Source organism: Mycobacterium sp. NGS49 (genome assembly GCF_059812565.1).
In genome coordinates this window covers 56,150-110,366 of the sequence record NZ_JCALCX010000006.1, presented here as the reverse complement: position 1 = coordinate 110,366, position 54,217 = coordinate 56,150, and the positions used below count along the sequence as shown (strand labels likewise).

Genomic DNA, 54,217 nt, shown 5'->3' with positions numbered 1-54,217 from the left:
GCCGCCCGGGAAAGCGGCCTGACCCGCATGGTGCCGCAAAGTTGAGGCCCGCACGGTCAGCAGCAGATCGGCGTCATCGGGGACGCCGCCGTCGGCCCCGCCGGACTCCGGCCCCGAGAACAGCACCAGCACCGCGGCATCCCGTCCACCCCGGCCGAGCCGCTTCGCCGCCGTCACCATCGCCAGCACGTCGGCCGGCAGGCGGCGACGGTACGCATCGGGTATCCGGTCGACGTTGTCGATCAACGGCCGTAGCCAGGCCGGGCCGGCATCAGGAGTCAGGGCGACCGTCCCCGGCTCGCGCGCGGTACCCGCACCAGTCACCGGCACCTCATCTGATTCGCTCACCCCGCCTCACTCCCCGACCGCGGCCGCAATCTCGTCGGCGCTGTCGAAGGCCCGCGGCAGGGTCTGCGCAACGCTACCGTCCGGCCGCAGCACCACCGTCGCGGGCATCACGTTAGCCACCCGCAGCGCCGCCGCCACCTTCCGGCGACCATCCTGCAGCGTGGGTAGCCGGACGCCCAGCTGCGCCAACCGCAGCAGGGCGGCTGCCTCGTTCTCGTCCTGATGCACCGTCAGCACCATCACGTCGGAGCCCACCCGTCGTTGATACTCGGCCATCGCCGGCAGTTCGGCAGCGCAAGGCGCGCACCAGTACGCCCACAGGTTGATCACCACCCGCCGGCCGGCCAGCGCCTTCGCCACGTCGACGGGCGCGCCGTCGCCCGCGCACTCCACCACGACCCCGCGCAGGGCCGGGGCGCCCTCCCCGGTCCCGGCGGGCGGACATGTCGCCAGGTCGGCCTGCCGGCGCGGCCCGGCCAGCGCCTGGGGGGTGTCGGCATCCCGATGCTCGCGCCCGATCGGCGTCCGGGTGGCCGCCGGCGACGCCGCGTCGTCGCGCAGCTGCGCCACCAGCGCCACCACCAGGGCGGCTACCACCGCCAGGACCGCGATGGTCCAGCGTGCGGCACCGGAGAGCCCCTTCATGCCGGGCGCGACTACAACCCGGCCAGGGCCAACAGATGGTCGGTCTCCGGGCCCTGGACCAGCGGGGCGGCCAGCAGCGGTTCGGTGGGCCCCAGACCGTAGGACGGACAGTCCTTGGCCAGGACGCACACCCCGCACGCCGGCTTCCGCGAATGACACACCCGGCGGCCGTGGAAGATCACCCGGTGGCTGAGCAGCGTCCACTCCTTGCGCTCGATCAACTCCCCGACGGCGTGCTCGACTTTGACCGGGTCTTTCTCGTCGGTCCACCGCCATCGGCGCACCAGCCGGCCGAAGTGGGTATCTACGGTGATGCCCGGAATGTCGAACGCGTTGCCGAGGATGACGTTGGCGGTCTTGCGGCCGACGCCGGGCAGCGTCACCAACTCGTCCATGGTGTGGGGCACCTCGCCGTCGAACCGCTCGACAAGAGCCTGTCCCAGCCCGATCAGTGAAGTGGCCTTGTTGCGGAAGAACCCGGTGGGGCGGATCAACGTCTCCAGCTCGTCGCGATCGGCCTGCGCGTAATCCAGGGCGTTCCGATACTTCGCGAACAACGCCGGCGTCGTCAGATTCACCCGTTTGTCTGTGCTCTGGGCCGACAATATGGTCGCGACCGCCAGTTCGAGCGGCGAGGTGAAGTCCAGCTCGCAGTACACATGCGGAAAGGCCTGGGCGAGAGCCCGATTCATCCTGCGTGCCCGTCGTACCAACCCGGTTCGGGTCTCGCTGGCGAAGCGCTTGGCGACCGCACTGGCGGGGACGGGGGTGGGCGTGGCCGGCGTTGCCGTGGTGCGCCCGGACGACTTAGCCGCTGACACCTACGACAGAGTACTGATTTCGTGATCTGGCTGAGATCTTGGCCATGTTTACTCTTTGTGTGCTGTGGTTGCTGGTGGCCTGCATTCCCGCGTTGCTGATGCTGGCGACGCTCGGGCTCGGGCGGCTGGAAAAGACGCTGACCCATGACACCGTGTCGGCCACCGACGTCGCCGATTTCCTGGACCATGCCGAGGCCGTCGACGTCCGCACGCTGGCCCGCGACGGAATGCCGGAGGCGTTGGAGCTGCTGCACCGCCGCCAGGCCCTCGGACTGCAGACCGCTGCGTCACCGCGAGCGCTGACCGGACGCCATCACGCCGAGACGTTTTTTGCTGCTGATGTCGCGGGCCGTATCGAATCGGGGCTGCCCACCCGCATCACGATCAGCAGGGAAGGCCGGTACCGCACCGACACGCAGGTCACGCTGTCTCGACACGTTAATCGTGTGTAGCGTTGGCAGGCCGCACCGTTTGGCCTACCTTTAGACTCGTGTCGGCCGTCACAATTTGGCCAGCCCGTATCGAGTTCGTCAGACACTGAACAGGCAGAAGAGGCAACGTGGACGAGATCCTGGCAAGGGCCGGAATCTTCCAAGGGGTTGAGCCCAGCGCAGTCGCCGCGCTGACCAAGCAGTTGCAGCCCGTCGACTTCCCCCGTGGACACACCGTTTTCGCTGAGGGTGAGCCGGGTGACCGGCTGTACATCATCGTCGCGGGCAAGGTGAAGATCGGTCGTCGCTCACCCGATGGGCGGGAGAATCTGCTCACCATCATGGGCCCGTCGGACATGTTCGGCGAGCTGTCGATCTTCGACCCGGGACCGCGGACGTCCAGTGCGACGACGATCACCGAGGTGCGTGCCGTCTCGATGGACCGCGACGCGTTGCGGGCGTGGATCGCCGACCGCCCGGAAATCGCCGAGCAGCTGCTGCGCGTGCTGGCCCGCCGGTTGCGGCGCACCAACAACAACCTGGCGGACCTGATTTTCACCGATGTGCCCGGGCGGGTGGCCAAGCAGCTGCTGCAGCTGGCGCAGCGGTTCGGCACCCAGGAGGGTGGCGCCATGCGGGTCACCCACGACCTGACTCAGGAGGAGATCGCCCAGCTGGTGGGCGCTTCCCGGGAGACGGTCAACAAAGCGCTGGCCGACTTCGCCCACCGCGGCTGGATCCGCCTGGAGGGCAAGAGCGTGCTGATCTCGGACTCCGAACGGCTCGCGCGCCGGGCGCGCTAGCCGCTCCCTCCGCGACACTTACGCCACGCACACGACGCGCCGGCTGAGGTGTGCGTGCTTTACGGGTCGGTGCGAGAGCTATTCCGCAGGTGGTTCAGCTGGACTTGCACCGACCACTCGGCCGCGTCCCACAGTTTCTCGTCGACGTCGGTATAGACGTGTTCGACGACCTGACGGGCACCGGCATCGTCGCCGAGCTGCTGCAGCGCCGCGCGCACCTGTTCCAGCCGCTCGTGGCGGTGCTCCAGATAGTCCTGCGCTGTTTTGCTCAGGTCCGGCAGCTCCGGTCCGTGCCCGGGCAGCACCGCCCGTCGCCCCAGCCCACGCAGCCGCTGCAGTGACTCCAGGTACGCGGTCAGGTTGCCGTCTTCGGAATCCATCACGGTGGTGCCGCGGCCCAGCATCGTGTCGGCGGTCAGCACCGCGTCGTCGAGCACGAACGACAGCGAATCAGCCGTGTGCCCCGGTGTGGACATCACCTTGATCCGCAGGCCGGCGGCGTCGATCACTTCGCCGTCGATCAATTCGCCGCCGAACCCACGCAAGAATCCGCTGCCCGCCGACCGCACCGTCGCCCCGGTCCGCTCAACCAGCTTGTCGATGCCGTCGGTGTGGTCCCCGTGCCGGTGACTGATCAGCACCAGCGTGATGCGGCCCAGGCCGGCGAGCCGCGCGAGGTGCGAGTCGTCGTCGGGACCGGGATCCACGACCACCAGCTCGTCGCTGCGCGGGCCGCGCAATACCCAGGTGTTGGTGCCCTCCAGCGTCATCAGGCCGGGGTTGTCGCACAGCAGCACCGAGGCCGTGTCGGTGACCGGCCGTAGCTGCGCGTAAGCGGGATGAGTCAGCACTTCACCCGCGGCCTCGGGCATCGTCGGCTACCCGACTTCGACGATCACTTCGACTTCCACCGGCGCGTCCAAAGGCAACTCGGCCACCCCGACCGCCGACCGGGCGTGCACACCGCTCTCGCCGAATACCTCGGCGAACAGTTCCGAGGCTCCGTTGACGACACCCGGCTGGCCGTGAAAGCCCGGGGCGGAAGCGACGAACCCGACCACCTTGACCACCCGGGTCACCGAGTCCAGACCCACCAGGGCATCCACGGCAGCCAGGGCGTTGAGCGCGCAGATCCGCGCGAGCGACTTACCGAGGTCGGGGGCGACATCGGCGCCGACCTTTCCGGTGTCAGGCAACTTGCCGTCGACGAACGGCAGCTGGCCGGCCGTGTAGACCAGGTTGCCGGTGCGGACCGCGGGGACGTAGGCCGCCAGCGGAGCCGCCAGCTGCGGAAGCGTGAGGCCGAGTTCCTCGAGACGGGCTTTTGCGCTCATCGATCCGGGCCTCTACTTGGGGCGCTTCAGGTAGGCGACATGCTGCTCACCGGTGGGGCCGGGCAGCACCGACACCAGTTCCCAGCCGTCGGCGCCCCACTGGTCGAGGATCTGCTTGGTGGCGTGGGTGAGCAGCGGAACCGTCGCGTACTCCCATGTGGTGGGTTGGGTCATGGTCGCGAGCTTATCCGGCGAAACCGCAACGGCTAGCATGCGATGGTGGCAAACACATCGAGCGGCGGCAGTTCCGTCGGGTGGCCCTCGCGGTTGTCGAAGGCCCGCCTCCATTTCGTGACCGGCAAGGGCGGTACCGGCAAGTCGACGATCGCGGCGGCGCTGGCGCTCACCCTGGCCGCCGGCGGTCGCAAAGTCCTGCTGGTGGAAGTCGAAGGGCGCCAAGGGATTGCGCAACTCTTTGACGTCCCGCCGTTGCCCTACCAGGAACTCAAGATCGCGACCGCCGAACGCGGCGGCCAGGTCAATGCGCTGGCCATCGACATCGAGGCCGCATTCCTGGAATACCTCGACATGTTCTACAACCTGGGCATCGCGGGCCGGGCAATGCGCCGCATCGGTGCCATCGAGTTCGCCACGACCATTGCACCCGGCCTGCGCGACGTGCTGCTCACCGGCAAGATCAAGGAGACGGTGATCCGCATGAACAAGGGAGCCAAGACTCCGGTCTATGACGCGATCGTGGTCGACGCGCCGCCGACCGGCCGCATCGCCCGGTTCCTCGACGTCACCAAGGCCGTGTCCGATCTGGCCAAGGGCGGGCCGGTGCACTCGCAGGCCGAAGGGGTAGTGCGGTTGCTGCACTCCGACCAGACCGCCATCCACCTGGTGACGCTGCTGGAAGCGCTGCCGGTACAGGAAACCTTGGAGGCAATCGAGGAGCTCGCCGAGCTACAGCTGCCGATCGGCAGTGTGATCGTGAACCGCAACATCCCGGCCTACCTCGATAACGACGACCTGTCGAAGGCCGCCGAGGGGGTGGTGGACGCGGACGCGGTGCGCTCCGGATTGGCGATGGCCGGAATCGAGCTCGAGGACACCGATTTCGCGGGCCTGCTCACCGAGACCATCGAGCACGCCACCCGAATCGGCGCGCGCTCCGAGAATGCGCAGCAACTCGACTCGCTGCACGTGCCGCGGCTGGAATTGCCGACGATCTCCGACGGCGTCGATCTGGGCAGCCTGTACGAGCTGTCGGAAGTACTTGCGCAGCAGGGGGTTCGGTAGACATGACGCAGATACACAAGCCGACAATGCTTGACATGGCCGCGATCCTGGCCGACACCGCCAACCGCGTCGTCGTGTGCTGCGGCGCGGGTGGTGTGGGCAAGACCACCACCGCAGCAGCTATCGCACTGCGTGCGGCCGAATACGGGCGCACCGTGGTCGTTTTGACGATCGACCCGGCCAAACGACTCGCACAAGCGTTGGGAGTCAACGATCTTGGCAACACACCTCAGCGCGTCCCGTTGGCGCCGGAGGTACCCGGCGAACTTCACGCAATGATGCTGGACATGCGCCGCACGTTCGACGAGATGGTGGTCCAATATTCGGGATCCGAACGGGCCCAGTCGATTTTGGACAACCAGTTCTATCAGACGGTCGCCACCTCGCTGGCCGGCACGCAGGAATACATGGCCATGGAGAAGCTTGGGCAGCTCCTGGCGCAGGATCGCTGGGACCTGGTGGTGGTCGACACTCCGCCGTCCCGCAACGCACTGGACTTCCTGGATGCCCCGAAACGTCTGGGCAGCTTCATGGACAGCCGCCTGTGGCGGCTGCTGCTCGCGCCCGGTCGCGGCATCGGTCGCCTGGTCACCGGCGTGATGGGTTTGGCCATGAAGGCGATGTCAACGATCCTCGGCTCTCAAATGCTGGGGGACGCGGCGGCTTTCGTGCAATCGCTGGATGCGACGTTCGGCGGCTTCCGGGAGAAGGCCGATCGCACCTACGCATTGCTGAAGCGGCGCGGCACCCAGTTCGTGGTCGTTTCTGCCGCCGAACCCGACGCCCTTCGCGAGGCGTCCTTCTTTGTTGACCGGTTGTCCCAGGAAGGGATGCCGCTGGCGGGGCTGGTCTTGAACCGCACCCACCCGATGTTGTGCCCATTGCCCGTCGAGCGAGCAATCGATGCCATAGAGAAGCTGGAGGCCGAAGCAGACGGTTCGCAGGCTGCGTCGCTGGCGTCAGCCGTGCTGCACATCCATGCCGACCGGGGCCAGATGGCGAAGAGAGAGATCCGGCTGCTGTCCCGGTTCACCGGCGCCAATCCGCACGTGCCGGTGATCGGGGTGCCGTCGCTGCCCTTCGACGTCTCCGATCTCGAAGCGCTGCGTGCCCTGGCCGACCAGATCACGTGCGCCTGATCGGTCCGTGACCTGCGGCGATACGCTGCTGTCGAGCATTATTTGACGCTCATGCAACGGCGATCGCAAACCACATCTGTATCTATTGCCCCAAAAACATCGCTGACCTGCGCGGATACCAGGTCACCGATGCTGAGCCCAGCTAATTTGTAATGAAACAGTAATGACGGGAACGCCTCTAGGCGCGTGGGCAAAGCATGCACCCGCGCCCCGCGGCGACTCCCCGGGCAGCCCCGGAGCGTGCGGCCACTCGCCAGATCAGCGAGTGCGCCGGATCCTCCGGCGACCTGCGACGATACCGCCCGTTCGCGCGGTTATTTGACGCAGCGTCAGCGGCGGCCGCCCGCGGACGGCCGTTCGGCCACCTCAAAACAGCTGTTGACCAGCAGAAATGATCAGAAACGAAAGCAACGGCCAGCTAAGCTGTAACGAAAAAGTAATGGGGAACGAGCCCCGAGCGGGGCGATGCCGGCGGGTCAGACGTCAGACGATGTTGCGGCGCTTGCGCTTGTCCAGGTAGTCCGACCAGGAGACCACCTCGGGGTGCTGCTTGAGCAGGGCGCGGCGCTGACGCTCGGTCATGCCGCCCCACACGCCGAATTCGACCTTGTTATCCAGCGCGTCTGCGGCGCATTCCTGCATAACCGGGCAGTGCCGGCAGATGACGGCGGCCTTGCGCTGAGCGGCGCCGCGTACGAACAGCTCGTCGGGGTCCGTGGCACGGCACAACGCCTGCGACACCCAGGTGATCCGCTCCTCGGCTTCGACGCTGCGGAGCAGGTTACCTGTGGACGTGAGGTTGGTCCTTCGTGCGCCCGGGCGTGATCCTGACACGAGCTGATCCCTTCCTTCCGGCCGCCGCTGAGCGGCCGCCCTCCTCGGGTACCAGCCGATGATTGCGATTGGGGCCACAATGTGCGCATCGGTGTTACCTGAATCTCACTGCGCTTATAAGTTAGGCGTTCGCATGCCAATTGCGCAACAGTCCGATAACGCTTTTTCTGGGACGTCCGTGCCGTCTTGTCCCGGCCGGCCGGGGAAAACAGCCTCGGCCTGTCCCCCTTTGAGGCTCTGACCAGTAATGTCGCAGCAATCGCACAGCTCACAGGGGTGGCGAAGCTGTTCAACAGTTGCTAAAGAAATTTTTTCCAGCGCACGGCGTGGGGGGGTGACGAGGGGTGGCTACTGTAGTACGCATGTCCGAGCGTCCCCCGGTAGCACTCACGCTGCTCAAGCTTGCCGGCTTCTGCCTGCTCGCCGGCGTGGTCGCCACCGCGCTGATGTTCCCCCTCGCCGGCGGCGTCGGCTTGATGTCCAACCGTGCTTCCGAGGTCGTCGCCAACGGTTCGGCTCAGCTCCTCGAGGGACAGGTGCCCGCGGTGTCGACGATGGTCGACGCGAAGGGCAACACCATCGCGTGGCTGTACTCCCAGCGCCGCTTCGAGGTGCCGACCGACAAGATCGCCAACACCATGAAGCTGGCGATCGTCTCGATCGAGGACAAGCGGTTCGCCGATCACAACGGCGTCGACTGGAAAGGCACGTTGACCGGGCTGGCCGGCTACGCATCCGGCGATGTCGAGACCCGCGGCGGTTCGACCATCGAGCAGCAGTACATCAAGAACTACCAACTGCTGGTCACGGCCCAGACCGATGCGGAGAAGCGCGCAGCCGTGGAGACGACCCCGGCACGCAAGCTGCGCGAGATCCGCATGGCGCTCACGCTGGACAAGACCTTCACCAAGCCGGAGATCCTCACCCGCTACCTGAACCTGGTGTCGTTCGGGAACAACTCGTTCGGCATCCAGGACGCCGCGCAGACCTACTTCGGCGTGAATGCCAGCGACCTGAACTGGCAGCAGGCGGCGCTGCTGGCGGGCATGGTGCAGTCGACCAGCGCGCTGAACCCCTACACCAACCCCGAGGGAGCGCTGGCCCGGCGGAACCTGGTGCTCGACACCATGATCGAGAACATCCCCAACGAGGCCGACGCCCTGCGGGCCGCCAAGGCCCAGCCGCTGGGGATCCTGCCGCAGCCCAACGAGCTGCCGCGAGGCTGCATCGCGGCCGGGGATCGCGCCTTCTTCTGCGACTACGTCCAGGAGTATCTGTCGCGCGCGGGGATCAGCAAGGAACAGGTAGCCCGCGGCGGCTACCTGATCCGCACCACGCTGGATCCCGACGTGCAGATTCCAGTCAAGTCGGCCATCGACAAGTTCGCTCCCCCGACGCTGAGCGGCATCTCGAGCGTGATGAGCGTGATCCTGCCCGGCAAGACGTCGCACAAAGTGGTCGCGATGGCCAGCAACCGCAAGTACGGCCTGGACACCGAGGCCGGCGAGACCATGCGACCACAGCCGTTCTCCCTGGTCGGTGACGGTGCCGGCTCGATCTTCAAGATCTTCACGACGGCGGCCGCCCTCGACATGGGGATGGGCATCAACGCCCAGCTGGACGTCCCGCCGCGGTTCCAGGGCAAAGGTCTGGGCAGCGGCGGCGCCAAGGGCTGCCCCAAGGACACCTGGTGCGTGGTCAACGCGGGTAACTACCGCGGCAGCATGAGCGTGACGGACGCGCTGGCCACCTCGCCCAACACCGCGTTCGCCAAGCTGATCTCGCAGGTCGGGGTGACGCGTGCGGTGGACATGGCCATCAAGCTCGGCCTGCGGTCCTACGCCAACCCCGGCACCGCACGCGATTACAACCCCGACAGCAACGAGAGCCTGGCCGACTTCGTCAAACGGCAGAACATCGGCTCGTTCACCCTCGGGCCCATCGAGGTCAATGCGCTGGAGTTGTCCAACGTGGCGGCCACCTTGGCGTCGGGTGGCATGTGGTGCCCGCCGAACCCGATCGACAAGCTTATCGACCGCAACGGCAACGAGGTGTCCGTCACCACCGAGACCTGTGAGCAGGTCGTCCCCGAGGGTCTGGCCAACACCCTCGCCAATGCGATGAGCAAGGACTCGGTGGGGAGCGGCACGGCCGCCGGATCCGCCGGTGCGGCCGGCTGGACCCTGCCGATGTCCGGCAAGACCGGTACCACCGAAGCACACCGCTCCTCCGGTTTCGTCGGCTTCACCAACCGCTACGCGGCCGCCAACTACATCTACGACGACTCCCCGTCCCCGACCGACCTGTGCTCCGGCCCGCTGCGCCACTGCGGCAGCGGCGACCTGTACGGCGGTAACGAGCCCGCACGCACCTGGTTCACCGCGCTGCAGCCGATCGCCAACAACTTCGGCGAGGTGCACCTGCCCCCCACCGATCCGCGTTACATGGACGGTTCACCCGCCGGGCGGGTGCCCAGCGTGGCCGGTCTGGACATCGACCAGGCGCGCCAGCGCCTGCGTGATGCGGGTTTCCAGGTCGCCGACCAGCCCAACTCGGTCAACAGCAGCGCCAAGTACGGCGAGGTGGTGGGCACCTCGCCCACCGGCCAGACGATTCCGGGCTCGATCGTGACGATCCAGATCAGCAATGGGATCCCGCCACCACCGCCACCACCGCCCGATGGTGGTCTGCCGCCGGAGGTCGTCGGATCGCAGGTCGTCGAGATTCCCGGCCTGCCCCCGATCACCATTCCGCTGCTGGCACCTCCGCCGCCGGCGCCGCCCCCATAGGCCCTGATCACGCGAGAGGCGCGCGTCGAGTCGGTTCCCGGCAGTATTCTGCGTGCATGGCTGACTTGCGTCCAACTGCCTCGCTCCTCGCCGGTCCGCTGCGCGGATCGGATCGTCGCGGGGTGCTTCCTGTCTTGGCGCGTACCGGTGCCGCGGCGCTGGGCTCCGCGGTCGCCGGGATCGGCTACGCCGCATTCGTCGAACGCAACGCGTTCGTGCTGCGCGAGGTCACCATGCCCGTCCTGAGCCCGGGCTCCACGCCGTTGCGGGTGCTGCATATCAGCGACCTGCACATGACACCGAACCAGCGGCGTAAACAGGCCTGGCTGCGCGAACTGGCCGGCTGGGAGCCTGACCTGGTGGTCAACACCGGCGACAACCTCGCACATCCCAAAGCGGTGCCCGCCGTGGTGCAGGCGCTGGGCGATCTGCTGGCCCGGCCGGGCGTCTTCGTCTTCGGCAGCAACGACTACTTCGGGCCACGTCTGAAGAACCCGATGAACTACCTGACCAACCCGGATCACCGAATCAAGGGCGAGCCATTGCCCTGGCAGGATCTGCGGGCGGCATTCACCGAGCGAGGCTGGCTGGACCTCACGCACACCCGGCGCGAATTCGAGGTGGCGGGTCTGCATGTCGCCGCCGCCGGCGTGGACGACCCGCACATCGACCGCGACCGCTACGACACGATCGCGGGACCGGCCAGCCCGGCCGCCAACCTGCGACTGGGGCTCGTGCACTCGCCGGAGCCGCGGGTGCTGGACCGCTTCGCCGCCGACGGCTACCAGCTGATCATGGCCGGCCACACCCACGGCGGACAGCTGTGCCTGCCGTTCTACGGCGCGCTGGTCACCAACTGCGGCCTGGACCGCTCGCGGGCCAAGGGTGTCTCCCAGTGGGGCTCGAACACTCGGCTGCACGTCTCGGCGGGGATCGGCACCTCACCGTTCGCGCCGGTGCGGTTCTGCTGCCGGCCTGAGGCGACCCTGCTGACGTTGATCGCGACCCCGATGGGTGGCCGCGATTCGACGAGCAACCTGGGGCGTTCACAGCCAACCATGTCGGTACGTTGACGCAGACGCGGGTTGCGGACCGGAGTCTCTCCCGGAGCTGGACCGACAATGCGATCAGGCTGATCGAAGCGGACGCCCGGCGCAGCGCCGACACCCATCTGCTGCGTTATCCGCTGCCTTCGGCGTGGGCCGGCAGCGGTCCCGGGGCCGACGTACAGCTCTACCTCAAGGACGAGACGACACACATCACCGGAAGCCTGAAGCACCGACTGGCTCGATCGCTGTTTCTCTACGCGCTGTGCAACGGGTGGATCGGTGAGGGCACGACGGTGGTCGAAGCCTCCTCGGGTTCCACCGCGGTGTCGGAGGCCTATTTCGCGGCGATGCTGGGTTTGCCGTTCGTCGCGGTGATGCCGGCGGCGACCAGCGCATCCAAGATCGCGTTGATCGAATCACAGGGCGGCCGTTGCCATTTCGTGCAGCGGGCGAGCGAGGTGTACGCCGAGGCGGCCCGGGTTGCCGAGGAGACCGGCGGCCACTATCTGGACCAGTTCACCAACGCGGAACGGGCTACCGACTGGCGCGGCAACAACAACATCGCCGAGTCGATCTATCTGCAGATGGCCTACGAGGCGCATCCCATCCCCGCCTGGATCGTGGTGGGCGCCGGTACCGGCGGAACCAGCGCCACCATCGGCCGCTATATCCGCTATCGCCGGCACGCCACCCAGCTGTGCGTCGTCGACCCGGAGAACTCCGCGTTCTTTCCGGCCTATGCCGAGCATCGGCCGGATCTCGTCACGGGCGCGTCATCGCGGATCGAGGGCATCGGCCGGCCGCGGGTCGAACCGTCGTTTCTGCCGTCGGTGGTCGACCGGATGGTCGCGGTGCCCGACGCGGCTTCGATCGCCGCCGCCCGCCACGTGAGCGCGGTGCTGGGGCGCCGGGTGGGCCCGTCGACCGGCACCAACCTCTGGGGAGCGTTCGGCCTGCTGGCGGAGATGGTTGCGGCCGGCCGCGCCGGTTCGGTGGTGACGCTGCTGGCCGATAGCGGCGACCGGTACGCCGACACCTACTTCGACGACCAGTGGGTCGCCGACGCCGGGCTGGATCCCAGCGGCCCCGCCCGGGCACTGGCCGAATTCGAACGCTCCTGCCGCTGGGACTGAATCTATGCAGGGCGGCGACCGGCCGTTTGGGAATTGGCTGGTCCCGTGCGATAGGCTGTCGAGGCTTCAAGCGGGGTGTGGCGCAGCTTGGTAGCGCGCTTCGTTCGGGACGAAGAGGCCGTGGGTTCGAATCCCGCCACCCCGACTCAGTTCGAGCTTTCGTCAGCAGGCCGCCCGGAACCGCTCGGGGTGATGAAAAGCGCGTCGGACCGAAACCGCTTCGCTGCGGTTCCGGTCCGACGCAACTAGTTCAGCGCGCAGGCGAGTGCGCTAGAACCAGACTTTTCGGCCACCCACCGGGCGCCCGACCGCACCCAGAATCCACAGAATCACACCGACGAGCACGAGTATGCCGCCGATTGTGTAGAGAATTGGGATACCGGCGAAATAGCCGATCAGCAGCAGAATAATTCCCAGGATGATCACGTCGCGCCCCTTCTGTTGAACGCTGTCTAATTGGCCGATCCAATGTGGGAGTACCCCGGATTTGGGCGTCCAATCACTACGGACGGCGCCACCCACGCGGCCGAGATCACCAGCGCCAGAATTGCCTCGCGCCGGCCCTTGGCGCCGGTTTCGGGCTGGGTCAAGGCGGCGATCGCGCAGAACACCCCTAACACCACCGCCCCGACGATGCTGAATGCCCAGTGCCGCGGACGCATAGTTCTGATTGGTGTCTGAAAGGCTCTAGCCGAATTCTTGCAGCGGCCGAAACCGAACCCGGGTGCCGCGGCGCGGAACAAGCATGATGGAGCGGCGCACCACCTTTTCCGGCCGGGAATCGACGGCGGTGAACTCACCCTCACGCAGCAACACGTGCAGCACGGTGATCAGCTCCCGCATCGAGAATGCGGCCCCCAGACAGCGTTTCACCCCGCCGCCGAATGGGAGCCAGGCATAGGTCTGGGGCCGGGCATCCAGGAATCGCTCCGGCCAGAACTCCCGGGGCCGCTGGTAGACGGCAGGATCGCGGTTGACGGCGATGATGTGCACCACGATCCGCGTTCCCGCGGCAATCAGATAGCCACCGAGGCGAAACGGCTGCGCCGCCACCCGCGAGGTGAGCGGTGCGGGCGGGCGTAGCCGCAGCGTCTCGTCGATCACCGCCGTCGTGAAAGCCTCTCCCCCGTGCACGGCCTCGTCGCGCACCCGCCGCAGCGCATCGGGATGATGCAGCAGCAGGTCGAACACCCAGGCCAATGTGGTCGCGGTGGTTTCGTGGCCGGCCAACATCAAGGTGATGAGGTCATCGCGAATCTCGCTGTCCGACAAGCCTCTTCCGTCGTCTCCGCGGGCACACATGAGCAGGGCCAGGATGTCGCGCTGCCCGGCCAGGCCCGGGTCGTCGCGGCGCGCGGCGATGAGCGGCATGACGACGTCGTCGATCTCCCGGTTGGCCCGCGCCCTGGCCGGCCAGACCCGCAACGTGCCGAGACCACGCAACGCGTAGCGCACGGTCAACTGCTCGGATACGCCGAGTTTCAGCAATTGTTCGAACGGCCGGCCCAGTCGCCGCACTTCGTCGGGGTCCTCGACACCGAAGATGACCCTGACGATGACGTCGAGCATCAATGCCCGCGCGGCGTGCAACATCTCGAACGGACGGTCGAGCGGCCACTGGCGCATGGCCGCGCGCGTCGATGCCTCGATGATCGGCACGTGAGCGCTCAGGGCGGCGCCGTGCAAAGGGGGGGTCAGAAGTTTCCGTCGCCGCAGGTGCTCGGGTTCCTCTTGCACGAACATGGATCCGGACCCGTAGATGGCCGCCGCGGGCCCCACTCCCTCCCCGCCGAGCAGCACCTCCGTCGGGGCGGTGAAAACCTCCTTGGCCAGCGCCGGGTCTGAGACGATCGCCACGTCACCCAGGCTCAGAATCGGCATCGTCATGACCGGCCCGTACCGGGCGATCAGCCGCAACATCCGTCGCTCCCCGCCCAGCAGATAGGCCAGGGCGTACGTCGCGGCGAAGACGCCACGGAACCCGCGCGGAGCAGGAAGTCCGGGAGGCGGGCTCACACGCAGCGATTGTCCTCCCCGCCGCGCCGAGAGCGAAGCGTCACACGCAGTCGGCGCAGATCTGGCGTCCGCCGCTCGACACGCGCAGCCGATTGCGGTGCTGCACCAGGAAGCAGGACGAGCAGGTGAACTCGTCGGAGCGCTTGGGGATCACCACGACGGACAACTCCTCGCCGGACAGGTCAGCACCCGGCAGTTCGAAGAAGAGCGAGTCGTTGGGGTCGTCGTCGACCACTGCCGTGGTCAGCTTCGGCACTGGGCCCAGGTCACCAAGAGCGGGGTGGTCCGCGGCGTCGGCATCGGTCACGCGGCGGGCGTCGTAGTCGCTGAGGGTCGTCATGGCAGTCCTTCCTGCGGAGGGGGCTGGGCTTCCCCCGCGGGTCGCCCGTTGGCACAGGCAGTACCCCATTCGGAAGCGCCCCACACACCTTCAAGCAAGAAGAATTCGCCCGTGTGCTAAGGGCCCGTCAGCGCGAGGTCAGTTGCAGCACCGGCCACCCGCCCGCAGCGGGCGGCACCTGGTCCGAGCCGGCACGTTGACGACGCATGGCCGCCCGCTGATTGCGCGCCACCCACCCCAGGCCGAACCAGGGCGACATGATTGCGACCACGAGCGACACTCCCGCGAACAGCTCGTGTCCGCCCGCCATGGCCACCAGGCCGATCACCAGGCCCACCGCCCAGATCGCCGCGGCCACCAGGCCCGGCACGCTGATGGTCCGCTCGCCGGAGTCGCTGCTCATGGCCGGCCCTGCCGCGAGCGGCTCTGTCGCGATGTAACCCATGCTCACTCCCACGCGAGACGAAGGAAAAATACTCAGGCTACTATATCTTATAGATATAGTTTCTGCGCTGGCTATTTTCGTGCAGCGGACTCAAGGATCGCTCACCGTCCTGTTGAGTTGCCCGAGAGCGGGGTACAAGTCGACTGTGAGTGATACCGCTGTGCTGATCATCGACATGTTCAACGACTACGACCATCCTGACGGCGAGCAGCTGGCCGACAACGTCGCCAAGATCATCGATCCGCTCGTCGGGCTGATCAACGATGCACGCGACCACGACGGTGTCGACCTGATCTACGTCAACGACAACCACGGTGACTTCACCGCCGACCATCACACGATCATCTCCGGCGCGGTGGACGGCAAGCGCCCCGAGTTGGTCAAGCCGTTGGTGCCGCCGTCCGACACCTGCATCCTGACGAAGGTGCGACACAGCGTCTTCTACTCCACGGCACTCGACTACCTGCTGGACCGGTTGAAGACCCGGCGCCTGGTGCTGGCCGGACAGGTCACCGAGCAGTGCGTTCTCTACAGCGCGCTCGACGGCTACCTGCGCCACTACGACGTGGTGGTTCCAGCCGACGCCGTCGCGCACATCGACGAGGGACTCGGTGCGGCCGCGCTGAAGATGATGGAACGCAATATGGGCGCTGAGCTGGTGCCCGCCGCACGCTGCCTGCCCTAGCGCCGACCGCAGGCCGGCCCGCCAAACCAAAGACCCGAAGGAGGTCGTGATGACCGGTGGCAAACAGCGGAGCGAAGGAGACGGGGCGGGCGACGAGCACGTCGCGAACTCCCGCGACGGCCGCGACGACGACGGCGACTACGTGGGACGCACGGCCGCCGACGACGACTTCGACGCCGGGATGACGGGCGCTGAGGCGCGCAGCCAGCAGGAGTGAACTACCGGTGCAGGTTGGCCACCAGCGGCCGGTGATCGGAGATCGGCATCAGTTCGGCAACCGCGGCCGCGGCGCGCAACTGGTTGTCGTCGGTCACGATGTGGTCCAGCTGACGAGTTGGTTCGGCGGCGGGAAACGTCGCGGCCGAGGCCAGCGGCCGCATGCCCGTCCAGCGGTGCACGGGTGCGGGCGTGAGATTGAGGTCGCCGACCAGCAGTCGCGGCCCGGGCAGACCGCGTAGGTCACGCACCAGCCGGCGCAGCTGGCGCACATTCCACCCTGGAACGAACGACAGGTGGGTGTTGGCGACGGTCATCAGCCCCAGCGGAGTACGCACGCGCGCGATCACTGCCGCACGCGGCTCCTCATCGACGATCATCACCTTGTTGGGGCCCGGCAGGTACATCGGCAAGCGCATCGGGATGCGAGGCAACCGCACCACCTGCCAGCTGCTCACCGGGAAGCGGGACAGCAGCGCAATGCCGTAGGCCGCCGTGCCGGGCTGTTCCCGTCCGGTGGCGGCCATCCACGTCGCTCCCGGGGTTCCGGAGACAGCGGCCACGAACCGGTGTTCCACCGCGCCCATCGCCTCGGCAGCGGCGGCAGTGAGATCCGCCCTCCCGGACCGGGGCTGGTCGCAGTCGACCTCTTGCAGGGCCAGCACGTCGGGATCCAGGCGGCGCACACAGTCGCACAGTCGCTGTGGGTCAACGCCGTCCCCGACGGTGCGGCCATGCAGGATGTTGAAGGTCGCTATCCGCAAGGCACCTCCCGTACTCCGGGCGCCCTCCCGCGCGTTCCTCAACGGCTCAGCTGCCCGGCCAGGCGGCCAAGTTCCGCCAGGTCCCGCTCGGCGTGGCTTTGTCGGATGTAGATCGTCAGGTCGGCGACCCGTTGTGCGTGCCGGCCGTCCTGACACAGCGGGCCGGGCCCGAGCGCGCGTCCGGTGCGGGTGATCGCCTCATCGACGGCGTGTTCGGCCACCGCGCGGACCCGGCGGGCCAGCAGCTGTGCGGTGCCGGTCCGGTCGAAGGGATCGGCGTCGATCTGTGCCGCCGCGGCGGCCTGCATCGCGTCACCGGCCGCGAGGGCGGCGTCGACCGCCCCGAGGTGCGCCAGGGCGTAGGCGTCGGCCGACTCGCTGCGGGCACAGCGGTACAGCGGGTCGGCGACCCGCCGTGCTCCGCCCAGCCAGCAGGCGGCGACGCCGATCGCGCCGTGCCAGAACCCCGCACGGGTCAGATAGTCACCCGGCTCGCCGACCAGGACGGCGTGCACGTTGTGGAACTGAACCGAACGAGTGTCACTGCCTGCCATCCCAGGGTTCCACCAGGTGCTGGGCAGCGGCTTGACCCCCGGGTCGGTGAGAGTGACGGCGAACAGGCCTTGGCCGCCTTCGTCTTCCAGGTGCGCGGTGACCAGCGCGTTGGTGCAGAACCCGGCACCCGAACACCACACTTTGGTGCCGTTGAGCAGGAATTCATCCCCGGAGACGCTGGATGCGGACAATTTCGCCTCCGGTCCGTCGGCCGCCCACACCCCCCAGAGTTGACCCGCCTGCGGCGGCTTGCCGCCCAGTTCGTGCAGGATGGCGACCGCGTCGACGTGGGCTTCGGCAATGCGAGCCGCCGCGATGTCGTCTTGCGCCAAACGTGCCAGCTGTTGCAGGCGTTCCGCGGTGTAACCCGCGGCCGGCAACGGCAATTCCAATCGTCCCGATTCCAGCCAGTGCTGAACCAATCCGGCCGTCATGCCAATCTCCCATTACGCTTTCAGAGAGCATGCTCAAATTGTCAGCAAATCCGCATGGCGCCCGAGCCGGGATTCGCGCCGAAGTAACAGCCGATCGTGCGGTGCCTCGGCAAAGTCGGTAGCCAGCATGCTCGAACCTCGCTACCAAGTCAACATCCTCCCCGTAGGCCGACTGCGAGCGGGAATAGCCACAGCAACCTGGTCGTTGGTGCGTGACGCTGCGGCGGACATAACTTTGCTAATTTCCCGTTTCAGCACCGACTAAACGATTGCCTGACAACACAACACGGCATCAGGTTGCGGCCGGCAAAGGCCGGGTATGCCTTGACGACCATGACCGAGTCAACCGGGCCGCGCTGCACCGAACTTCGCGAAGCACTGCGTTGTGCGGCGTCGGCGCTCAAGGAGCACGGGCCGCCGTTCGCGCTGGCCGGCGGTTATGCGTTGTGGGCCTACGGCGCACCCGAACCGACCCACGACGTCGACCTGGTGGTGGCCGAGGCGGACGTACCGGCCGCCGCGACGACGCTCGGCAAAGCCGGTTTCCGTATCGAACGCCCGCCGGAGGACTGGCTCTTCAAGGCGCATTTCGGCGAGACGCTGGTAGATGTCCTGCACCGGGTCAACGGCGTGATCGTCACTCCCGACACTCTGGCGGGTGCCGAAGAGCGCGTCGTGCTGGCACTGCCGATGCCGGTACTCCCGCCCACGACGGTCTTCATTCAAAAACTGCGCGCGCTCACCGAGCACTACTGTGATTTCGCGAAGCTGATCCCGGCGGCGCGAGCGGTTCGCGAACAGTTGGACTGGGATCAGATCGCCGCCCAGACCACCGACCATGCTTTCGCGGCGGCGTTTCTGGTCCTGGTCGACCGACTGGGTTTGCGAGGCTGAGGCCAAACGGGGTAAACCCGGCGATTCGGGGTACCCGCTACGACCATGGAACCGCAACCGAGCCGTGGCCTGCGCCGTGACCAGGACCTCGAAGAAGTGGTCGACGAGCTGGGTCAGAATGTGGCCGACGAGCGCCGGGACCGGCAGGTGCCGGGCAATGCGGCCGAACGCGAGGAAGCCCCGGTCCAGGGATCGGATGTGGAACCGCCCGACTGATCGCCGGTCAGTGGTTACGCAACTTGGCGACCAGCTTGTCTTTCGTCAGACCCGAGTAGCCCGACATACCAAGTTCTTTGGCCCGCTTCCTCAGTTCCGTGACGGTCCAGTCCGCGTACGAGCCGGATCGGCCGCCTGTACGTGAGACCTTCGAATTCCCCTGCCCGGCGGCGGCATTGGAGATCCGCGCGGCCTTCTCTTTCGAGTCGCCCTTCTTGCGCAGGTCTTTGTACAGCTTCTCGTTCTTGATAGACGAATACGGCACGGCAACCTCCACTGTTTCACGTTGCCCAGAGGGGGAACACACACACAGCGTTGCCACGAGTTGCGGCGCCACGAAAGATGGGAAAACGAATGAGCGACAAGGACAGTGGACCCCAGGAAGGCGTCAAAGGTGTCGCCGAGGGTATCAAGGGTAAGGCCAAGGAAGCCGTCGGTACCGTCACCGGTAGCGACGACCTGAAGAACGAAGGCCAGGCTCAGCAGGACAAGGCCGACGCCCAGCGCGACGTCGCCAAGAAAGAGGCCGAAGCCGAATCCGCGCGCGGTGGTGCTGAAGCCGCCGAGGAGCGGCAGAAGGCCAATCAGTAGCAGGCCACTTGCAGCGGCCCTGGCCTTCCGGCCAGGGCCGCACTCTTTTCAGAAGCCGGACGCACGTCCATTCGGGCAACCCATGCCGGCGGATCGGACGTGGGCCGCGCGGGATTTCTGGTCGGCGATAGTGCGGTTGCGTGGACTTGAAGAGGGTATGCGATTCAATGATGCAGGAAAGCAACGGACCGAGCGAGCTGCACGGAGTGGTCACGACAGGCGCTTCGGCAGGTGGCGTTGCAGCGTTGTCCCATCTGGTAGTGCAGGAAACGGCCGAGCTGGCCCGCCGGTGACTGACTCCCATCGCGCCATCACCGTCGTCCTGTACCGCCACGGCGACACGCCGATCCTGTATGCCGACGGCATACTGGACAGCTCCACGTACCGGGGCCTGCGCGACAGGGTGATCAAGGCGGCACTCGACGAGCCCAGCGCAGTCATCGTCGACGTCAACCGGTTGGCAGTGCCCTCCCCCTCGGCTTGGTCGGTGTTCACCAGCGCCCGCTGGCATGTCAACATCTGGCCCGACGTGCCGGTCGCTCTGGTGTGTGGACAAGTCGCAGCGCGGCGGGAGATCGCCGCTTGCGGCGTTACCAGGTATGTGCCGGTTTACCCCACCCACAATGCCGCCCTGGCCGTCACCGATTCCGCGACTCTCGACTTTCGCCGCCGCGACCGCGCTGCCCTCCCGCGCAGCCGGGTAGGCATCCGTCTTGCCCGGGCGAGGGTACGCGAGTGGCTCACCGCGTGGTCTGTCGATCACCTGATTCCGGCGGCCAGCACCGTGGCGACCGTTTTCGTCGAGAACGTCCTCGAGCACACCGCCAGTGCGCCGGTGCTGATCGTGGAGAGCTTCAAGGACGCAGTGACCATCGCCGTGGAAGACTGCAGTCAGGCGGCGGCGGTCCGGCATGAGCAGCGAGGCGGCGCCGAGTCGGTATCCGGCCTGGCAATCGTCTCCTGCTTGTGCCGGGCCTGGGGCAGTGCGCCGACACCCACCGGCAAGACGGTATGGGCGCTCGTCGGATCCGAAAATCGGCTCTAACGCCCTTAATTAGTGTGCAATTCTTCCAACGCTGTTCAACACCGCAGGTGGACGCGGTCAACCGAGCCGGGCGTTGCTGCTGATGGAGGTCGTGGACCAGGCCCCGAATGTCCAGTAAACGAATCGCTTAGTCGGCGCCGTTTACCGGGCAGCGGAGTCGGTAACCCAACCTCTCGTGAGAATCGCTGTTGTCTGGGGCGACGATATGAGCTCCGACGGCTTTGCCGGAAGCGCCGCGGGCGAGGAGTGGGGACAGTTCTGCGCAGCCCTCGCAGGCCAGGGTCACACGGTGACCGCCTACCCGCGTCAACAGGTTGAGCAACCGGCCGGGCAGATTGAACTCCCGTATCTGACACAGCCGGCGGGCGTCGGACCGCCCGTTGCGACATCCCCGGCAAAAGTCTTGCCTCACGTCGGCGAATGGGCGGCTGACCTGAAACGCCGCTGGTCCACCGAACCGCCCGACATCGTGCACAGCTTCGGCTGGCTGGGCGGACTGGCCGCACAGTTGGCGGCCCGCCACTTCAGCCTGACCACCGTTCAGAGCTTCTACGGTCTGGCGGCGACCGCTCCGGGCGGCGGCAACCCGGCCGATTTCGAGCGCGCCCGCCTCGAACCGCTGCTCATCCGCAGCGCGGCCTGGGTCACGGCGGGCAGCAGCGACGAACTCGACGTGCTGACGCGAATGCGCCACAATCGGGCTCGCGCATCGGTGTTGTCCGTCGGGATCAACGTCGAGCGCTACGTGGGAGCCGACCCGAAAAGGCCGGAGAACGAAAAGCACCGGATACTACAAGTCGCGCCCAGTCTGGCGCCCGTGCACGGATTGGACCGGACCATCCAGGCGCTGCCGCACATCCCGGGCAGCGAGTTGGTCATCGCTGAGACGGCAGCTGCCGACCGGCCTGACCCGCAGCTACGAACCAGGCTCAAGCGGATGGCCACCGAGTGTTGGGTGAACGATCGCGTTGTGTTCGCGGGGCACGTCGCCGCCGCAGACCTCCCGGCTCTGCTGTGGTCCGCCGACGTGGTCGCCTGTACCCCGCGGCTGGCGCCCCGCGCCACCCCTGCGTTGCAGGCCATGGCCGGCGGCAAGGTGGTCGTCGGCACTGCCGTCGGCGCATTGACGGACACCGTGATCGGCGGCGTCACCGGCCTGCTGGTGCCTGAATCCAAGCCCCGCGAACTGGTTATCGCTTTGAAGGCGTTGCAGGGTCAACGCTTTCAGCGCGACAGCATGGGGTCGGCCGGCCGATGCCGCGCGATCTCGCGCTTCGCCTGGGACCGCATCGCGCTCGATGCGCTGAGCACCTACCACCAGGCGAGTCCCCTGACAACCGCCGCGACAGCATAGGACGACGCGGCAATGACCACCCTGATTCATGCAGCGGACCCCACCGACCGATCGCCCGACACGCGCACGGGGGTCCGGTACGAGAAGTTCTATACCGCCGAATCTCAGGCGGCACGACAATTCTTCGCGCATGCCTACACACCGGGCTGGCGGACGAGCAGTCTTTCGACGGGCTCGTCCGTCACACATCAGCGCTTCGAATCGGATGCGGTCACCATCGACGAGGTGCTGATCGAAGGCCGGGTGGGTTGTGAGATCCGCACCACCGACGCGGTGGTGGTCATCCACCCTCGGGCGGGCTCGCTGACGCTGGCCGGTGATCCCGGCACCAGGATGGACTCCCCCGTGATCGCGGCGGACGGGCTGCCGTGCGCCGTACAGGCGAACACGGCGCGATTCCATGTGGTGCGGATGGACCTGCGGCATCTCACCCAGGTCGCCGCGGAGAAGGCCGGACCCCTACCCCAGCAGATCCGGTTCGCCAGTTGCCGTCCCCGCTCGACGGCGGTCGCGCGAACCTGGACCCAGGCGCTGGACTACGTCATCGCCAGCTTCTCCTACGCGGAAACCGCGCAACAGCCCTTGGTCGTCGCCGCGGCCGGTCACTTGCTCGGCGCCGCGTTGCTCGAATGTTTCCCGTCCAACATGAGCGACGGCCAGGAACTGCTGTGCAATCCGTCGGTGCCGCCGACCTTGAAGGGCGCCATCGCTTTCATCCACCGGCATGCCGGCGACGGGATCGGGGTCAATGACATCGCCGACGCGCTGCGCATGACCTCTCGCGCGGTGCAGTATCTGTTCCGGCAGCATCTGGACACCACACCCACCGAGTATCTGCGCCGGGTCCGGCTACACCGCGCCCACCAGGAACTGATCGACAGCGACCGGTCCACCACCACCGTCAGCGAAGTCGCACACCGGTGGAGCTTCGCCCACACCGGGCGGTTCGCCGCCCTCTACCGCAAGACCTACGGCCAGAGCCCGCACGCCACGCTCCAGCAGTGAACGCGCTATGAGCCGTTTCGGGTGCGTAGCAGCCGGTCCACCCGCTCAGCGGCGTCGCCCTTGTCATCGAGCGCGTCCTGAGCGCTGATCTCGTCGACAACCCGCTCGGCGACGTCGCGGAGCTTGACGTTGGACTCCTGCGACAACTTCACCAGCAGATCGAAGGCCGAATCCGAGTTGACGCCGTAGCGCAACATCAGAATGCCCATGGCCTGATTGATAACCGCGCGTCGCGAATCGACCGCCAGCAACGCCTCGCTCAGGTGCTTCTGCAAGTCGGCGTCGAACTGATCGGTGACGTCGATGTAGTAGCCGCCGACGCCGAGCAGCCGTCCGTCCGGGCCGCCGAACCGGTCAGCCACCACCACCACGACGTGTGTTTCGCCGCGGGTGTCGACGATCCGGTGCCGGCTGCTGAAGGCGGCGCCGTGCCGGCGCACCTGTTCGATGAGTTCGGGAACGGTCGGCTTCTCGTCGGGATGTTTGTGTTTCAGGAGCAATTGGGTGGTGGGCTGGACGCTGCCCGGCTCGTAGCCGTGCATCCGTGCAACCTCTTCCGACCACTCCCAACGGTCCTCACGGGCCAGGTAGCGAAATCTCCCCACCAGCGGCCACCGGCGACCCCTCTTTCGCCGCGAATCTGCGCACACCAGCCTCATGATATTCCGCCCCATGCGCCCCGGCTGAACTTCGGCGTACCCGAGGTTCGCTTTCTGGACAAAATCCGGCAAACGAAGTCCGCGGCCTATGCCGTCCTGGCCAACGCTGATGCACCGGGTTTGTTGTCGCCCTTGGCTATTCGGCGGATCATGACCCTCGTCGCCTTCTCCAGCATTTCCTGCGCGACATCCCGCCGCTGACGACCCGGGGGTCGACGTACGATCCGCAGGCAACCGCGGGGGTGTTGCCCAACTCCTCGGACACCTCCCGCATCACGGCAGCCTCGACGCGCTTGGCCACTCGCTGCGACACCGGCGGATCGGCGTCGGCGAAAGCGGTGACCGCCAGCACGGTGCCATGCCAGGTAAGCAGGTCCTTGACGCTGTAGTCGGCGCCGACCAACTCCTCGAAACGAGCGTTGAGGTCGTCGGCACGCACCTCAACCCATGCGGACCCGTTGCGCCACATCAGCAGCCGTTCAACGCATTCGGTTCGGCGCAGCAACGCGCGCACCGCCCGCACCACCTCGGTGTTCTCGATCTCGTAGGTGCGCCGCACACCGCTCTTGGCGGGGTAGTCGAAGGCCACCGCGTTGCGGCGCAGGGTCACATGCTCGCACAGCAGCGTGGCCAGACCGTAGGACTCGTTCTCCTCGGCGTACTGTTCGCCGCCGGCGCGAAAGTAGCCGAGGTCAACCAGATGCAGGCCCAAAGCCAGCACGCGATCGCGGGTCAGCACACTACGGCGCAGCCGCATTTCCATGCTCCGCTGTCCCCGACGTCACGTCGGCTGACCGGTGGATAGCCCGCTCCCCTACCGCTCACACCTGCGAGTGCGCACCAGCGCGCCGGAATGCCGAACGACCCGCCACTTCGTCGGGGCGGGTCGTCGGGGACGTGCTGGGACCTATCAGCCGGCCATGAACTCCTGGTAGGCCGAATCCAGGTTCGGCGGCAGCGCCTTTACATTGCACTGGCGTTCGGTGTCGCTGATCGGCGCCAGGATTCCGCGCAGGTCGTAGTACTCGTTGGGATGCGCGGTGAAGTAGCCCCGGATGTTGGCTGCTGCTTCGCCCCGCGGCTGCCCGTATGCCGCGGTGACCACCTGGCTGGCGCCCGGGTGAGCGGCAAGGTACTGCTCGGCCGCGCCCCGCACCGACGAGACGGTGGCGTTGACGCCCTCCGGGCTGCAGTCGGGTGCGGCAGCGGCCGACGGCGCGCCGACGATACCCATGGCGATTCCCCCGAGCAGACAACCGGCGCTGATACCGGCAACGCGCCGGCGAGCGACGATACTGCTGAATTTCATGATGTTTGTTCCTCCGAATGAGTGAACCGATCGTTGGGGTCCCGAGCCCTGAAATCCAAAGTAGCGGAGGCGGAAACGGGTGCCCGGTGTCTGCTCGCGGACAGCGGACAAGGGCACCCGGCCGGTGCTGATAAATATGTGACGCAAGAAACTCCAGTGGCTTCTTTAGCTAAGCAAACAAGCTGATAAAGCCAAAGTTCTCAGAAAACGGCGCGAATTCTTAAGGGATCGTGATCTTGATTCGTGACAGAAACGTTATCCCGGCACCGGCGTTCTACCGGTTCAGCTTGCCTTCGCGCACCCCGGTCAGGGCGTCGTCCAACGTCGGGTACAACGGGAACGTCTTGTCCAGACCGGTCAGGTGAATCGGCCTCCTGGTCGCCGGGCCGCGTGCCACCACGCCGAATCCCGCCGAATCGCCGAGCTTTTCGTAAGTGGCCGCCAGGATCTTCAATCCCACCGAGCCCAGGAACTCCACCGCGGACAGGTCGATGATCAGCGCCGAGGGATGGTCCACCATCACGCCGCCGATCGCTTCCTCCAAGGCCGGCGCCGTGACCAGGTCGATCTCACCGCCGATACTGAGCACGACGACCCCGTCATGGTCGGCGACCGTGGCGGTGATCGAATCAGGAGCTGACAACTGGCGATCCTTCAGTCCGGGCCTCACGAGTCGGCGAGTGTGCTGCAAGCCTAGCCTGCCGTGCCTACCGCAAGAAGTAGAAGACCTCAACACGTCTCACGTCACAGCCTCAAGCTACTCTCCCCATAGCGGCCAGTGAGCGCGACGCGACGCTCGGTCGGCCTACCGGGGCTGGAGGTTGAAGCACACATGTCAGATTCTCCGTCAGAATCCAGCAGCACTGGTAACACCGTTTCCTCCGAAGGTTTGCTGCCCCAACTCGTCCAGCACCTCCGACGAAACCGGACGGCACTGCGCGAGGAGTGGGCCCGCCGGATCACCGAGGCGGAACTGCTCACGGCGATGACGCCCGAGGAGATCTTCTCCGAAGCCACCGCCGTATACGACAACTATGTGGAGGTGCTGGAGACCGGTAGCGTCGAGGCGCTGCAGGACTACGCGCGCGACCTCTCCGAACGCATCATCCCCCGGGGAGTCGAGACCGACGAGGTGCTCGGCATCGTGCTGCTGCTGCGCGACGTGCTGGCTCGGTCGCTGTTCGAGAAGTACCAGGCCGAATTCGACATGCTCAACCGGGTGCTGGACGCCTACGAGCCGGCGGCCAACCGAATCGCCAACACCGTGGGCGTCAGCTTCGTGCAGGAGCGCGAGCGCATCATCCGCCAACAGCAGGAGGCGATCCGCGAGCTGTCGACGCCGGTGTTGCAGGTGCGCGAGCAGCTGCTGATTCTGCCGATCATCGGCGTGCTCGACAGCCAGCGTGCCCGGCAGGTCACCGAGCAGTTGCTGCGCGCCATCCGCGCCAACCGCGCAAAGGTGGTCGTCATCGACATCACCGGTGTGCCGACCATCGACTCCACGGTGGCCAACCACCTGGTGCAGACGGTGGATGCGTCGGGACTGATGGGCGCGAGCGTCATCATCACCGGCCTGTCCTCCGAGATCGCCCTGACGCTGGTGACCATCGGGCTGGACCTGTCGAAGATGAACGCCGTCGGCGACCTGCAGGGCGGCATCGAAGAAGCCGAGCGCCTGCTGGGTTACGAAGTCACCCGCACCGGCGAATAAAGCCGCGGGTAGGCCATGCCAGTACCGATCTTGAAGCAGGGCGCGATTTTGATCGCCACTGTGCAGGCCGCCCTTACCGACTCCGACACCGAGCGTCTGCGCGAAGACCTGATGGAGCGGGTCAGCCGGTTCCGCGCCCAGGGCATCGTCGTCGATGTGACGGCCATCGACGTGATGGATTCCTTCGCGGCCCGGTCGCTGCGCACGATCGCACACATGACCCGGTTGCGCGGGGCCACCACGGTGATCGTGGGCCTGCAACCCGAAGTGGCCTTCGCCATGGTGCAGCTAGGACTGGCCTTCGACGACATGAGTACCGCCCTTGACCTCGAAGAAGGCATCGCTCTGCTGAACAAACAGTTGGGGCTCGGCAAATCGATGATCGGGCGCGACGGTGGTGGGTGAAACCGTGGTCGCCATCAACACCTCCGACGACATCGTCGCCGCCCGCAAAGCCGGTCACCAACTGGCCCTGGACCTCGGGTTTTCGCTGACCGACGTCACCATGATCGCTACCGCGATCTCCGAGATCGCGCGCAACATCACCAGTTATGCCGGCCACGGGGAGGTTCGCGTCGCCGTCGCCGACCGGGAAGGCCGCCGGGCCCTGGTTGTCCGGGCCGAGGACGAGGGTCCCGGGATCGCCGACATCGACCGCGCCATGGAAGACGGGTACACCACCGGACGCGGCCTGGGCATGGGGCTGCCCGGTACCCGCCGGCTGATGGACCGCGTGATCGTGGAGTCCTCGCTCGGACACGGCACCGTCGTCGAGATGTGGAAGTGGGTTCCGGCCCGTGCCTGACGGCACCCGGTCTGCGGGGCGGTTCGGGCCGATCGAATGGGCGACGGCAAGTCGCCCCCGTCCGGGCGAGAAGCTGTGCGGCGACCAGGCCGTCGCGGTCGACGTCGACGGCGACGCCGCGCTGTTCGGTGTGTTGGATGGCCTCGGCCACGGGCCGGCCGCTGCCGGCGCCGCCCTGGCGGGCGTCGAAGCACTCGCGAATGCCCGTGGCGAACGGCTGGAGGTGCTGGTCGCGCTCTGCCACCGGGTATTGACCGGGACCAGGGGCGCCGCGATGACCCTGGCCCGGATCGACTTCCCGTCCAGCAGGGTGACCTGGACCGGAATCGGCAACGTCCGTGCCAACCTGGTGGCCAAGAGTGTCAGCGGTGTCCAAGTCCGGTCCAGCGCCAGACTGGTCGGCGGCATCATCGGCTACCGCATCCCGGAAACCAGGCCCGCGCAGACGGTTTCGGTACGCACCGGCGATCTGTTGGTGATCACCAGCGACGGCATCGCCGAGGACCACCTCGAGCACATCGACTTCGCGGCCTCCGCTGCCGACATCGCCGAGCAGATCCTGACAAAGCACGCCAAAGAATCCGACGATGCGACGGTACTGGCCGCGCGGCACCGGGGTATCACGCCATGACCGACGCCGGGGACTTCCAGGACCAGTACCGGGCCGCGTTGCGGGCCTATCTCGATACGCGAGACGAGGACACGCTGGCCGTCGGGCACGAACTCGGGCGCCGGGCACTGCAGGAACAGGTCAGCGTGCTCGACATCATCGAGAACACGTTCTGGCTGCTCGACGACCTCGCCAAGACGGGGCCGGTCGACCGCGCCGTCGCATTGGAGTTCGTGTTGCAGACGCTGGCCCCCCTGGACGTTGCGACTCGCGGATTCATCGACGGCACAAGGCGATACGCTCAGGTGCGGGCGCGCGCCGAAGACCTCGCCGACCGTGACAGATTCCGCACGGCGCTGGTGAACTCGTTGCAGGAGGGCTTCTTCGTCGCCGACAAGGACGGTGCGGTCGTCGAGATCAACGACGCTTTCGCCGAGATCCTGGGGTACGGCCCGCAGGGTCTGCCCTACTCGTGGCCGCAACCGTGGCTGGTCGACCGGCAAGGCACCTACGAGGAGCAGCAACGCGTGCGCGAGCAGGGCAGTGCCGAGTACGAGATACCGATCCGCCGTCCGGACGGGCAACGGGCCTGGATAGCGGTCAGTATCAACGCGGTTCGCGACCCGGGCGACGAGACTGACATGTACGTCGGCACGGTACGTGACATCACCGCCGAACGGGCCTTTGCCGCCCGGGAAAGCGCGGTGATGCGGTTGGCCACCTCGGTCAGCGTGGCCAAGAGTGTGGCCGAAGTGCTGGAGATCACCCTGGACGAGAGTCGCGCGGCGGTCGACGTGCGTCGCGTGATCGCGGTGATGTGGCCGCCCGGCGACGGCGAACCGAATGTCGTAGTGGCCGGTGAGCCAGCCGAATCCACCTGGCGCACAATCGATCCGGAGCTGAAAGAGATATTCCTGGACGCCCGTCACCAGTTGCCGCTGACCGCGAAGACGGTCGAGTGGCCCGATGCCCCGGGCAAGACACGAGGTTTGGTCGCCATGCTCTCCGGCAGCGGCGACGTCGCGCTGTGGCTCGAACTCGGTTCGCCACGCTGGGTGAGCGCCGAGGACAAGCTCCTGGTGACGGTGCTCATCGGCCACCTGAGCCTGGCCATCCAGCATGTCCGCCAGTTCGAGACCGCACGCGTGACCTCCCTGACGTTGCAGCGGGCGATGCTGCCGCCGATGACACCACCGCCCGGCTTTGCGGTGCGTTACGAGCCGGCGGTGCCGCCGCTGGAGATCGGCGGCGACTGGTACGACGTGCTACCGATCGACGAACGACGCATCGGCATCGTCGTCGGCGACTGCGTGGGCCGGGGGTTGCCGGCGGCGGCGATCATGGGTCAGTTGCGCAGTTCGGCGCGGGCGCTACTGCTTACTGCCGCCAAACCTGCCGTCCTGCTCGAACAGCTCGATGCCGCGGCGGCCCTGATTCCCGACGCGTACTGCACGACGGTGTTCCTGGCAATCCTCGATACCGAATCCGGCGTCCTGGAGTACAGCAACGCCGGCCACATGCCGGCCGTGCTGGTCAAGACCGAGGCCGGCGGGACCACCGCCACGACGCTGCTCACCGACGCCCGGTCGGTGCCGCTGGCCGTGCGCCGCAACGAAACCCGGCCGCAGGCAACCGAATTGCTACCGCCGGGTTCGACACTGATGTGGTTCACCGACGGCCTGGTAGAACGCAAGCACGAGTCGATCGACGACGGACTGGCACGGGTCGCCGAAGTCCTGACCGACACCGTCGGACTGCCCGTCAATGCCGTGGCTGACGCGGTGCTGGACCTGCTGGCACCGCCCGGGGGCTATGACGACGATGTCGCGATGGTGGTGTACCGGCACCGGTTGGCACCGCTGCGCATCGAGACCGAGGCCACCGCGGTGCAACTGGCTCCGATCCGGCGCGCGTTGACCTCCTGGCTGCGGTCCGCCGACGTCTCGGAACTGCCGGCCGCCGACATTGTGCTGGTAATCAGCGAGGCATGCACCAACTGCGTGGAGCATGCCTACCGAGGACACGACGTCGGAGCGATACACCTCGAGATGGAGGCTGTCGACGGCAAGATTCACGCGCGCATCACCGACTTCGGCTCCTGGAAGCCCCCGTCCGCCGAACCGGCGAATCGGGGCCGCGGCCTGCCGCTGATGAGGGCCATCTCCGAGTCGATGGACGTGGAAAATCGCCCGGACGGCACCACCATCGACGTCGTCTTTCGTTTGCCCGCCCGCCAGCGGGGTAAAGGATCGTGGTGACTCACACGTCGATCAGCGTCGAACCGGCCCTGCCGGCGGCGCATGGACCCTTGTCGACGGCGGTACGCCGCATTCTCACCACTCCCGCCTCGCGCGAGCCCTCGGGCCGCATCGGCGCATCGGTGCGCGACTCCGACCCGTACGGGCTGGACCTGCAGCTGGCGTTGTACATGTGCTACGAACTGCACTACCGCGGCTTCGCGGCGGTGGATCCGGGGTGGGAGTGGAACCCCGCCCTGCTGGGGCTGCGTGCGGAGCTGGAGCGCGTCTTCCTGGCCGGCGTACGCCGCGACGTGGGGCCCATCGATGCCGACCACACGGCGGCCGCGGAGATGGAGTCGCTGACCATCGAACCGCGCGACGGCTCCGGTCCGTCCTGGTATCTACGGGACAGCGGGACATGGGAGCAGATGCGCGAGTATTTCGTGCACCGCTCGCTGTATCACCTGAAAGAGGGGGATCCGCATGCATTCGCGATCCCGCGGCTGACCGGGACCGCCAAGGCGGCTTTCGTCGCGATCGAATTCGACGAGTACGGCGCCGGCCGGGGCCCCGACATGCACCAGCAACTGTTCGTCGACCTGATGGACGCGGCCGGCCTGGATTCGACCTACCTGGGTTATCTGGACGCGGTGCCGGCCGAATCGCTGGCGGTGGTGAACCTGATGTCGCTGTTCGGCCTGCACCGGCGCTGGCGCGGTGCCGCGGTGGGACACTTCGCGTCCACCGAGATCACCTCGCCGCCGGGATCGCGACGCATGGTCGAAGCGCTGCAGCGGATGCAGGCACCGGCGGCTTGCGCGGCTTTCTACCGCGAACACGTTGAAGCCGATGCGGTACATGAGCAGGTGGTACGGATAGACGTGGTGGGCGATCTGCTCGCCCGCGAACCACATCTGAACGGCGACGTGGTCTTCGGAATCCGCGCGCACGCCGCGGTCGAAGACCGGCTGGCCGACGCGATCATGTCGTGCTGGAAGCAGGAGCGGTCGTCGCTGCGGCGACCGCTCAGCTGACTCAGGCGTTGTCAGCGAGCAGGCGCCCGACTTTGGGGCCGCGGCACCTGCGGTGGCTGGTGTCGCACAGCGGATACTCCTGACTACGCCGACACGTGCAGATGGCCACCATGAACCGGTCGGACTCCACCACACCACCGCCGGGTGTCTCGATGCGCGCCGGCCCGGAGACCAGCACCGGTCCGTTCGGAATCACCTGTACCCGAGTCGTGCTCACCGCTTGTCCGCCCGAATCACCGCGATCTCCTCCTGCCGGCAGCCGCGCGCAATGCGACCGGTCTGCTCCAACCATTGTGCTCGCGCCGTCAACACCGGGCCGAACGGAATTACCTGTGAGGCAACGACCTCAGCGTATAGCCCGGTCGCGCGCAGGGCATACAGGGTCTTGTCGACACCGGAGAGCGCGGAGTGCACCAGCAACAGAGACCCACCCTCGGCCAACAGCTTCGACGCCGAACCACACAGCGGATCCAGCACCAGGCGGCCGTCGGGCCCGGCGTTGTACGCCCGGGACGGCCCGGCGACCGACGCGATCGAATCGGTGTCGTCGACGGGTGGAGCCGGCACGTAAGGCGGATTGGAGACCACCACGTCGAACGGGCCGTGGCCAAGGGCCTTCACCCAAGAGCCTTGGCGCACATCGACATCGACCCCGGCACCACGGACGTTGCCCCGCGAGTGGCTTACCGCGGACGGACAGATGTCATAGGCGATCACACTGGCACAACCCATCTCGGCGGCGGCGATCGCGACGAAACCCGAACCCGTGCACAGGTCGAGCACCCGGCGCTGGGGAATCAAACCTGTGCGCCGCATGGTGTCGACGAGCAGGAAAGAATCATATTGGGGCTGATAAACCCCTTCGGCGAGCAGGGATTCGCTAGGCGCAGGGTAAGTGGTCGTCACGGCAAGCCTTTCTCGACCCGTCGGATGCCGCGACGATCACGGCTCGGCGTCTTGATGCCCGCAAAACGGGCCGTTGAAACCAGTCGTCCGGCCCTCAACCGGACGAATCTGCAGGCGCCTGCGTCAATTGCCGCAAAATGGTTGAACAAAAGGCCGACAGATCTTTTGGTGACCGACTGGTAATCAGGTTCCCGTCGACCACCACTTCTTCGTCTACAATCCGGGCACCCGCATTGCGGAGATCGGTGCGAATGCTCGGGTAGGAGGTCAGCCTTCGGCCGGCCACCACACCGGCCTCCACCAGCGTCCAGGGACCGTGACAGATTGCGGCGACCGGCTTTCCGGAGTCGACGAAATCACGAACGAAGGAAACGGCCGACTCGTCGGCGCGCAACTTGTCCGGGTTGACGGTCCCGCCGGGAAGGATCAAGCCGTCGTAGTCGGCCGGTGAACAGGCCGACACCTCCCGGTCGACGGTGAATGTACCGGCGGGCTGCAGGTCGTGATCACGAGCCTCGATTTCACCGGCCTGCAGCGACAACAAGTCGACGTGGGCGCCGGCCCCGCGCAGCGCTTCGCGCGGTTGCTCGAGTTCGACCCTTTCCACGCCGTCGGCTGCCAGGATCGCAATCCTTTTGCCGTCCAGAGTCATTGGTGCAGCTCCTTTACGGATTGAGGACAACCTTCGTGCAATTGTCCTGCTTGTTCTTGAAGATCTCGTACCCTTGCGGCGCCTCGTCGAGTGGCAGGTGGTGGCTGATGATCACGGTCGGATCGATCTCGCCGTTGCGGATGCGCTCCAGCAGGGGACGCATGTAGTGCTGCACGTGGCACTGGCCGGACTTGATGGTCAGCGAGCGGTTCATGACGGCGCCGATGGGGAACTTGTCCATCATTCCGCCGTACACACCGACGATCGAGATGGTACCGCCGTTGCGACAGCTCATCGCGGCTTCCCGAAGTGCATGGGGCCGTTCGGTTTCCAACCGGGCGGCCTGCTTCACCCGGTCATAGACATCCACCACGGTGGACCCGTTGCGGGCCTCCATGCCCACCGCGTCGATACAGTGATCGGGTCCGCGCCCGGCGGTGATGTCACGCAACTCTTCGAGCACCGATGTCTCAGCGAAGTTCAGCGGGGTCGCCCCCAGCCGCTCGGCCAATTCCAGTCGGTAGGGCACCCGATCAATCGCGATCACCTGCGACGCGCCGAGGAGAATGGCACTCACGGCGGCGAACAGACCTACCGGGCCGGCACCCCACACGGCGACGACGTCGCCGGAATTGATACCGCACATCTCGGCGCCCATGTACCCCGTCGGCAGAATGTCGGACAGGAACAGCGCCTGATCGTCGCTGAGGTCATCCTCGATTTTCAGCGGACCGATGTCGGCGAACGGAACGCGCGCGTATTCGGCTTGGCCTCCGGCGAATCCGCCCAGCATGTGCGAGTAGCCGAACAGGCCGGCGGGCGAATGGCCCATCAGCTTCTCGGCCATCCCGGCGTTCGGATTGGAGTTCTCGCACAGCGAGTACAGGTGGCGCTCGCAGGCTGAACACGCGCCGCACGCGATGGGAAAAGGCACCACCACCCGGTCACCGACAGCGAGATTGGCGACCGCTTTGCCGACTTCGACCACCTCGCCCATGAATTCGTGCCCCAGAATGTCGCCTTGCTTGACGGTGGGGATGTAGCCGTCGTAGATGTGCAGATCCGAACCGCAGATCGCGGTAGAGGTCACCCGCACGATGGCGTCGCGGTCATTGAGGATCTTCGGATCAGGAACCGATTGCACCTCAACGCTATTGCGCCCCGCCCAGATAGTGGCCTTCATCATTACGCTTCCTTGTCCGAGGGTTGGGCGGGCCGCTGATGAAGCTGTCGCCGTGCCACCGTGCCGTCCGGGGATCCGTCGGAACGCAGCACCTGTCCGGTCTCCAAAATCTGCTTGAAACGACGCAGGTCGTCGCTGACCTGTTGCGCGGGAGACTCACCCAAAAGCGTTGCCGCCGCTTTTCCCAGTGCACCGCCGGGCATCTGGTAGGCCAGCGTCACCCGCACCTCGGTGCCGTCGCCGGAGTGGTCAGACACGAAGTCGACACATCCGCTGTTCTCGATTCCCGAGCCCGGCAACGATTGCCACGCGATGCGCTTTCCGGGCAGGTCTTCGACGATTTCAGCGTCCCACTGCACGGGCTGACCGACCGGCGAGTTCGCGACCCAACGCGACCGCCCCTCGCTCGTTGCGGTGACCGATTGCAGGTGATACATGAATTCAGGCAGGTTCTCCAGGTTGCGCCAGAAGCCGTAAACGTATTCGGGAGTGCGCATTACGGTGATCGCGGCGCGCAAGGTGTGATGTCGCCGGCCGCCCGCGTGCCGCGGACCGTCGCCCCACGTGGTACGCAGCGCGGCATAGAGGTCGGCACCGCCGATCACGGTGAGGGCGGCGGCGGTGACGGCGCCGCGCCGGCGCCGGCCGGGACCGCGTCGCACGACACCCGCCCCGAGGGAGGCGATGTCGAGGACGTCACCGGCGACCCGTGTCCATACCAGTTTCTCGGGACCCGCCAACAACGCTGCTCCGTGGCCACATTCGCGCATGCCTAGGGCGCGGATGACCGTGCGCGCCCGGTCGGTCCCGTCGACGCCGGCCAGGGCAGCGATCCTTCCCGGTGCCAGAATCTCGGCGAGACCGAGGCCCAGGCTGGCCACTCCCAGCCCTCTCACCAAGGCCGCCGTCTTGCTGGCCGACTCACCCATTGCCCAAACTCCCTGCGTCGCAATCCCATCCGTCACCACTATCCGCAGCGATACCCGAGTGACGGCCACTCAAAACGTGCCGGCGCCTCACTTGGCGGCGCTGCGGAGCGCATCCAGCAAAGGTTCGGCGGCTTCCTTCAGGAATTGCTCCTGGGACTCACCGCCGATCTGAACCAGTGCGATATCGGTGAAACCTGCTTCCCAGTAGGGCCGGACGGCGTCCACGATCGCGTCCAGGTCGGGACCGCAGGGAATCGTGTCGGCTACGTCTTCCGGTCGCACGAACTGCGTCGCCCCGGCGAAACCCGCAGGGGTCGGCAGGTCGGCGTTCACCGCCCAGCCGCCGGCAAACCAGCGGAACTGATCGTGCGCGCGGGCGATGGCCGCGTCGCGGTCGCGGTCCCAGCACACCGGCAGCTGTCCGACGACCCGTCCGGCACCGGGCCAGCCGCCGCTCTGGCGCGCCGTGCGCCAGTCGTCCACCAGTCCCTGGTCGGGTTCGACCGCGATGAGGTGATCGGCCAGCTTGCCGAACTTCTCCACACCCCTGGAGCCGGCCATCGCCACCCCGATACCGGGCGGCATCTCCGGGACGTCCCATAGGCGTGCGGAGTCCACCTGGAAGTAGTCGCCGCGCCAGTCGACCAGTTCGCCGCCGAACAGTTCCCGGATGATCTTTATGGCCTCGCGCAACATGTCCTGGCGGCGCTCGACGGTGGGCCAGCCCTTGCCGACCACGTGTTCGTTGAGGTTTTCCCCGGTGCCCAACCCGAGTGTGAACCGCCCGTCGGAGAGGATCTGGACGGTGGCGGCCTGCTGCGCGACTATCGCGGGGTGGTAACGCATCGTGGGACACGTCACGTAGGTGTACAAAGCCACCCGCTCGGTCGCGTGCGCGACCGCCCCGAGCACCGCCCACGCGTTGGGAGCATGCCCCTGCGATGTCAGCCAGGGCGAGAAGTGGTCGCTGCAGACCTCGAAGTCGAATCCGCGCTGCTCGGCTGAAACAGCATCGCGCACAAGCTCTTTCGGACCAGATTGCTCCGTCATCAAGGTATAGCCGAACCGTGCCATAACTGACGGGTACCCTGCCGTCCGCAGAGCAAACGGCGTCGGCTGCGCCCGATGCCGCCCGCGGTGCGGAAAGGGCTAAAAGGGTGGGGGTTCGTCATCGCGTGGGACGGGGGCCCCGGCGTAGCTGGCTGTGCGGGCTTGGTGGTTGGCGCGGCGTTCGGCGGCGACGCGGTAGGCGCGGTCTTGGACGCGGGTGCGGCGGCGTTTGGGCATCATCGCGGTGCGCTCGGCGCAGTAGCCGGGGTCGGGGGTTTGGGCTTCGGGGGCGGGCATGCCGCCCACGGCGTGGCACAGGCTGGGAAACAGCAGCGCCGAGCCGGGGGTGGTGACGTGGGTGTCTCCGGCCGGGGAGGTCAGGATCAGGGTGCCGTCGGGGAGTTGCTGTTCGGTCCAGCCCCAAAAAGTCTTGAGCAAGTGGTGGGTACGGCAGTAGCACTTGATGTTGCCGGCGTGGGTGGGCCCGCCCTGGCCGTAGGGGATGGTGTGGTCCAGATCGCAGCGAGTGGCCGGCACGTCGCAACCCGGCCAGCGACACGTCATGTCCCGGGCCCGGACGTAATCGGCGAGTGCTGGCGAGGGTGTGTAGTGGGATTCGGGCGGGCCGTAGCCGGGATGGATCAACGGAACCTGGCGGGCGGTCAGGGCCAGCTCGGCCAGCAACTCAGGGGTGATGAGGTCTTCGCCACCGAGCAGACTGGCCGGGCTGGCGCTGTGGCCGTTGAGGGTGGCTTGTTCGGCGATCACATGAATCACCACCGGCGACGACGGCTTTGTTCCGGCGGCGGTGCAGTCCGGGCGGCCGCACTCACAGCCCAGGCGGGTGGCGTCAGCGGCCAGCGCCCCCAACGCATCGGCGCGGCGCTGCGCCGCAGTACGCGGATCGTTGGGACACACCGTGGCCGCCAACGCCGCCAGCCGCTGATCGATGGCCTGGGCATCAGTGCTGCGCAACCGTCCCTCGATCTGACACAACCCGTCCGACTCGCCGCCGATCCACACCTCGCGACCAGCCTGGATTTCTTTACGGCGGCGCACCGCATCGACATCGGCGGCTACGACAATCGTGTCCACCTTCTGTGACAACCGCCCCCGGCTCAGCGAGGGCCAGCGCGTCACACGCGCGGCGACCTTGCCATCCACCGCCGCCAGCACCTCGGGATCCTCGATCAGATCGGTACGGAACACAATCGTGGCAAACGACTCCACATCGATGTCCCCCGCACAGAACACCGCCGCAACCTGCGGCAGCCGCTCCCGCATCGCCCGGGCATAACGCACCTTGGTCTCCGCGCGACCCTGACTGATCCGCAACCCCGCCGCCACTTCGCCGGCGACCGCCTTCATCGTGTCGATCGCCCAGTCCTCGGTCTCCCCACCGCGGGCCAGCCGATAAGCGAACAATTGCCCGATCGCCACCAACTCCGCAGCCGCACCCTGATTGACCACCCGCGCCGCCCCACAGATCCGCTGCACCCATCCAGTTGACTCCGCAGTGGTCTCCATCAACGCGTCCCGGCGCGCCAACACCTGCTCGCGGAAACAGTCAAAGCGCGCCAACAACTCCGGAGAATTACTGCGCGGTGGTTCGAACATACTTTCGATAGTACTCGAATCCACTGACTCGACCTACCGCAAGTCGCTAGTTGTGGATAAGGGCGATCTCGATCAACGACCGGCGATTAGTCGACGACGAAAGCCCCGGTCAGAGCCGGTCTTTGACGGCTGCGGACAACCGCGACCCGTCAGCCTTACCCTCGGCAATCCCGGTCGCGACCTTCATGACCAAGCCCATCTCCTTCATCGAAGGTGCGTGACCGAGCGACTCGGCCACCTCCGCGATCGCGGTTTCGACGACGTCGACGACCTCGGCGTCCGTCAGTGGTGTCGGTAGGTACTCGTCGATTATCCGCGCCTCGGCGTGCTCGTTGGCGGCCAGTTCGCCCCGGCCGTTCTGCGTATAGATCTCCGCAGCCTCACCGCGCTTGCGGGCTTCCCGGGCCAGCACCTTCAGGACCTCGTCATCGGACAGTTCCCTGGCCTCCTTGCCCGAGACCTCTTCCGTCTGGATCGCCGCCAGCAGCATGCGTAACGTCGCAGTCCGCAGCTTGTCCTGCGCCTTCATCGAATCGGTCAGGTCCGCCCGCAACCGGGATTTGAGTTCCGCCATTCCAGAAACGCTACGCGCTGACCCGGGGACCTAGATTGAGAAATGCACCGACCGCCGACAGGATGTACTCCATGACAATCGACGACAGCCGCTGCCTACGGTGAGCACGCTGCCGCCTGAATACCCGGGTGACACCGCGCCGGGGGCCGCAGGGGACGGGCCGCCCCCGCCATACGAGCCACCACCCGCCTACGGACCACCACCCGCCTACGGACCGCCACCCGGCTACGGGCCGCCCCCCGCCTATGGACCACCGCCCGGCTACGGACCACCGCCCGGCTACGGGCCGCCCCCCGGCTACGGGCCGCCGCCCGGGTATGGAACTCCACCCGGTTACGGCGCGCCACCCGGCTACGGCGCGCCGCCGCCCGGGTACGGGGCACCGGGATTCGGCCCGCCACTCATCCCAGGTGCCGTGAAACCCGGCATCATTCCGCTGCGGCCGCTGACCCTGAGCGACATCTTCAACGGTGCCGTCGGCTACATCCGGGCCAATCCGAAACCGACGCTGGGCCTCACCGCGATGGTCGTGGTCGTCATGCAGGTCATCTCCTTGCTCGCCACCATCGGTCCGCTGGCCACCGCGAACGAACTCGAGAGCGACCAGACCGAGCCCAGCCTCGGAGCGCTCGGGGCGTGGACGGCGTCGCTGGGCGGCAGCGCCCTGGTCAGCTGGCTGGGCAGCATCCTGCTCAGCGGAATGCTCACCGTGATCGTCGGGCGCGCGGTGTTCGGCTCGCCGATCACCATCGGTGAAGCCTGGGCCAAGGTCCGCGGCAGGCTGCTGGCCCTGCTCGGGCTGGCGCTGCTGGAGGGCATCGGGATCGCGGTGATTGTGGGCCTGGTCGTGGTGATCCTGGTCGGCGTGGGGGTAGCCGCCAATGCCGGCGTTGCGGTACTGCTGGGGTTCCCACTGCTGTTGCTGGTCGTCGCGCTGTTGGCGTACGCGTACACGATGCTGTTGTTCGCTCCGGTCCTGATCGTGCTCGAGCGACTCCCGGTCTTCGACGCCATCACCCGGTCATTCCGATTGGTCCGCAACGGCTTCTGGCGGGTGCTGGGCATCCGGATACTGGCGGCGCTGGTGGTCGGGATCGTAGGCGGCGCTATCTCGGCACCGTTCAGCATCGTCGGTCAGATCCTCCTGATGGGAGAGTCGAGCACCACGACTTTGCTCATCGGCACCACGCTGTCGGCCATCGGAGGCGCCATCAGCCAGATCGTCACCACACCGTTCGTCGCCGGCGTCGTCGTGTTGTTGTATACCGATCGGCGGATCCGCGCCGAGGCGTTCGACCTGGTGCTGCAGACCGGAGCCGCCGGCGGACCGGCAGCCGTGGAATCCACCGACAACCTCTGGCTCACGCGGCCTTTCTAAGGGAAGAACCGACTGACATTGCCCGCCATCGACATCGACCGCGATGCGGCGCATGACGCTGCACAGCGCGAGCTGAGCAAGCCGATCTACCCCAGACAGACGCTGACCGACGAAATCATGGACAAGATCAACGAATTCCTGCTCAAACTGATGCTGAAAACGTCGCACGTGTCGGGTGGCTGGTTCACCGTCACCGTCCTGCTCATCGTGCTCGCGATCGCCGTTTTCGTCACGGTCCGGATGGTCCGGCGCACCATGCGCACCAATCGCGGCGGCGACTACGAACTTTTCGACGCCGGCCAGCTGACTGCCGCCCAGCATCGCGCTACCGCGGAAGCCTTTGCCTCCGAGGGCAATTGGGCCGCCGCCATCCGGCATCGGCTGCGCGCGGTCGCTCGCGAACTGGAGGAGACCGCAGTGCTGACCCAGGTTCCCGGCCGCACCGCGAACGAACTCGCCCATGACGCGGGTGACGCGCTGCCACACCTGGCAGCCGAATTATCTCAAGCTGCAACTGCTTTCAATGACGTGACCTATGGCGAGCGACCCGGAACACAAGCCGCCTACCAGATGATCGCCGATCTGGACGACCATCTGCGGTCGCGGTCCGCCGCGTCGTCCGCGGTGGCAGCACCCGCGGCGCCGGACTCCTGGGCGAAAGTCCGGTGACGTCCGCCCGCTCAGCCGCGGCGCCCGGCACCGCGCAGCAACGACGCCCCTGGCGGGGGATGCTGCTCACGCTGGCGGCGCTGGTAATCGTCGCCTCGATCACCACCTACCTGACGGCGCCGCGGCCAGGCGGCACGATGGATCCCGAGGCCACCAGCCCCGGCGGGGCCCACGCTCTGGTGACCCTGCTGCGCGAGGCCGGCGTCGAGGTGGTGGTCGCCAACACCGTCGCCGATGTGCAGGGCGCGGTGCGATCGGACACGCTGCTACTGGTGGCGCAGTCGCAGTACCTGACCGACAATTCGCTGCTGGAGAGCCTGGCGAGTGCGCCCGGCGATCTGCTGCTGGTGGATCCCACCGCACGGACCCGCGCGGCACTGACGCCGAAGTTGCGGGTCGGTGCGGCGAGCAAGTTCGACAACGATCCCAATTGCCCACTGCGGGAAGCTAACCGGGCAGGAGCAGTGAATCTCGGACCCAGCGATGCCTACCGGGCCAGAGGCGATGCCCTGGACCTGGTCAGCTGCTACGGCGGGGCGTTGGTGAGCTATCGCGACGGGAGGCGCACCGTCACCGTCGTGGGCACCAGCCACTTCATGGAGAACGAAGGGCTCCTGGAAGAGGGTAACGCCGCACTGGCGATGAACCTGGCGGGCACCCGTTCGCGGCTCGTCTGGTATGCCCCGCAACACGTCGAAGGTCACACCTCGGCACCTGGATCCCTGCTGGACCTGATTCCGGAGAACGTGACGTGGATGGTCTGGCAGCTGTGGCTGGTCGTGATTCTGGTTGCGCTGTGGAAGGGCCGCCGGGTCGGCCCGCTGGTTGCCGAAGAACTTCCCGTGGTGGTGCGCGCTTCGGAGACGGTGGAAGGCCGTGGCCGTCTCTATCGCTCGCGCCGGGCCCGCGACCGCGCCGCGGAGGCGCTGCGCACGGCTGCCCTGCAGAGACTGGCGCCCCGGCTCGGCCTGGGTCCCAACGCAGCTCCGCCCGCGGTGGTGATGACGGTGGCCCGGCGCAGCGGAGCCGACCCGGATTATGTCCAATACCAGCTGTTCGGACCCCCACCGGCCAGTGACTCCGACTTGCTACACCTCGCCCGTGCGCTCGACGACATCGAAAGGCAGGTCACCCACTCGTGACACAACCCGCCCAATCCCCGAGCGCCGACTCGGCCCGCGAAGCGCTGCTCGGCCTGCGCGCCGAGATCGGCAAAGCCGTCGTAGGACAGGACGGGGTGGTCAGCGGCCTGGTCATCGCACTGCTGTGCCGCGGCCATGTCCTGCTGGAAGGCGTTCCCGGCGTGGCCAAGACGCTGATGGTCCGCGCCCTGGCCGCCGCGCTGCAGCTGGAGTTCAAGCGGGTGCAGTTCACCCCCGACCTGATGCCCGGCGACGTCACCGGGTCGCTGGTCTACGACACCCACACCGCGGAGTTCGCCTTCCGGCCGGGCCCGGTGTTCACCAATCTGCTGCTGGCCGACGAGATCAACCGCACCCCGCCGAAAACCCAGGCCGCGCTGCTCGAGGCGATGGAGGAGCGTCAGGTCAGCGTGGACGGCGAACCCAAACCGCTGCCCGATCCGTTCATCGTCGCCGCCACCCAGAACCCGATCGAATACGAGGGCACCTATCAACTGCCCGAGGCGCAGCTCGACCGCTTCCTACTCAAACTGAACGTCACGCTGCCGCCGCGCGAGGCCGAGATCGCCATTCTGGGCCGCCACGCCCACGGCTTCGATCCCCGCGACCTGTCCGCGATCAAACCCGTAGCGGGTCCGGCAGAACTGGCCGCCGGGCGCGCGGCGGTGCGTCAGGTGCTGATCGCCGAGGAGGTGCTGGGCTACATCGTCGACATCGCCGGCGCCACCCGCTCGTCGCCGGCCCTTCAGCTGGGAGTGTCGCCGCGCGGGGCGACCGCGCTGCTGGGCACCGCCCGGTCGTGGGCCTGGCTGTCCGGACGCAACTACGTCACACCCGACGACGTGAAGGCCATGGCCCGTCCGACGCTGCGGCACCGGATCATGTTGCGCCCGGAGGCCGAACTCGAGGGCGCCACTCCCGACGGTGTCCTGGACGGCATCCTGGCCTCGGTTCCGGTGCCCCGGTAATGGTCCTGACCGGACGCACCGGACTTCTCGCGCTCGTCTGCGTCCTGCCGATCGCTGTATCGCCATGGCCCGCAAGAGCTTTCGTGATCCTATTGACCGCGTTGGCGGTTGTGGTCGGCCTGGACGTGGCGCTGGCGGCCAGCACCCGCCGCCTGCGCTTCACTCGGTCGCCGGACAGTTCGGCCCGATTAGGTCAGCCCGTGGCCGCGGGGCTGCTGGTTCGCAACGAGGGCCGGCGCCGGTTCCGCGGCCAGGTGCGCGACGCCTGGCCGCCCAGTGCCCGCGCGGAGCCGCGCAGCCATCGGCTGGTACTCGCGCCGGGCCAGGACCAGCGGGTGGTCACTGAACTGCGGCCGGTTCGGCGCGGCGACCAGCGCGCGGCAGTGGTCACGGCGCGCTCCATCGGACCGCTGGGTTTCGCGGGGCGGCAGAGTTCGCAGGCGGTGCCCGGCCAGGTGCGGGTGCTGCCGCCGTTCCTGTCGCGCAAGCACCTGCCGTCGCGGCTGGCCAAGCTGCGCGAGATCGACGGACTGCTGCCCACCCTGATTCGCGGCCAGGGCACCGAATTCGACTCGCTGCGGGAATATGTCGTCGGCGACGACGTCCGCTCGATCGACTGGCGCGCCAGCGCCCGGCGCACCGACGTCATGGTCCGCACCTGGCGACCGGAACGGGACCGGCGGGTGGTCATCGTGCTCGACACCGGACGCATGGCGGCAGGGCGGGTGGGGGTCGACCCGACGGCCGCCGATCCCGCCGGCTGGCCCCGGCTGGACTGGGCGATGGACGCCGCACTGTTGTTGGCGGCGTTGGCGTCGCGTGCGGGTGACCACGTCGACTTCCTCGCCCACGACCGGGTGAGCCGGGCCGCCGTCTTCGGCGCGTCACGCACCGAACTGCTCGCCCAGCTGGTCGACGCGATGGCACCCCTGCAACCGGCACTCGTCGAATCCGATTGGCGGGCAATGGTTGCCTCGATTCTGCGGCGAACCCGTCGGCGGTCGCTGGTGGTGTTGCTGACCGACTTGAATGCGACCGCCCTCGACGAGGGGTTGTTGCCGGTGCTGCCGCAGTTGTCGGCCAAGCACCATGTGCTGGTGGCCGCGGTGGCCGACCCCCGCGTGGACGAACTCGCGGCCGGCCGCAGTGACGCCGCCGCCGTATACGACGCGGCGGCGGCCGAACGGTCCCGCAACGAGCGGCGGTCTATCGCCTCCCGGTTACGCCGCAGCGGCGTCGAGGTCGTCGACGCCCCACCCTCGGACATCGCGCCCGGTCTCGCCGACCGCTATCTGGCGATGAAGGCCACCGGCCAGCTCTGAAGCCGGGCGCCCCTCACGGCGCAGCACCGCCGTGTCAGCGACTAACCCGTGGGGACGTAGTCGGGCGCGTCCTCGATGTCGCCGGTCTCGCCGGCGGCGACACCGCGGCGGCCGAAGTAGACGATGTAAGACAGGAACGCCACCTCGGCCAGTATTCCGATAGCAATCCGCGCGAAGGTGGGCAATGGCGACGGCGTCACCATCGCTTCGATCAACCCCGACACCAGCAACACGCCGACCAGCCCTACCGCAACCGACACCACGCCGCGCCCCTCCTCGGCCAGCACCTGGCCACGCGGCCGATCACCCGGCGAGATCACCGACCAGCCCAGCCGCATCCCGACTGCGGCGGCCAGGAAAACTGCCGTCAACTCGAGCAGCCCATGGGGCAACAGCAAACCCAGCAGCAAGCCACCCTTGCCGGCCGGGAACATCAACCCGGCGATGACCGCCACGTTGGCGGCATTCTGGAAGAGCACGAACGGTATCGGCACTCCCAGTACCACCGACATCGCGATGCATTTGGCCGCCACCCAGGAGTTGTTCACCCAGACCTGCAGGGCGAACGCCGCGGCGGGGTGCTCGCGGTAATAGAACTCGACGTCGTGGTTGATCAGTTCGTTGATCTCGGCCGGCGTTCCGATGACCGACTGCGCCTCGGGACTGCCGGCCACCCAGAACGCCATGACCACGACCACAGCGAAGAACGCCACCGCGGTCGCCAGCCACCAGCGCCAGGACCGGTAGGCGACGACGGGGAAGGACACCGTCCAGAAGCGGACGAAGGTACTGGTCAGCGGGGCGTGGGCACCGGTGACCGCCGACCGGGCCCGCGCCACCAAACTGGACAGCCGGCCGGTGATCAGGGAATCCGACGACACCGACCGCAAGATCGACAGGTGGGTGGACACGCGCTGATAGAGCTCGACGAGTTCGTCGATCTCCGCACCGGTCAGCGAACGGCGCCTCTTGATCAACTGGTCGAGCCGGTCCCAGGTGCTTCTATGGGTGAGCAGGAACGCGTCGACGTCCACCTGCGCAGCGTACCGAGACGGTAGCGTTCCGGGGTATGTCGGAGGTGGTGACCGGGGACGCCGTGGTGCTCGACGTCCAGATAGCCCAGCTACCGGTGCGCGCGCTGAGCGCGATCATCGACATCACGATCATTTTCATCACCTACTTCCTCGGCGTGATGCTCTGGGCCGCCTCCCTTTCCCAGTTCGACGAGGCACTGACCGTCGCGTTCCTGATCATCTTCACGGTGCTCGCGATGGTGGGCTATCCGGTGGTGATCGAAACGGCGACCCGCGGACGCTCGGTCGGCAAGATGGTGATGGGTCTGCGGGTGGTTTCTGACGACGGCGGACCGGAACGCTTTCGCCAGGCGCTGTTTCGCGCGCTGGCGGCGGTGGTGGAGATCTGGATGCTCCTGGGCAGCCCCGCGGTGATCTGCAGCCTGCTCTCCCCCAAGGCCAAGCGGGTGGGCGACATGTTCGCCGGCACCGTCGTCGTCAGCGAACGCGGGCCGCGAATCGGGCCGCCACCGGCCATGCCGCCGGCGCTGGCAGGGTGGGCGACATCGCTGCAGCTGTCCGGGCTGACGGCCGGCCAGGCCGAGGTGGCCCGCCAATTCCTTTCGCGGGCACACCAGCTCGACCCCGCCCTGCGCGATCAGATGGCCTACCGGATCGCCAGTGACGTCGTATCCCGCATCGCGCCGCCGCCTCCCCCGGGCGTCCCGCCGCAGCTGATTCTGGCCGCGGTGCTGGCCGAACGTCACCGGCGAGAACTGGCCCGGCTGCGTCCTGCGCCGGTTCCGGGCTGGCCGCCTCCACAACAGTGGCCGCCCGTCCAGGCACCGCCGCAGGGCTGGTCACCCGCACCGCCGACGCCGGCACCCGCGGCGCAACCCCCGCAGAGCCCCGAGGCGGGCGGCTTCTCCCTGCCGAGCTAGTACGGCGCAACGGTGGCCGCCAGCATGGCGACATCGGCGACCAAAAGCCCCAAGCCGATCAGCGGAACCGCGATGCCGGCGCGACGCTTGGCGGTGAAGACCGTGGTCACGATCACCAGCAGGGCCACCACCGGCGGACCGTAGAACAACAGGTCGAAACCGGGCCCGCCGCCGAGGTCCGCGCACCGGTTCCCGGCACACGAGTCGGTGCTCATCACCGCCCCAAGAGCGAAAAGCATCACGATCGCGGCGCCCGGCACCGTCAACATCGCCAGCACCCAGTTGACCCGCGAACGAGCCGATCCGGCTTCGGCACCGTATCCGGTCGGGTCGGCAGCGGTGCCTGAACCGGTCATCGGCCGGTTTCCGTTATCGCCGTCCACCCGTCAGGTGCTACCCGGACTCCGGAGGGCGCAAACGATCGAGCCGGAACCATCGCAGGCCCCTGCTCGCAGATTTCCAGGACGGGCGACCAGACAGGGACGTCAATCCCCATCGTTGCATTCCGATAGTTAACGATATATCGTGATAGTCATTGATATACCGGAGAACGTCGCGTGACGCCTCCCATGACCAGAAGGAATTGCGACATGAACACCCCTTTCGCTCCTCCAGCCGGGCCCTTCGGCCCGCGCCCCGGCTTCGGGTTCGGGCCCGGCCCCCTGCTGGGCCCTGTTTCACGGCGCGCCCTGCACGGTGCCCGTCGGCAGGCTCGCCGAGAGTTCTTTGCGAACCTGCGCGAGCAGTCGGGCGACCACCCGGGGCCGGTGGGTTTCGGCCCCGGCTTCGGTCCCGGCTTCGGTCCTGGATTCGGCTTCGGTTTCGGGTTCGGCGGACCCGGCGGTGGACGCCGCGGCGGGCGTGGCCGGCGCGGTGACGTCCGGGCGGCCATCCTCGTGCTGCTGAACGACCGGCCGATGCACGGTTACGAGATGATCCAGCAGATCGCCGAACGCAGCAACGGCCTCTGGAAGCCCAGCCCGGGTTCGGTGTATCCGACCCTGCAGTTGCTCGATGACGAGGGACTGATCACGGCCAGCGAATCCGACGGCAGCAAGAAGCTGTTCAAGCTGACCGAAGACGGTCGCGCCGCCGCGGCAAGCGTTCACACGCCGCCCTGGGACGAGATCGCCGAAGGTGTGGATCCCGGGCACATCAGCCTGCGGACAGCCGCCCGCCAGTTGTTCGGCGCGGTGGGCCAGTCTGCCCACGCCGCCAGCTCTGAGCAGCAGCAACGGATCGTCGAAGTGCTCAACAACGCCCGCCGCGAGATCTACGGCATCCTCGGCGAGGACTGAGGCCCGCGAGCGGACCCTGGATCAGGACACGTCGACCCAGTCCAGGGTCCGCTGTACCGCTTTACGCCAACCCGCATATCCTTCGGCACGCTGATCGTCGTCCCAGTTCGGCGTCCAGCGTTTGTCCTCGCGCCAGTTGGCACGCAGGTCGTCCGGGCCGTCCCAGAAGCCGACCGCCAGCCCCGCCGCGTACGCGGCTCCCAGCGCGGTGGTCTCGGCCACCACCGGCCGCACCACGTCCACACCCAGCACGTCGGCCTGGATCTGCATGCACAGATCGTTGCTGGTGATGCCGCCGTCGACCTTCAAGATCTCGAGGCGCACGCCCGAGTCGGCCTCCATGGCGTCCACGACATCGCGGCTCTGGTAGCAGATCGCTTCCAGCGTCGCGCGTGCCAGGTGCGCGTTGGTGTTGAACCGGGACAGCCCGACGATCGCGCCGCGCGCATCGGATCGCCAGTACGGCGCGAACAACCCGGAGAACGCCGGCACGAAGTACACCCCGCCGTTGTCGGCAACCTGCCGGGCCAGCGACTCGCTCTGCGAGGCGCCGCTGATGATGCCCAGCTGGTCGCGCAGCCACTGCACCGCCGAGCCCGTCACCGCGATCGAGCCCTCCAGCGCATACACGGGCTTGGCGTCCCCGAACTGGTAACACACCGTGGTGAGCAGCCCGTTCTGCGACCGCACGATCGTCTCGCCGGTGTTCAACAGCAGGAAATTTCCGGTGCCGTAGGTGTTTTTCGCCTCGCCAGCGTCCAGGCAGACCTGACCGACCATCGCCGCGTGCTGATCCCCCAGGACACCGGTGATCGGCACCTCGCCGCCGATCGGACCAGTATCGGAGGTGACGCCATAGGGCTGCACCGGGGCGGACGGCTCGATCTTGGGCAGCATCTCCCGGGGGATGGAGAAGAACGACAGCAGTTCGTCGTCCCAGTCCAGCGTTTCCAGGTTCATCAGCATGGTCCGGCTGGCGTTGGTGACATCGGTGACGTGCACGCCGCCGCGCGGCCCGCCGGTCAGGTTCCACAACACCCAGGTGTCAGGGGTGCCGAACAGCGCGTCGCCACGCTCGGCGTCCGCGCGCACCCCGTCGACGTTCTCCAAGATCCATTGCAGCTTGCCGCCGGAGAAGTACGTGGCCGGCGGCAGACCCGCCTTTCGGCGGATCACGTCCCCGCGACCATCTCGATCCAGCGCCGATGCGATGCGGTCGGTCCGGGTGTCCTGCCAGACGATCGCGTTGTAGTAAGGCCGGCCAGTCTTGCGGTTCCACACCAGCGTCGTCTCCCGCTGATTGGTGATCCCCAGGGCCGCAATGTCTTTCGGGGATATGTTGCTGGCGTTCAGCACGGACATCAGCACGGAGGCAGTGCGCTCCCAGATCTCGACCGGGTTGTGCTCCACCCAGCCGGCCCGGGGCAGGATCTGGTCGTGCTCGAGCTGATGACGGGCCACCTCGGCCCCGTCGTGATCGAAGATCATGCAGCGGGTACTGGTGGTGCCCTGGTCGATGGCTGCTACGAATTCCGGCGATACGGCCAACTCCCGGCCCTCTCCTAGGGGTGACGTTGAACACTGCAGATAATCGTCCATGATTATCTATGTGGCCGTTGACATCGAGAACATGCCGCGGGGCGGTCCTGATGCGTCGTGGCTCGACCGGTGGCTGGAGACCGACCGTCCGGAGTACATCGACCGCGACGATGTGGACGACAAGAAACGTGCCGCGATCCGCTCATTGGACAGGATGGGCCGGCTTTTCCGGCTGCACAAGAAGATTGCCCGGATCGTGCTCGAGGAAGTCGGCGATGTGCCTGACCCGAAGATCCTCGAATTGGGCTCCGGCCACGGCGGGCTGGCCCGAACGCTGCTGGAAATGCATCCCACTGCCACTGTCACGGTCACTGACATCGATGCCTCGCTGGTTGCCGCGATACGCGCGGGCGACCTCGGCTCTCACCCCCGGGCCACCGTCCGAGAGATGGACGCCACGGCCATCGACGCGCCGGATCGCAGCTACGACCTCGCGGTTTTCGCGCTGTCGTTCCATCACCTGCCGCCAGCCCCCGCGGCCAGGGTCTTCGCCGAAGGCACCCGGGTGGCGGACAAATTGTTGATCATCGATCTGCCCCGGCCACGGCCGATACCGCACCTGTTTCGGTTGGCGCAGATGTTGCCGCTGGCGATGTTTACGATGCCCCACGACGGAATCATCAGCTCGCTGCGGGCCTACAGCCCGTCGGCGTTGCTGGCGCTGGCCGAGCATGCCGATCCCGCGATCGAGGTCAACCTGCGCGGCGGCTCCCTGTTCCCGGCGTCGCCGCAGATCGCGGTGGCCAGCTTGCGCCGGGGCCGGTAAACCTGTTCCATCGGTCAGGTGGGCGAAGAGGTCAAGCGCACCACGTATGACCGCGCACATCGGCGGGAGTACCGGCGCAAAGTGCGGCTGTGTCTCGACGTTCTCGAGACGATGCTTTCGCGTACCATCTTCGATTCGGAGCGCCCGCTCACCGGCATGGAGATCGAGTGCAACCTCGTCGACGCCGAATATCAGCCGGCGATGTCGAACCGATTCGTGCTCGATGCGATCGGCGATCCCGCCTATCAGACCGAATTGGGCGCTTACAACATCGAATTCAACGTGCCGCCCCGTCCACTGCCCGGACACACCACCCTGGACCTGGAGAAAGATGTCCGGGCCAGCCTCAATGACGCCGAACTCAAGGCCAATGCCAGCGGTTCGCACATCGTCATGATCGGCATCCTGCCCACCCTGATGCCCAAGCATTTATCCGCCGAAGGCTGGATGAGCGAGTCGAACCGGTATGCAGCCCTCAACGAGTCGATCTTCGAGGCCCGCGGCGAGGACATCCCCATCAACATCGCCGGCCCCGAGCCGCTGAGCTGGCAGGCTGCTTCCATCGCACCCGAATCCGCCTGCACCAGCATGCAATTGCACCTGCAGGTGGCTCCGGATGACTTCGCCGCCAACTGGAACGCCGCGCAGACGCTGGCCGGCCCTCAACTGGCACTCGCCGCGAACTCGCCGTATTTCTTCGGCCACCAGCTGTGGTCGGAGACCCGCATCGAATTGTTCGCCCAATCCACCGACACCCGGCCGGAAGAGCTGAAGACGCAGGGGGTGCGGCCACGGGTCTGGTTCGGCGAGCGCTGGATCACCTCGGCCGTTGACCTGTTCAAAGAGAACATCCGCTATTTCCCATCGCTCCTGCCGGAACTGTCCGACGAGGATCCCGTAGCGGAACTGACGGCGGGACGCGCGCCGCGGCTCTCCGAACTGCGCCTGCACAACGGCACCGTGTACCGCTGGAACCGGCCGGTGTACGACGTCTTCGAGGGCCGCCCACAGCTGCGCCTGGAGAACCGGGTATTGCCGGCCGGGCCGAGTGTCGTTGACATGCTTGCCAATTCAGCCTTCTACTACGGCGTGTTGCGTACCATGTCAGAGGCCGACCAGCCCGTGTGGTCGCAGATGAGTTTCCCGCTGGCGCACCGGAATTTCCTGGAGGCCGCTCAACAGGGCATCGACGCGCAGCTGCACTGGCCGGGTATCGGCGAGGTGAGCGCTCGAAAGCTGGTGCTGGACACGCTTTTGCCGATGGCCCACGAGGGTCTGCGGCGGTGGGGTGTCGATGTCGAAGTGCGCGAACGTTTCCTCGGCGTCATCGAGGGCCGCGCCCGGACCGGACGCAATGGCGCCAGCTGGCAGGTGTCCACCGTCGGCGCGCTGGAGGACGCCGGCATGACCCGGCCCCGCGCCCTGGCCGAGATGCTGCGCCGCTACTGCGAACACATGCACGCCAACGAACCGGTGCACACCTGGCCGATCCGCAAGACCAGCTAGCCGATTTGCGCCAACTGGGTCAACCGGACACTGTTTCCCGACGGGTCCCGGAACCCGCAGTCGATGCCGTCGGGCATCTCATGCGGCGCTTCGGTGAATTCCACGCCGCGGGCCTTCATCTCGGTATATCTGGCCGCACGGTCCTCGGTGGTGAGGAATACCGTGCCGGCGAAACCCTTGGCCATCAGGTCGGCCACCTGCTGGTGGGTCGCGTCGTCCATCCGGCCCGGAATCGCCATCAGCACTAGGGACACGTCGTCTTGTCCGGGAGGGCCGACGGTGAGCCACCGGAAATCCAGGTCCGGCAGTGAAACATCTTGTCGCACTTCCATACCCGCCTTCTCGGTCCAGTACTTCAGTGCGACTTCCTGGTCGTGCACCCACAGGTGGGCGCTGGGTACGGGTGAACATGCGGCTGAAGTGCCCACGGGACAGACCGGCGGCCCCGGCCAGGTCGGCGACGGTTATCGGTACGTTGCGAGCCATGGCCGACGAGGTGATGGATTGGGACCAGGCATATCAGCAGCAGGGAGTCTTCCAGGGTCCGCCGCCGTGGAATATCGTTGAGCCGCAACCCGAACTGGCCGCATTGATCGCCGACGGGTGGGTCCGCAGTGACGTGCTGGACGCCGGATGCGGTTATGCGGAGCTGTCGCTGGCGCTGGCCGCACCGGGGGCCGGCTCCTACGTACTGGTGTTCGCCAAGGGCGCGTTCCCGGCCGAGCTGGAGACCAAGCCCAATGAGGTCGACGAGGACGAGTTGCGTGCCGCGGTCGGCAAGTACTCGGAGATCGACGAAATCCGGCCGGCTTTCCTTCATGCGCACGCCCTCGCGGCCCCCCCGCCGCTGCCCGGGCCGCCGGTCGAGTTTTCGGTGCACGACCATGACGAGAAGGGGCGGGTGAAATTCCCCGCCTACCTGCTGAGCGCGCACAAGGCAGGCTGACGGCGCGTCAACCCGACGTGGCTGCCGTCGCCTCGATGAGGGCTTCGGCGAAGGTTTCCAGGTCTGGTGCCGAAGTGTCGACATGCGGCGAGATGCGCAGCACCGGCGCCGTCAGCTCCCGCGGTGCCCGCTGCAGGCCGGCGTAGGTGGTGAGGATTCGGCGCTCCGCGAGCAACCAATCACGCACTTCTTCCGGGTCGGCGCCCTCGGTGGGAGCCAGTGTGGTGATCGCGCTGGGTTCTTCGGTTTCTTCGACCACCGCCCAGCCGTCCACGTCGGCCAGCAGCGTGCGTGCGGTGCTGCCCAACTCGGCCAGTCGTGCCCGAACCTGTTCCGGCCCAGACATCATGTGTTCTCCCAATGCCACCGAAAACCCCACGCGTGCGGCCACATTCGCTTCGCCGAAACCGAGCGGCGCGGGGATCCGCGGGGTCAGCCGCTCCATCAGCTCGGGTCGGAGCGCCAAGACGCCGACCCCGCGCGGCCCGGCCATCCATTTGCGCGACGACGAATACGTGACATCGGCGCCCACCGCGCAATCGATCTGCCCCAATGCCTGCGCGGCATCCACTACCAGCGGCACACCGAGCTCACGGCACAGCTCGGCCGTCATGGCCAACGGCTGCACGATGCCGCGGTGGCTGGCCACGGGCGTCAGGTGAACCAGTCCCGGCGAATTCTCCTCCAGCTCGAACGCCGCGTCGTCGATGGCCAGCCGACCGTCGTCAAGGGTAGGAAGCTGGCGAATTTCGAAACCGTGCGCGGCCATCACCGCCAGATTGGGCCCGTACTCGCCGGGCAGACATGCCAAGGTACGGCCCTCGCGCGGCCAGCTGCCCAACAGCACGTCCAGCGCATGCAACGAGCCGGTGGTATAGACCACCTCCGCATCGACCAGCCCGCACAGTGTCGCCACCGCGGCACGTCCGGCGTCGAGCACCGTGGCCGCGGCCTCGGCCGCCACGTAGCCGCCGACCTCGGATTCGTGCAGGGCATGCTGGGCGGCGGCGTCGAGGGCCGCGAAACTCTGTCGCGAGCAGGCCGCACTGTCCAGGTGCAACCCGGCTACCGGTGGCCGTGCCGCGCGCCACTGCTGGGACAGCCTCTCGCCGGCGGGACTCAAGGTCCCACTCACCTGGCGGCCAGCGACAAACCGAAGTCGTGCGCCTCGTCGGTCCACCACCGGATCCGGCGCAGACCGGCTGCGGCCAGCTCCGCCCCTACCGCTTCCGGGCGGAACTTGCAGGAGACCTCGGTGATCATCTCCTCCCCGGCGTCGAAGTCGACGGTCAGGTCCAGCGCCGCGACGCGGACCCGCTGGCGCCGCGTGGAGCGCAGCCACATCTCGATGCGCTCCTGTTCGCTGTTCCACCGCGCGACGTGTTCGTAGCCGTCGACGTCGAAATCGGCGTCGAGTTGCCGGTTGATCACCGCGAGCACATTGAGATTGAACCGCGCGGTCACCCCTGCCGCGTCGTCGTACGCACGGACCAGCCGATCGGTGTCCTTGACCAGGTCCGTGCCGAGCAACAGGCTGTCCCCGGGCCGCATCACACCCGACAGTGTCGCGAGAAAGTCGGCGCGGGGCCCAGGCGTGAGGTTGCCGATCGTCGAGCCCAGAAATACGAAAAGCCGCCGCCCGCCCCGGGGAATCTCGGTCAGGTGTTCCTCGAAATCCCCGCAGACGGCGTTGATCGTGATGCCCGGATACTCGTTCTGGATGGCGCCGGCGGCAGCCGACAGCACGTTGGCGTCGACGTCGAAAGGCACGAAGCTCCGCAGCGAAGCGCGGTCGCGCAGCGCGTCGAGCAGCAGCCGGGTCTTCTCCGACGTCCCGCTGCCCAATTCGACCAGGGTGTCGGCCTGGCTGGCCGATGCGATCTCCGCGGCGCGCGCACGCAGGATCGCGGCTTCCGCACGGGTGGGGTAGTACTCCGGCAGCCTGGTGATCTGGTCGAACAGATCGCTGCCCACTGCGTCGTAAAACCACTTGGGCGGCAACGATTTCGGCGTCTGCTGCAGGCCGACGAACACGTCGCGCCGCAGTGCATGCAGCGCCGAGTCCGCAGCCAGGTGATTGGACAGCGTGAGCGTCATCAGGATCCTTTCGAACGGTTCAACGCAGTCAACACAACGCGGCCGCCGGCGGAGACCTCCACCAGGTGCCGGTCGGGTACCTCTTGCCAATCCGAGTCGTCATCGTAGGGTTCGCTGGCCAGCACCACCCCGTCGGCGCGGCGCAGGATCCACAAGGTGTCTCCC

Annotated in this window: 63 protein-coding genes, 1 tRNA gene and 2 pseudogenes (2 of these 66 cut by a window edge); 32 read left to right on the top strand and 34 right to left on the bottom strand. The window is 67.1% G+C overall.

The window, feature by feature from the left end:
* The 3 genes in view from AC5Y7D_RS08085 to nth are tightly spaced (at most 11 nt apart) and all read right to left on the bottom strand, a layout consistent with a single transcriptional unit that may run on beyond the window.
* Nucleotides 1-348, bottom strand: the start of a protein-coding gene (locus AC5Y7D_RS08085) for an NUDIX hydrolase (protein WP_499922916.1). Its footprint begins 468 nt before the window's first position; the window shows 348 of its 816 coding nt (coding positions 1-348); its start codon is at nt 346-348; its stop codon lies beyond the left edge, outside the window.
* A 6-nt stretch (nt 349-354) separates the two neighbouring features.
* Nucleotides 355-993, bottom strand: coding sequence for a TlpA family protein disulfide reductase (locus tag AC5Y7D_RS08080; protein WP_499922914.1), 639 nt, complete (start codon nt 991-993; stop codon nt 355-357).
* A gap of 11 nt (nt 994-1,004) precedes the next feature.
* Nucleotides 1,005-1,685, bottom strand: coding sequence for an endonuclease III (nth, locus tag AC5Y7D_RS08075; RefSeq protein ID WP_499923173.1), 681 nt, complete (start codon nt 1,683-1,685; stop codon nt 1,005-1,007).
* Between the two features lie 173 nt (nt 1,686-1,858).
* On the opposite strand from nth, the gene AC5Y7D_RS08070 reads away from it, so the two are divergent.
* Both AC5Y7D_RS08070 and crp read left to right on the top strand, forming a co-directional pair.
* The gene (locus tag AC5Y7D_RS08070) at nt 1,859-2,266 is read left to right on the top strand and encodes a hypothetical protein (protein ID WP_499922912.1); all 408 of its coding nucleotides are present in this window, start codon (nt 1,859-1,861) and stop codon (nt 2,264-2,266) included.
* 107 nt (nt 2,267-2,373) lie between these two features.
* Nucleotides 2,374-3,048: a cAMP-activated global transcriptional regulator CRP gene (gene crp, locus AC5Y7D_RS08065; RefSeq protein ID WP_036362963.1), complete on the top strand. Its 675-nt coding sequence runs from the start codon at nt 2,374-2,376 to the stop codon at nt 3,046-3,048.
* Between the two features lie 59 nt (nt 3,049-3,107).
* On the opposite strand, the gene AC5Y7D_RS08060 is transcribed toward crp, so the two are convergent.
* The 3 genes from AC5Y7D_RS08060 to sp36 are packed head-to-tail and all read right to left on the bottom strand — an operon-like array spanning nt 3,108 to nt 4,556.
* Nucleotides 3,108-3,920: an MBL fold metallo-hydrolase gene (locus tag AC5Y7D_RS08060; protein WP_499922911.1), complete on the bottom strand. Its 813-nt coding sequence runs from the start codon at nt 3,918-3,920 to the stop codon at nt 3,108-3,110.
* Between the two features lie 6 nt (nt 3,921-3,926).
* Nucleotides 3,927-4,382: a RidA family protein gene (locus AC5Y7D_RS08055; RefSeq protein ID WP_499922910.1), complete on the bottom strand. Its 456-nt coding sequence runs from the start codon at nt 4,380-4,382 to the stop codon at nt 3,927-3,929.
* Nucleotides 4,383-4,394: 12 nt separating this feature from the next.
* Nucleotides 4,395-4,556 (bottom strand): Sp36 family protein, encoded by a 162-nt coding sequence (gene sp36, locus AC5Y7D_RS08050; protein WP_099051178.1) that lies wholly within the window; start codon nt 4,554-4,556, stop codon nt 4,395-4,397.
* A 42-nt stretch (nt 4,557-4,598) separates the two neighbouring features.
* On the opposite strand from sp36, the gene bagA reads away from it, so the two are divergent.
* Together bagA and bagB are read left to right on the top strand one after the other, a co-directional pair.
* Nucleotides 4,599-5,624, top strand: a complete 1,026-nt coding sequence (gene bagA, locus AC5Y7D_RS08045; protein ID WP_499922908.1) for an ATPase BagA — start codon at nt 4,599-4,601, stop codon at nt 5,622-5,624.
* Nucleotides 5,625-5,626: 2 nt separating this feature from the next.
* Nucleotides 5,627-6,763, top strand: a complete 1,137-nt coding sequence (gene bagB, locus AC5Y7D_RS08040; protein ID WP_499922907.1) for an ATPase BagB — start codon at nt 5,627-5,629, stop codon at nt 6,761-6,763.
* A 483-nt stretch (nt 6,764-7,246) separates the two neighbouring features.
* Here the strand turns inward: bagB and AC5Y7D_RS08035 are convergent, their stop codons facing one another.
* Entirely contained in the window at nt 7,247-7,597 is a 351-nt protein-coding gene (locus tag AC5Y7D_RS08035) for a WhiB family transcriptional regulator (RefSeq protein WP_499922906.1), read from the bottom strand.
* A 362-nt stretch (nt 7,598-7,959) separates the two neighbouring features.
* Between AC5Y7D_RS08035 and ponA2 the strand changes: the two genes are divergently transcribed.
* The 4 genes from ponA2 (at nt 7,960) to AC5Y7D_RS08015 (ending at nt 12,713) form a co-directional block, all read left to right on the top strand.
* Nucleotides 7,960-10,386: a transglycosylase/D,D-transpeptidase PonA2 gene (gene ponA2 / locus AC5Y7D_RS08030; protein WP_499922905.1), complete on the top strand. Its 2,427-nt coding sequence runs from the start codon at nt 7,960-7,962 to the stop codon at nt 10,384-10,386.
* A 56-nt stretch (nt 10,387-10,442) separates the two neighbouring features.
* A complete protein-coding gene (locus AC5Y7D_RS08025; RefSeq protein WP_499922904.1) occupies nt 10,443-11,459 on the top strand; it encodes a metallophosphoesterase in 1,017 nt (338 codons plus the stop codon).
* The gene (gene cds1 / locus AC5Y7D_RS08020; protein ID WP_499922903.1) at nt 11,456-12,568 is read left to right on the top strand and encodes an L-cysteine desulfhydrase Cds1; all 1,113 of its coding nucleotides are present in this window, start codon (nt 11,456-11,458) and stop codon (nt 12,566-12,568) included. The genes AC5Y7D_RS08025 and cds1 overlap by 4 nt, the downstream gene beginning before the upstream one ends.
* A gap of 71 nt (nt 12,569-12,639) precedes the next feature.
* Nucleotides 12,640-12,713, top strand: a tRNA-Pro gene (locus AC5Y7D_RS08015).
* A 125-nt stretch (nt 12,714-12,838) separates the two neighbouring features.
* Here the strand turns inward: AC5Y7D_RS08015 and AC5Y7D_RS08010 are convergent.
* From AC5Y7D_RS08010 to AC5Y7D_RS07990, 5 genes are all read right to left on the bottom strand, one after another.
* On the bottom strand, nt 12,839-12,994 hold the full coding sequence (locus AC5Y7D_RS08010) for a hypothetical protein (protein ID WP_499922902.1): 156 nt from the start codon (nt 12,992-12,994) through the stop codon (nt 12,839-12,841).
* 26 nt (nt 12,995-13,020) lie between these two features.
* Nucleotides 13,021-13,230, bottom strand: coding sequence for a hypothetical protein (locus tag AC5Y7D_RS08005; protein ID WP_499922901.1), 210 nt, complete (start codon nt 13,228-13,230; stop codon nt 13,021-13,023).
* 25 nt (nt 13,231-13,255) lie between these two features.
* Nucleotides 13,256-14,677 carry a cytochrome P450 gene (locus tag AC5Y7D_RS08000; RefSeq protein WP_499923170.1) on the bottom strand — a complete coding sequence of 474 codons (1,422 nt, stop codon included), beginning with the start codon at nt 14,675-14,677 and terminating at the stop codon, nt 13,256-13,258.
* On the bottom strand, nt 14,625-14,924 hold the full coding sequence (locus AC5Y7D_RS07995; protein WP_499922899.1) for a DUF4193 domain-containing protein: 300 nt from the start codon (nt 14,922-14,924) through the stop codon (nt 14,625-14,627). The genes AC5Y7D_RS08000 and AC5Y7D_RS07995 overlap by 53 nt, the downstream gene beginning before the upstream one ends.
* Before the next feature lie 127 nt (nt 14,925-15,051).
* Nucleotides 15,052-15,369, bottom strand: a complete 318-nt coding sequence (locus AC5Y7D_RS07990; protein ID WP_499922898.1) for a hypothetical protein — start codon at nt 15,367-15,369, stop codon at nt 15,052-15,054.
* 145 nt (nt 15,370-15,514) lie between these two features.
* On the opposite strand from AC5Y7D_RS07990, the gene AC5Y7D_RS07985 reads away from it, so the two are divergent.
* Together AC5Y7D_RS07985 and AC5Y7D_RS07980 are read left to right on the top strand one after the other, a co-directional pair.
* Nucleotides 15,515-16,054 (top strand): cysteine hydrolase family protein, encoded by a 540-nt coding sequence (locus AC5Y7D_RS07985; RefSeq protein WP_499922896.1) that lies wholly within the window; start codon nt 15,515-15,517, stop codon nt 16,052-16,054.
* 49 nt (nt 16,055-16,103) lie between these two features.
* Nucleotides 16,104-16,271, top strand: coding sequence for a hypothetical protein (locus AC5Y7D_RS07980; protein WP_499922895.1), 168 nt, complete (start codon nt 16,104-16,106; stop codon nt 16,269-16,271).
* Between the two features lies 1 nt (nt 16,272).
* Here the strand turns inward: AC5Y7D_RS07980 and AC5Y7D_RS07975 are convergent, their stop codons facing one another.
* A complete protein-coding gene (locus AC5Y7D_RS07975; RefSeq protein WP_499922892.1) occupies nt 16,273-17,034 on the bottom strand; it encodes an endonuclease/exonuclease/phosphatase family protein in 762 nt (253 codons plus the stop codon).
* A gap of 38 nt (nt 17,035-17,072) precedes the next feature.
* Nucleotides 17,073-18,023 (bottom strand): acyl-CoA dehydrogenase family protein, encoded by a 951-nt coding sequence (locus AC5Y7D_RS07970; protein WP_499922890.1) that lies wholly within the window; start codon nt 18,021-18,023, stop codon nt 17,073-17,075.
* Between the two features lie 291 nt (nt 18,024-18,314).
* Here AC5Y7D_RS07970 and AC5Y7D_RS07965 point away from each other — a divergent pair, with 291 nt between their 5' ends.
* Both AC5Y7D_RS07965 and AC5Y7D_RS07960 read left to right on the top strand, forming a co-directional pair.
* Entirely contained in the window at nt 18,315-18,917 is a 603-nt protein-coding gene (locus tag AC5Y7D_RS07965; RefSeq protein ID WP_499923168.1) for a nucleotidyltransferase family protein, read from the top strand.
* Nucleotides 18,918-18,962: 45 nt separating this feature from the next.
* A complete protein-coding gene (locus AC5Y7D_RS07960) occupies nt 18,963-19,133 on the top strand; it encodes a hypothetical protein (protein ID WP_499922887.1) in 171 nt (56 codons plus the stop codon).
* A gap of 7 nt (nt 19,134-19,140) precedes the next feature.
* Here the strand turns inward: AC5Y7D_RS07960 and AC5Y7D_RS07955 are convergent, their stop codons facing one another.
* Nucleotides 19,141-19,398: a DUF7218 family protein gene (locus AC5Y7D_RS07955; RefSeq protein ID WP_499923166.1), complete on the bottom strand. Its 258-nt coding sequence runs from the start codon at nt 19,396-19,398 to the stop codon at nt 19,141-19,143.
* Nucleotides 19,399-19,487: 89 nt separating this feature from the next.
* Between AC5Y7D_RS07955 and mbp1 the strand changes: the two genes are divergently transcribed.
* The 4 genes from mbp1 (at nt 19,488) to AC5Y7D_RS07935 (ending at nt 23,128) form a co-directional block, all read left to right on the top strand.
* A complete protein-coding gene (gene mbp1 / locus AC5Y7D_RS07950; protein ID WP_499922885.1) occupies nt 19,488-19,724 on the top strand; it encodes a microaggregate-binding protein 1 in 237 nt (78 codons plus the stop codon).
* A 289-nt stretch (nt 19,725-20,013) separates the two neighbouring features.
* Complete coding sequence (locus AC5Y7D_RS07945; RefSeq protein WP_499922884.1) at nt 20,014-20,769, top strand: STAS domain-containing protein; 756 nt, start codon at nt 20,014-20,016, stop codon at nt 20,767-20,769.
* 175 nt (nt 20,770-20,944) lie between these two features.
* The gene (locus tag AC5Y7D_RS07940) at nt 20,945-22,123 is read left to right on the top strand and encodes a glycosyltransferase (RefSeq protein WP_499922882.1); all 1,179 of its coding nucleotides are present in this window, start codon (nt 20,945-20,947) and stop codon (nt 22,121-22,123) included.
* Nucleotides 22,124-22,135: 12 nt separating this feature from the next.
* The gene (locus AC5Y7D_RS07935) at nt 22,136-23,128 is read left to right on the top strand and encodes a helix-turn-helix transcriptional regulator (protein WP_499922880.1); all 993 of its coding nucleotides are present in this window, start codon (nt 22,136-22,138) and stop codon (nt 23,126-23,128) included.
* 5 nt (nt 23,129-23,133) lie between these two features.
* Here the strand turns inward: AC5Y7D_RS07935 and AC5Y7D_RS07930 are convergent, their stop codons facing one another.
* From AC5Y7D_RS07930 to AC5Y7D_RS07915, 4 genes and pseudogenes are all read right to left on the bottom strand, one after another.
* The gene (locus AC5Y7D_RS07930) at nt 23,134-23,733 is read right to left on the bottom strand and encodes a PAS and ANTAR domain-containing protein (protein WP_499922879.1); all 600 of its coding nucleotides are present in this window, start codon (nt 23,731-23,733) and stop codon (nt 23,134-23,136) included.
* Nucleotides 23,734-23,873: 140 nt separating this feature from the next.
* Nucleotides 23,874-24,523: pseudogene (locus tag AC5Y7D_RS07925) on the bottom strand (DNA topoisomerase IB); the annotation flags it as partial.
* 174 nt (nt 24,524-24,697) lie between these two features.
* Nucleotides 24,698-25,096, bottom strand: a complete 399-nt coding sequence (locus AC5Y7D_RS07920; protein ID WP_499922878.1) for a heme-binding protein — start codon at nt 25,094-25,096, stop codon at nt 24,698-24,700.
* A gap of 274 nt (nt 25,097-25,370) precedes the next feature.
* On the bottom strand, nt 25,371-25,739 hold the full coding sequence (locus AC5Y7D_RS07915; RefSeq protein ID WP_499922876.1) for an STAS domain-containing protein: 369 nt from the start codon (nt 25,737-25,739) through the stop codon (nt 25,371-25,373).
* Between the two features lie 189 nt (nt 25,740-25,928).
* Here AC5Y7D_RS07915 and AC5Y7D_RS07910 point away from each other — a divergent pair, with 189 nt between their 5' ends.
* The 6 genes from AC5Y7D_RS07910 to AC5Y7D_RS07885 are packed head-to-tail and all read left to right on the top strand — an operon-like array spanning nt 25,929 to nt 31,496.
* A complete protein-coding gene (locus tag AC5Y7D_RS07910; protein WP_499922873.1) occupies nt 25,929-26,807 on the top strand; it encodes an STAS domain-containing protein in 879 nt (292 codons plus the stop codon).
* 15 nt (nt 26,808-26,822) lie between these two features.
* Nucleotides 26,823-27,212 (top strand): STAS domain-containing protein, encoded by a 390-nt coding sequence (locus AC5Y7D_RS07905; protein ID WP_065132435.1) that lies wholly within the window; start codon nt 26,823-26,825, stop codon nt 27,210-27,212.
* Between the two features lie 4 nt (nt 27,213-27,216).
* Nucleotides 27,217-27,612: an anti-sigma regulatory factor gene (locus tag AC5Y7D_RS07900; protein ID WP_499923164.1), complete on the top strand. Its 396-nt coding sequence runs from the start codon at nt 27,217-27,219 to the stop codon at nt 27,610-27,612.
* A 31-nt stretch (nt 27,613-27,643) separates the two neighbouring features.
* Nucleotides 27,644-28,243: a SpoIIE family protein phosphatase gene (locus AC5Y7D_RS07895; RefSeq protein ID WP_499923161.1), complete on the top strand. Its 600-nt coding sequence runs from the start codon at nt 27,644-27,646 to the stop codon at nt 28,241-28,243.
* The gene (locus AC5Y7D_RS07890; protein ID WP_499922871.1) at nt 28,240-30,480 is read left to right on the top strand and encodes a SpoIIE family protein phosphatase; all 2,241 of its coding nucleotides are present in this window, start codon (nt 28,240-28,242) and stop codon (nt 30,478-30,480) included. Before AC5Y7D_RS07895 ends, AC5Y7D_RS07890 begins: the two co-directional genes overlap by 4 nt.
* Nucleotides 30,477-31,496: an iron-containing redox enzyme family protein gene (locus AC5Y7D_RS07885; protein WP_499922869.1), complete on the top strand. Its 1,020-nt coding sequence runs from the start codon at nt 30,477-30,479 to the stop codon at nt 31,494-31,496. The genes AC5Y7D_RS07890 and AC5Y7D_RS07885 overlap by 4 nt, the downstream gene beginning before the upstream one ends.
* Nucleotide 31,497: 1 nt before the next feature.
* Here the strand turns inward: AC5Y7D_RS07885 and AC5Y7D_RS07880 are convergent, their stop codons facing one another.
* The 8 genes from AC5Y7D_RS07880 to AC5Y7D_RS07845 form a co-directional block, all read right to left on the bottom strand.
* A complete protein-coding gene (locus tag AC5Y7D_RS07880; protein ID WP_499922868.1) occupies nt 31,498-31,713 on the bottom strand; it encodes a CDGSH iron-sulfur domain-containing protein in 216 nt (71 codons plus the stop codon).
* Nucleotides 31,710-32,402: a HemK2/MTQ2 family protein methyltransferase gene (locus tag AC5Y7D_RS07875; protein ID WP_499922867.1), complete on the bottom strand. Its 693-nt coding sequence runs from the start codon at nt 32,400-32,402 to the stop codon at nt 31,710-31,712. Before AC5Y7D_RS07875 ends, AC5Y7D_RS07880 begins: the two co-directional genes overlap by 4 nt.
* Before the next feature lie 94 nt (nt 32,403-32,496).
* Nucleotides 32,497-33,054, bottom strand: coding sequence for a type 1 glutamine amidotransferase domain-containing protein (locus AC5Y7D_RS07870; protein WP_499922865.1), 558 nt, complete (start codon nt 33,052-33,054; stop codon nt 32,497-32,499).
* A 13-nt stretch (nt 33,055-33,067) separates the two neighbouring features.
* A complete protein-coding gene (locus AC5Y7D_RS07865; RefSeq protein ID WP_499922863.1) occupies nt 33,068-34,240 on the bottom strand; it encodes a zinc-dependent alcohol dehydrogenase in 1,173 nt (390 codons plus the stop codon).
* Nucleotides 34,240-35,166, bottom strand: a complete 927-nt coding sequence (locus AC5Y7D_RS07860; RefSeq protein WP_499922862.1) for an SRPBCC family protein — start codon at nt 35,164-35,166, stop codon at nt 34,240-34,242. The genes AC5Y7D_RS07865 and AC5Y7D_RS07860 overlap by 1 nt, the downstream gene beginning before the upstream one ends.
* An 87-nt stretch (nt 35,167-35,253) precedes the next feature.
* A complete protein-coding gene (locus AC5Y7D_RS07855; protein ID WP_499922860.1) occupies nt 35,254-36,240 on the bottom strand; it encodes an LLM class F420-dependent oxidoreductase in 987 nt (328 codons plus the stop codon).
* A 75-nt stretch (nt 36,241-36,315) separates the two neighbouring features.
* Complete coding sequence (locus AC5Y7D_RS07850) at nt 36,316-37,833, bottom strand: HNH endonuclease signature motif containing protein (RefSeq protein WP_499922857.1); 1,518 nt, start codon at nt 37,831-37,833, stop codon at nt 36,316-36,318.
* Nucleotides 37,834-37,942: 109 nt separating this feature from the next.
* Nucleotides 37,943-38,407 (bottom strand): GatB/YqeY domain-containing protein, encoded by a 465-nt coding sequence (locus tag AC5Y7D_RS07845; RefSeq protein WP_499922854.1) that lies wholly within the window; start codon nt 38,405-38,407, stop codon nt 37,943-37,945.
* Between the two features lie 91 nt (nt 38,408-38,498).
* Between AC5Y7D_RS07845 and AC5Y7D_RS07840 the strand changes: the two genes are divergently transcribed.
* The 5 genes and pseudogenes from AC5Y7D_RS07840 to AC5Y7D_RS07820 all read left to right on the top strand — a co-directional run bounded on the left by AC5Y7D_RS07840 (nt 38,499) and on the right by AC5Y7D_RS07820 (nt 43,886).
* Complete coding sequence (locus AC5Y7D_RS07840) at nt 38,499-39,785, top strand: DUF7847 domain-containing protein (RefSeq protein WP_499923159.1); 1,287 nt, start codon at nt 38,499-38,501, stop codon at nt 39,783-39,785.
* An 18-nt stretch (nt 39,786-39,803) separates the two neighbouring features.
* Nucleotides 39,804-40,454 (top strand): DUF4129 domain-containing protein, encoded by a 651-nt coding sequence (locus tag AC5Y7D_RS07835; protein WP_499922851.1) that lies wholly within the window; start codon nt 39,804-39,806, stop codon nt 40,452-40,454.
* 59 nt (nt 40,455-40,513) lie between these two features.
* Nucleotides 40,514-41,596, top strand: a complete 1,083-nt coding sequence (locus tag AC5Y7D_RS07830; RefSeq protein ID WP_499923157.1) for a DUF4350 domain-containing protein — start codon at nt 40,514-40,516, stop codon at nt 41,594-41,596.
* Between the two features lie 16 nt (nt 41,597-41,612).
* Nucleotides 41,613-42,564 (top strand): annotated as a pseudogene (locus tag AC5Y7D_RS07825) (AAA family ATPase); the annotation flags it as partial.
* Entirely contained in the window at nt 42,564-43,886 is a 1,323-nt protein-coding gene (locus tag AC5Y7D_RS07820) for a DUF58 domain-containing protein (protein ID WP_499922850.1), read from the top strand. The pseudogene AC5Y7D_RS07825 and the gene AC5Y7D_RS07820, both read left to right, overlap by 1 nt.
* A 41-nt stretch (nt 43,887-43,927) precedes the next feature.
* On the opposite strand, the gene AC5Y7D_RS07815 is transcribed toward AC5Y7D_RS07820, so the two are convergent.
* Entirely contained in the window at nt 43,928-44,920 is a 993-nt protein-coding gene (locus AC5Y7D_RS07815) for a stage II sporulation protein M (protein WP_499922848.1), read from the bottom strand.
* A 35-nt stretch (nt 44,921-44,955) separates the two neighbouring features.
* On the opposite strand from AC5Y7D_RS07815, the gene AC5Y7D_RS07810 reads away from it, so the two are divergent.
* Nucleotides 44,956-45,840: an RDD family protein gene (locus AC5Y7D_RS07810; RefSeq protein ID WP_499922846.1), complete on the top strand. Its 885-nt coding sequence runs from the start codon at nt 44,956-44,958 to the stop codon at nt 45,838-45,840.
* Here the strand turns inward: AC5Y7D_RS07810 and AC5Y7D_RS07805 are convergent.
* The gene (locus AC5Y7D_RS07805) at nt 45,837-46,196 is read right to left on the bottom strand and encodes a hypothetical protein (RefSeq protein WP_499922843.1); all 360 of its coding nucleotides are present in this window, start codon (nt 46,194-46,196) and stop codon (nt 45,837-45,839) included. The genes AC5Y7D_RS07810 and AC5Y7D_RS07805 overlap by 4 nt on opposite strands.
* A gap of 234 nt (nt 46,197-46,430) precedes the next feature.
* Between AC5Y7D_RS07805 and AC5Y7D_RS07800 the strand changes: the two genes are divergently transcribed.
* Nucleotides 46,431-47,138: a PadR family transcriptional regulator gene (locus AC5Y7D_RS07800; protein ID WP_499922840.1), complete on the top strand. Its 708-nt coding sequence runs from the start codon at nt 46,431-46,433 to the stop codon at nt 47,136-47,138.
* Nucleotides 47,139-47,159: 21 nt separating this feature from the next.
* Here the strand turns inward: AC5Y7D_RS07800 and glpK are convergent, their stop codons facing one another.
* On the bottom strand, nt 47,160-48,737 hold the full coding sequence (glpK, locus tag AC5Y7D_RS07795) for a glycerol kinase GlpK (protein WP_499922836.1): 1,578 nt from the start codon (nt 48,735-48,737) through the stop codon (nt 47,160-47,162).
* Here glpK and AC5Y7D_RS07790 point away from each other — a divergent pair.
* Entirely contained in the window at nt 48,736-49,503 is a 768-nt protein-coding gene (locus tag AC5Y7D_RS07790; RefSeq protein WP_499922832.1) for a class I SAM-dependent methyltransferase, read from the top strand. The genes glpK and AC5Y7D_RS07790 overlap by 2 nt on opposite strands.
* 18 nt (nt 49,504-49,521) lie before the next feature.
* A complete protein-coding gene (locus AC5Y7D_RS07785; protein WP_499922829.1) occupies nt 49,522-51,009 on the top strand; it encodes a glutamate-cysteine ligase family protein in 1,488 nt (495 codons plus the stop codon).
* On the opposite strand, the gene AC5Y7D_RS07780 is transcribed toward AC5Y7D_RS07785, so the two are convergent.
* The gene (locus tag AC5Y7D_RS07780; RefSeq protein WP_499922826.1) at nt 51,006-51,437 is read right to left on the bottom strand and encodes a VOC family protein; all 432 of its coding nucleotides are present in this window, start codon (nt 51,435-51,437) and stop codon (nt 51,006-51,008) included. The genes AC5Y7D_RS07785 and AC5Y7D_RS07780 overlap by 4 nt on opposite strands.
* A gap of 56 nt (nt 51,438-51,493) precedes the next feature.
* Here AC5Y7D_RS07780 and AC5Y7D_RS07775 point away from each other — a divergent pair, with 56 nt between their 5' ends.
* Nucleotides 51,494-51,955: a hypothetical protein gene (locus tag AC5Y7D_RS07775; protein ID WP_499922824.1), complete on the top strand. Its 462-nt coding sequence runs from the start codon at nt 51,494-51,496 to the stop codon at nt 51,953-51,955.
* 7 nt (nt 51,956-51,962) lie between these two features.
* Here AC5Y7D_RS07775 and egtE read toward each other — a convergent pair whose 3' ends face one another.
* The 3 genes in view from egtE to egtC are tightly spaced (each overlapping or abutting the next) and all read right to left on the bottom strand, a layout consistent with a single transcriptional unit that may run on beyond the window.
* Nucleotides 51,963-53,090 (bottom strand): ergothioneine biosynthesis PLP-dependent enzyme EgtE, encoded by a 1,128-nt coding sequence (egtE, locus tag AC5Y7D_RS07770; RefSeq protein ID WP_499922821.1) that lies wholly within the window; start codon nt 53,088-53,090, stop codon nt 51,963-51,965.
* Nucleotides 53,087-54,052: an L-histidine N(alpha)-methyltransferase gene (gene egtD, locus AC5Y7D_RS07765; protein ID WP_499922818.1), complete on the bottom strand. Its 966-nt coding sequence runs from the start codon at nt 54,050-54,052 to the stop codon at nt 53,087-53,089. The genes egtE and egtD overlap by 4 nt, the downstream gene beginning before the upstream one ends.
* A protein-coding gene (gene egtC, locus AC5Y7D_RS07760) for an ergothioneine biosynthesis protein EgtC (protein ID WP_499922817.1) crosses the window boundary here: on the bottom strand, nt 54,052-54,217 show its end. The gene runs 548 nt beyond the window's last position; 166 of the gene's 714 nt are visible here — the last part of the coding sequence; its start codon lies beyond the right edge, outside the window; the stop codon is at nt 54,052-54,054. The genes egtD and egtC overlap by 1 nt, the downstream gene beginning before the upstream one ends.

Excerpts from the sequence above, each read along its gene's own strand:
- AC5Y7D_RS07800 (WP_499922840.1), top strand. The coding sequence starts at position 46,431 with ATGAACACCCCTTTCGCTCCTCCAGCCGGGCCCTTCGGCCCGCGCCCC.
- AC5Y7D_RS07960 (WP_499922887.1), top strand. The coding sequence starts at position 18,963 with ATGGAACCGCAACCGAGCCGTGGCCTGCGCCGTGACCAGGACCTCGAA.
- AC5Y7D_RS07830 (WP_499923157.1), top strand. The coding sequence starts at position 40,514 with ATGCTGCTCACGCTGGCGGCGCTGGTAATCGTCGCCTCGATCACCACC.
- AC5Y7D_RS07850 (WP_499922857.1), bottom strand. The coding sequence starts at position 37,833 with ATGTTCGAACCACCGCGCAGTAATTCTCCGGAGTTGTTGGCGCGCTTT.
- AC5Y7D_RS07920 (WP_499922878.1), bottom strand. The coding sequence starts at position 25,096 with ATGAAATTCAGCAGTATCGTCGCTCGCCGGCGCGTTGCCGGTATCAGC.
- mbp1 (WP_499922885.1), top strand. The coding sequence starts at position 19,488 with ATGAGCGACAAGGACAGTGGACCCCAGGAAGGCGTCAAAGGTGTCGCC.
- AC5Y7D_RS07855 (WP_499922860.1), bottom strand. The coding sequence starts at position 36,240 with ATGGCACGGTTCGGCTATACCTTGATGACGGAGCAATCTGGTCCGAAA.
- egtD (WP_499922818.1), bottom strand. The coding sequence starts at position 54,052 with ATGACGCTCACGCTGTCCAATCACCTGGCTGCGGACTCGGCGCTGCAT.
- AC5Y7D_RS08060 (WP_499922911.1), bottom strand. The coding sequence starts at position 3,920 with ATGCCCGAGGCCGCGGGTGAAGTGCTGACTCATCCCGCTTACGCGCAG.
- bagB (WP_499922907.1), top strand. The coding sequence starts at position 5,627 with ATGACGCAGATACACAAGCCGACAATGCTTGACATGGCCGCGATCCTG.
- AC5Y7D_RS08080 (WP_499922914.1), bottom strand. The coding sequence starts at position 993 with ATGAAGGGGCTCTCCGGTGCCGCACGCTGGACCATCGCGGTCCTGGCG.
- AC5Y7D_RS07890 (WP_499922871.1), top strand. The coding sequence starts at position 28,240 with ATGACCGACGCCGGGGACTTCCAGGACCAGTACCGGGCCGCGTTGCGG.
- AC5Y7D_RS07810 (WP_499922846.1), top strand. The coding sequence starts at position 44,956 with ATGTCGGAGGTGGTGACCGGGGACGCCGTGGTGCTCGACGTCCAGATA.
- sp36 (WP_099051178.1), bottom strand. The coding sequence starts at position 4,556 with ATGACCCAACCCACCACATGGGAGTACGCGACGGTTCCGCTGCTCACC.
- AC5Y7D_RS07870 (WP_499922865.1), bottom strand. The coding sequence starts at position 33,054 with ATGACTCTGGACGGCAAAAGGATTGCGATCCTGGCAGCCGACGGCGTG.
- ponA2 (WP_499922905.1), top strand. The coding sequence starts at position 7,960 with ATGTCCGAGCGTCCCCCGGTAGCACTCACGCTGCTCAAGCTTGCCGGC.
- AC5Y7D_RS07970 (WP_499922890.1), bottom strand. The coding sequence starts at position 18,023 with ATGACGGCCGGATTGGTTCAGCACTGGCTGGAATCGGGACGATTGGAA.
- AC5Y7D_RS08025 (WP_499922904.1), top strand. The coding sequence starts at position 10,443 with ATGGCTGACTTGCGTCCAACTGCCTCGCTCCTCGCCGGTCCGCTGCGC.
- AC5Y7D_RS07790 (WP_499922832.1), top strand. The coding sequence starts at position 48,736 with ATGATTATCTATGTGGCCGTTGACATCGAGAACATGCCGCGGGGCGGT.
- AC5Y7D_RS07865 (WP_499922863.1), bottom strand. The coding sequence starts at position 34,240 with ATGATGAAGGCCACTATCTGGGCGGGGCGCAATAGCGTTGAGGTGCAA.
- nth (WP_499923173.1), bottom strand. The coding sequence starts at position 1,685 with ATGAATCGGGCTCTCGCCCAGGCCTTTCCGCATGTGTACTGCGAGCTG.
- AC5Y7D_RS07775 (WP_499922824.1), top strand. The coding sequence starts at position 51,494 with ATGGCCGACGAGGTGATGGATTGGGACCAGGCATATCAGCAGCAGGGA.
- AC5Y7D_RS07910 (WP_499922873.1), top strand. The coding sequence starts at position 25,929 with ATGTCAGATTCTCCGTCAGAATCCAGCAGCACTGGTAACACCGTTTCC.
- AC5Y7D_RS07980 (WP_499922895.1), top strand. The coding sequence starts at position 16,104 with ATGACCGGTGGCAAACAGCGGAGCGAAGGAGACGGGGCGGGCGACGAG.
- AC5Y7D_RS07805 (WP_499922843.1), bottom strand. The coding sequence starts at position 46,196 with ATGACCGGTTCAGGCACCGCTGCCGACCCGACCGGATACGGTGCCGAA.
- glpK (WP_499922836.1), bottom strand. The coding sequence starts at position 48,737 with ATGGACGATTATCTGCAGTGTTCAACGTCACCCCTAGGAGAGGGCCGG.
- AC5Y7D_RS08055 (WP_499922910.1), bottom strand. The coding sequence starts at position 4,382 with ATGAGCGCAAAAGCCCGTCTCGAGGAACTCGGCCTCACGCTTCCGCAG.
- AC5Y7D_RS07860 (WP_499922862.1), bottom strand. The coding sequence starts at position 35,166 with ATGGGTGAGTCGGCCAGCAAGACGGCGGCCTTGGTGAGAGGGCTGGGA.
- AC5Y7D_RS08070 (WP_499922912.1), top strand. The coding sequence starts at position 1,859 with ATGTTTACTCTTTGTGTGCTGTGGTTGCTGGTGGCCTGCATTCCCGCG.
- AC5Y7D_RS07905 (WP_065132435.1), top strand. The coding sequence starts at position 26,823 with ATGCCAGTACCGATCTTGAAGCAGGGCGCGATTTTGATCGCCACTGTG.
- AC5Y7D_RS07820 (WP_499922850.1), top strand. The coding sequence starts at position 42,564 with ATGGTCCTGACCGGACGCACCGGACTTCTCGCGCTCGTCTGCGTCCTG.
- AC5Y7D_RS08005 (WP_499922901.1), bottom strand. The coding sequence starts at position 13,230 with ATGCGTCCGCGGCACTGGGCATTCAGCATCGTCGGGGCGGTGGTGTTA.
- AC5Y7D_RS07995 (WP_499922899.1), bottom strand. The coding sequence starts at position 14,924 with ATGACGACCCTCAGCGACTACGACGCCCGCCGCGTGACCGATGCCGAC.
- AC5Y7D_RS07990 (WP_499922898.1), bottom strand. The coding sequence starts at position 15,369 with ATGGGTTACATCGCGACAGAGCCGCTCGCGGCAGGGCCGGCCATGAGC.
- AC5Y7D_RS07935 (WP_499922880.1), top strand. The coding sequence starts at position 22,136 with ATGACCACCCTGATTCATGCAGCGGACCCCACCGACCGATCGCCCGAC.
- AC5Y7D_RS07845 (WP_499922854.1), bottom strand. The coding sequence starts at position 38,407 with ATGGCGGAACTCAAATCCCGGTTGCGGGCGGACCTGACCGATTCGATG.
- bagA (WP_499922908.1), top strand. The coding sequence starts at position 4,599 with ATGGTGGCAAACACATCGAGCGGCGGCAGTTCCGTCGGGTGGCCCTCG.